The organism is Flavobacterium hankyongi (assembly GCF_036840915.1).
GTDB classification, from domain to species: domain Bacteria; phylum Bacteroidota; class Bacteroidia; order Flavobacteriales; family Flavobacteriaceae; genus Flavobacterium; species Flavobacterium hankyongi.
This window is the reverse complement of record NZ_CP085725.1, coordinates 519,043-576,713: the sequence shown is the minus strand read 5'-3', so window position 1 is coordinate 576,713 and position 57,671 is coordinate 519,043. Positions and strand designations below refer to the sequence as shown.

The following is a 57,671-nucleotide window of genomic DNA, read 5'->3' as shown; positions in this document are numbered from 1 at the left end:
TATCTGTCAAGAATTTTCATTCAATAGTTTTAATCCAAATTATTGATGTAGTAATTAGGATATTTAGTTTTTACAAAGGTAAAATGATTTTTGGCTAATGGAAGATTAGTTTTAAAAGAATTAACAGTTAATGTTACTGTTGTTCCATTTTTACCTATTGTAATTGTATTATACACTTGATTTGTTGCTACATCTACACCAACAAGGATTTGTTTTCTTTCATCCTTAGAACTTATAGGTGTTAATTTCACATACTGAATCTTTTTCCCCTTGATAGTTTGAGTTATATCCCAAGAATATTTGAAACCTTTATTAAAAAAAGTAAGCATTTTTGCAGGTGTATCTGCATCATCCTCTCCCCCTACACTTGCAATACTAATTTCTTCGTCTTCTTTAGAAATCGTATAAATCTTTTTACCATCACACATTTTGGTAACACCTAAAAAGTTTAACAAATACTGATTGCCTTGTAAAGTAACTTTACCTTTATTAGTTTGATTTACTTTCTCTTTAGTATTTTGAAGATTATAGTTGAAATCAATTTCAACATTCTTATATGACTTTACTTTGGCAGAAACTTTATCCAATAATGCTTTTGCTTTAGTAGCGTCTTGTGCCTGAACAGTTAAACCAGCAAATAATAGTACTAATGCAATTATTTTTTTCATATTAATCATTTTTTTGTTCATTCATAAAAAATTGTTCCAAAGAAACTAAATCAGGGATATTAACTGATCTTGCTTTACTTCCTTCAAAAGGACCAACAATTCCAGCAGCTTCTAATTGATCAATTAATCGTCCAGCTCTATTATAACCTAATTTAAGCTTTCTCTGAATTAACGATGCAGAACCTTGCTGAGCTGTTACAATAACTTCGGCAGCATCTCTAAACAATGAATCTCTTTCTGAAATATCTATATCAAGACTTATGCCACTATCCTCCCCTATAAACTCAGGAAGCATATAAGCGGTTGGATATGCCTTTTGAGAACCAATAAATTCACATATTTTTTCAACTTCTGGCGTATCCACAAAAGCACATTGTACACGTACCAAATCATTTCCATTTGAGAATAACATATCTCCACGACCAATTAACTGATCTGCACCACCTGAATCTAAAATTGTTCTAGAATCTATTTTAGAGGTTACTCTAAAAGCAATACGAGCTGGGAAATTGGCTTTGATCATACCGGTAATTACGTTTACCGAAGGTCGCTGTGTTGCAATAATCAGGTGAATTCCAATAGCACGAGCCAATTGTGCTAAACGTGCAATAGGCAATTCAACCTCTTTACCAGCTGTCATAATTAAATCAGCAAACTCATCGACAACAAGAACAATATATGGTAAAAATCTATGTCCAGCTTCTGGATTTAATTTACGTTGCTTGAACTTTTCGTTATACTCTTTAATATTACGAACCATTGCGTCTTTTAGTAATGAATAACGATTATCCATTTCAACACAAAGTGAATTTAAAGTCGTAATAACTTTTGAGTTATCTGTAATAATAGCATCTTCAACATCAGGAAGTTTTGCTAAATAATGTCTTTCTATTTTATTAAAAAGTGTCAATTCTACTTTCTTAGGATCAACTAAAACAAACTTAACTTCAGCTGGATGTTTTTTATACAATAATGAAGTAAGAACTGCATTTAATCCTACAGATTTTCCTTGACCTGTAGCTCCCGCCATTAACAAGTGTGGCATTTTTGCTAAATCGACAACAAACGTTTCGTTCGAAATTGTTTTTCCTAAAGCAATTGGTAATTCCATTTCTGCTTCTTGGAATTTAGCAGATGCTATAACTCCTTTCATAGGAACCATAGTTGGATTTTTATTTGGTACCTCGATACCAATTGTACCTTTTCCTGGAATTGGTGCAATGATACGAATACCTAATGCAGCAAGCGATAATGCAATGTCATCCTCTAAACTTTTAATTTTTGAAATACGGATACCTGCTTCTGGAACAATTTCATATAAAGTAACCGAAGGTCCAACAGTAGCTTTAATTTGAGCAATGTCGATTTTATAATTGCGAAGTGTTTCTACAATTCGGTTTTTGTTTTCTTCTAATTCTTCTTGATTAATTGTAATTCCAACCGTGCCATATTCTTTCAATAAATCTATTGTTGGAAATTTATAGTTTGACAACTCTAATGTTGGATCAAATTCACCAAAATGAGAAACTAGTTTAGCTGCTAAATTTTCTTCGACAATATCTTCCTCCTCAACCTTTTCAATTACGAAGTCATTTTCTTCAGATTTTATATCACCTAAAGGTTTAATAACTTCATTTTTAATTGTTGGTTCTAAAGATAATTCTGAAGCTGTTCCAATTGTTGGTTTTAACGCTTCTTTGTTTATTTCAAATTGTGAAGGAACAGTCTTAAGAACTATTTCACCTAACTCTTCATCATCTTCTTCAAAATCATTTTTGTTTGGTGTAGTTATTAGATTCTCCTTAACATCAGAAGCTTGAAATTCTTCATCTTCATTAACAGCAAATTCTTCTAAATTATAGGCAGCTGAAACATTTTCGGGACCTCTTTGAGCTAAATCATCTTTAATTTCTTTCTTAGCATTCTCAAAAACTCCTTTGATTTTTTCTGGTGAAACTTTTACTTTAAAAATTAAGTAAATAACTATTCCGAATATTAAAACTAATAAAGTTCCTGTTTTACCAATATAATCTTGAGAAAAGATATTCATTTCATAACCTATCACTCCTCCTAGTTCTGGCAAAAAGTCACCAAAAAAACCGAATAGAATTGACAAAATAATGATTACAAATATGTCCCAAAACCACGTTTTTTTAAGCTTAGAAACTGCTAAATCTAAAACTAAATAGGCTCCCGTTAAAAATAGAAGTCTAACAAACAAAAAAGAAGCAACACCAAAACCTTTATAAATAAAAAAATCTGATAAAAACGCACCGAACTTCCCTAGCCAGTTTTGTACTTGTGCATTTCTATTTGAAAAATCAGCAAGTTCACTTTGATCAAATTTTCCATTAACAAAATAAGAAACAAATGACACAGCCAATGCAATTGAAAGTAGCACTAAAAGTACCCCAATTGTTATTTTATGCTGTTTCGTTGGATTAAATCGACTGAATAAATTAGTCTCTTCAGGCTCTAAAGTAGATTTTTCCTTTTTACTAGATTTGGCCATTAATTTGCTCTTTTTAAACAAAAATAATCAATATTAATAATTAAAATAATCGAGGTAAATAAATAAACATTCCTATTGCAATAGCTGTCATTGCCGCAAAAAACACTGCTCCTGCTGCAATATCTTTAATAAATCCTATACGTTCGTGATAATCTGGGTGAATAAAATCTGCAATTTTCTCAACTGCAGTGTTTAATCCCTCGATACTCAACACTAAACCAAATGCCAAAATTTGAAACATCCATTCGGTTTTAGTAATATCAAAGTAAAAACCAGCTATAATCATTATGATTGCCAATGATGACTGAACCATCACGCTATGCTCTGTCGTGATTAGTTTTACTGCACCTTTAAATGCAAAAACCATGCTTTTTAACCTACCAGTAAAAAGCGTTTCGTCTTTTTGAAATTTCATTATTTATAACGAAGCTAAAGCTGCTTCATAATTTGGTTCATCAACAATCTCTGGAACTTGCTCTGTGTATTTAACAATTCCGTTTTCATCTAAAACGATTACCGCACGTGAATGTAAACCTGCAAGAGGACCATCGACAATAGACAATCCGTAAGTATTACCAAAAGAATTATCTTTAAAATCTGATAAGTTAACTACGTTTTCCAAACCTTCAGCACCACAAAAACGGTTTTGGGCAAAAGGTAAATCTCTTGAAATACAAAGTACTTTTGTATTTTCTAATGAACTTGCTTTTTCATTAAACTTTCTAACCGAAGTTGCACAAGTTCCTGTATCAATACTTGGAAAAATATTTAAAACAACTCTGCTCCCTTTATAATCTGATAAAGAAGCAACAGATAAATCTGTTTTAACTAATTGAAAATCTTTTGCCTGAGTTCCAATTTGCGGTAACTCACCTACTGTATTTATTGGGTTTCCTTTTAATGTGATTTGTGCCATTTTTAAAAATTTTAGAATTTCAAAAGTAATCAAAAAAACAAAATCTTTTAGAATTAGAAGCAATCTTGAACAATTACTTAAAAAAAGGAGTATACAAAATATAAAATTTTACAACATAAAAATAAAATATATCAAAATATTAAGAATTTTATTGAATTTTTTTTCATTAAATTTGATAGGAACTAAAAAAATTACTTTTATGAAAATCGCTACCATTGTCGTAAGAGTCTTACTAGGGCTTTTATTTGTCTACGCTTCTGCTAATTTTTTTCTAAAATTATCCCCCGAACCTGAAACTACTGGTGCTTTTAAAGCTTTTCAATCAGGAATTGTTGCTTCAACTTACATTTTACCACTTGCTAAAGCATTAGAGTTGCTTTGCGGAGTAGCTTTTCTTACTGGAAAATTTGTGTCTCTTGCAAACATTGTAATTTTACCTGTTACTATTAATATTTTTATGATTCACCTTTTTATGAGCCCTGAAAATTTACCAATAGCAATAGGAATCATATTCGCTAATTCATTTTTAATCTTTAGATATTGGGATAATTACAAATCTGTTTTCACACCTTGATATAAATAAAAAACTCTCAGATTTGAGAGTTTTTTTATTTATCGATAGAACCAAGAACCCTTTGCATAAAAGTGTTTAGTGCTTCTTTTTTATCAGTTCCTTGTTTTACCATTTTATTTACTTCTAAAGCTCCATACATATTTGAAATTAACTCTCCAATCACATCAAGCTCTTCGTCTTTCAATGATGATATTTCTGTTAAAGCTTCAAGAACTTCAATAGTTTCAACAATATAATCTTGATCATTTTCCTCAATAAATTGAGTTAAATGTTTAATAACTGGCAATTTCATGATTAAATGATTTCGTTAACTAATTCTGTTAAAACTTCAGCTTTGTTTGTTTGGGTTTCGTTTACCAATTTTCCACCAACAAATGTTGCAAAAGTTGGCAAGTTTGAAACATTTGCCAATTTTCTAGATTCAGGTGAATTCTCAGCATCAATAATAACAAAAGTAATACCTTCATTTTCAGTAGCCAATTTTTTAAATTTAGGCTTCATGATACGGCAATTTCCACACCAAGAAGCGGAAAACTGTACTACTACTTTTTCATTGCTCTCAACAACGTTTTGCAATGTATCTTCGTTTAATTCAAGTAACATAAATATTCCTTTTAAAAAAGAATTCCAAACTCCAACCAGAAAACGAAATTACTTTCAATTGGAATTTGGAATCTTATTATTTGTTATAGATTTAGTTTTGAGCTAAGTAAGCTGCAGTACTTAAACGATCTGCATTCATTGCTTCTTTACCTTGCTCCCAGTTTGCAGGACAAACCTCACCTTTAGTTTGAACGTGAGTATAGGCATCAATCAAACGCAAATATTCGTTTACGTTTCTTCCTAATGGCATATCGTTTACACTTTCGTGGAAAATTTTTCCTGTTTCGTCTATTAAATAAGTCGCACGGAAAGTTACATTTGAACCTTCAATTAAAATATCGTTTGACTCTTCATCATATACTTCTTGAGCATCTAAAATATCTAAAGCTTTAGATAAATTACGAGTAGTATCTGCTAATAAAGGATAAGTAACTCCTTCTATACCACCATTGTTTTTAGCTGTGTTTAACCAAGCAAAATGGACTTCATTTGTATCACAAGAAGCACCAATTACGATTGTGTTTCTTTGTTCAAATTCAGGTAAAGCAGCTTGAAAAGCGTGTAATTCTGTTGGACATACAAAAGTAAAATCTTTTGGGTACCAAAATAATAATACTTTTTTGTTGTTTTTTGTTGCCTCTTCTAAAACGTTAATTCTTAAGTTATCTCCCATTTCAGAGATTGCATCTACGGTAATGTTTGGGAACTTTTTTCCTACTAAAGACATAATTTGTATCGATTTAAAATTATTTTATTTTCTGCGAAGTTAATCTGAAAATAATGAATATCTAAATGAAGCAGATTATATTTTATTATTGATTTATAGAATGTTTTTATGTGAACTACAACAAGACAGTTTCATTGTAAAATATATAAATAAAATATTAAAAAAATAACATATTACATAAATAAAAATAAAATTCTTAAGTATTTTTTAAAGCTGATTATGTATTCATACAAACATTATTAGTAACTTTATTACATAAGATTAGTCAGTTAAACTATAATTTTTATCTATTAAAAACAAACGTAACGATAGATTTTTAAAAATAATTTTACACACACAAAAAAATATAATCAAATAAATTATGGAAAACTACTCAGATTCAAATCACAGCTCAAACAAAGTAGAAAGCAAATGTCCTTTTCATAATGGGCAAATGAAACAAACCGCAGGAACCGGTTCTTCAAATAAAGATTGGTGGCCTAATCGGTTAAATCTTGATATTCTTAGACAACATTCTTCTTTATCTGATCCTATGGATAAAGATTTTAATTATGCTGAAGAATTTAAAAAATTAGATTTATCGGCAGTAAAAAAAGATATATTCCAATTAATGACGACATCACAAGATTGGTGGCCCGCAGATTATGGTCATTATGGCCCATTATTTATAAGAATGGCTTGGCATAGTGCAGGAACATACCGTATTTCTGATGGTCGCGGTGGAGCTAGTACAGGAAATCAACGATTTGCTCCAGTAAATAGTTGGCCAGATAATGGCAATTTAGATAAAGCTCGTTTTTTACTTTGGCCTATCAAACAAAAATATGGGAATAAACTATCTTGGGCCGATTTGATGATACTTGCAGGTAACTGTGCTTTAGAATCGATGGGATTTAAAACGTTTGGATTTGCAGGTGGTCGTGAAGATATTTGGGAACCAGAACAAGATATAAACTGGGGAAATGAAACAGAATGGTTAGGAGATAATCGATACAAAGGTGATAGAGAATTAGACAATCCGTTAGCGGCAGTACAAATGGGTTTAATATATGTAAACCCTGAAGGTCCAAATGGAAATCCGGATCCAGTAGCATCAGCCAAAGATATTAGAGAAACTTTTGCTAGAATGGCCATGAATGATGAAGAAACTGTGGCTTTAGTAGCTGGAGGTCATACTTTTGGTAAAGCACATGGAGCAGGAGATGCTGCACTTGTAGGAGCAAATCCAGAAGGCTCGAGCATTGAAGATATGGGAATGGGATGGAAAAACGCATTTGGCTCAGGAAAAGGCGGTGATGCAATTACTAGTGGAATTGAAGGTGCGTGGAAACCTAATCCAACTACTTGGGATAATGGGTATTTTGAAACACTTTTTAAATATGACTGGAAATTAACAAAAAGCCCAGCAGGTGCTCATCAATGGGAACCAACAGATCCTGCAGCCACAACTCTAGTTGAAGACGCACATAATCCAACTAAACGTCATGCCCCAATGATGACTACTGCAGATTTAGGTTTAAAAATGGATCCTATCTATGAGCGTATATCAAGAGACTATTATGAAAACTTCGATAAATTTGCAGATGCTTTTGCCAGAGCTTGGTACAAATTAACACATCGTGATATGGGACCAATAACTCGTTATCTTGGCCCTGAAGTTCCAAGCGAAGTATTAATCTGGCAAGATCCAGTTCCTGCTGGAAATAAAAACTTGAGCAACGATGATATTGAATTGTTAAAAGCAAAAATTTTAAATTCAGGATTAACCATTTCACAACTGGTTTCAACAGCTTGGGCTTCTGCGTCGACATTTAGAAATAGTGATAAACGCGGTGGTGCCAATGGTGCTCGTATTCGATTCGAACCACAAATTAATTGGGAGGTGAATAATCCAACTCAATTAAAATCGGTTTTAGCTACACTTGAAAATATTCAAAAAGATTTCAATTCATCTGGAAAAAGTGTATCAATAGCTGATTTAATTGTTCTAGGTGGTTGTGCTGCTGTTGAAAAAGCTGCAAATACTAAAGTACCTTTTACTCAAGGACGAGGCGATGCTTTGCTAGAACTAACTGATGTACATTCTTTCGAGGTTTTAGAACCAAAAGCAGATGGTTTTAGAAACTATAAAAATGCTTCTTCAAAAGAAATAACCGAAGAAATGCTAATAGATAAAGCACAATTGTTATCATTAACAGCTCCTGAAATGACAGTATTATTAGGTGGCTTAAGAGTATTAGATACTAATTATGATGGATCAAAACATGGTGTATTTACTAAAACTGAAGGTCAATTAACGAATGATTTCTTCGTTAACTTATTAGATTTAGGAATAGTATGGAAAGCTACAAATGATTCAGGAGAAATATTTGTGGGATCAGATAGAATTTCTGGCGTACCAAAATGGACAGCTACTCGTGCCGATTTAATTTTTGGCTCCAATTCAGAATTACGTGCCATAGCAGAAATTTATGGTTCAAATGATTCTAAAGAAAAATTTGTTAGAGACTTTGTTGCTGCTTGGGACAAAGTAATGAATTTAGATCGTTTTGATTTATAAAAATCCTAAATAAAGTTCAAGATAAAGGTGACCTATTTAGGTCACCTTTCTTGTTTAATTTATCAACATAATCCTTAATTACCAATTGGTTTTATATATTTGTTGGCATAACAAACAAACCAAACAAAAAAATTATATGTCATTTTTAAATTTATTTAGAAAAAAACCACTAACAACAATATTACAACAAGGAGGTGATGGCGAACATTCTGGACTAAACAAAGTACTGACCGTAAAAGACTTAACTTTTTTTGGTATTGCAGCCATTATTGGAGGTGGAACTTTTTCAGCTATAGGTAATGCTTGTTTTTCTGGTGGTCCTGGTGTAATTTTATTATACGTAATGTGTGCTATTGCTTGTGGTTTTACAGCTATGTGCTACGCTGAATTTGCTTCTAGAGTTCCAGTTTCAGGAAGTGCCTATACTTATGCATACGTTTCATTTGGTGAATTATTTGCATGGATTATTGGTTGGGCATTATTAATGGAATACTCCATTGGTAATATTTATATTGCTTTCTCATGGAGTGGTTATTTTACTAATCTTTTAGAAACATTCAACATACATTTGCCTGAATGGCTTACTATAAACTACAAATCGGCACATGCAGCCTTTTTAGAAAACAAAGCTGGTGAAGGATTATTAGCATGGGCAAATGCTCCTGAAATTGGAGGCTTAAAAATAATTTTTGACATGCCTGCAGTTTTAATCAACATTTTAATCACTTTTCTAATTTATAAAGGAACCAAAGAATCTAAAAACCTAAGTAATGCAATGGTTTACGTGAAACTAGTGATTATTTTGTTAGTTATTATTGTTGGAGCTTTTTACATTGATATTGAAAACTGGACACCGTTTATGCCAAATGGTTTTGGTGGAGTTATGGCTGGTGTCTCTGCTGTATTCTTTGCTTATATTGGTTTCGATGCCGTTTCAACTCTTGCAGAAGAAAGTAAAAATCCACAACGTGACTTACCTAAAGGTATGATTTATTCTTTAGTAATCTGTACTGTCGTGTATATCATTTTGGCTTTGGTATTAACAGGAATGGTGTCTTACAATCTATTGGGAGTAAGTGATCCGTTAGCCGAAATTTTTGCTTTAAAAGGCGTGAAATGGATGTTATTTATAGTTTCTATTGCTGCAGTTGTTGCAATGACAAGTGTAATGCTTGTTTTCCAAATGGGACAACCACGTATCTGGATGACCATGAGTCGTGATGGGTTAATGCCTAAAAAGTTTGCCGAAATTCATCCAAAATACAAAACACCAGGATTTGCGACAATTGTTACAGGTTTAGTGGTTGGATTACCTATTTTCTTTACAGATGAAAACTTTGTGTTAGATTTTACAAGTATAGGTACTTTGTTTGCGTTCGTATTAGTTTGTGGAGGAGTGTTAATGTTATCTCCTCAAAATGAGGCAGAACTAGCTGAAAGAGCAACTAAAGGTAAATTTAGAATTCCATATATAAATTCAAAATTTATTTTTCCAGCTATTGTAGCCCTAACAGTTACATTATTAATAGTTTATATTCCAAACTTCTTTGCAGATACTTTTGACTTTTCTAAAGAGAAACTAGCAACCAATTTACCAATGATTGCTTTCTTTATTTTAACGATTGTGATGACCGTTTTAGCTTTTGTTAAACATTTATCATTAATTCCATTATTAGGATTGGTTTCATGTTGTTATTTATTAACAGGAATGGCAGTTTCTAACTGGAAATGGTTTGGAGTTTGGCTTGTAATTGGGTTAGTAATTTACTTCTCTTATGGTTTTAGAAATAGTAAATTAAATAAAACAAAATAGAAGCCACTATAAAAGATTAAAAAATAGAAATCCCGAGCAAAAGACTTGGGATTTTTTATATAAGAAAGTAATTATAAATGTTTCTAACCATATGTTATCGCTTGTAAGTGGAACTTGATTATATTTGAAGTTATGCCTTATTGTAAAATGACGACAACGATAGAAAAATACAACAACCTTCAAAAAAAAATCCTAAACAATTTTGCCATCCGTTGGAACGGTGAAAAGTGCAAAACGACATTTCGAGATGACGTAAAAAATTTCTATGGCTTTGAAAAAGAATTTGGATGGAATATAATATTAAACTCTTATTATATTATTGACGATACAGAACTTGCAAAAAAGTCATTTAAACAATTCGACCTTCAAGGACCATCAAGACATCAGGACATAGGCGAAAGATATTTACGACTTTATGGTTTCCTAAATTCTGTATATCAACAAAAATTAGCAATTGACAATTTGATGGAAGTTTTTAAACTGCCTAAACAAACAGAGTTTTCTAAAAAGCTCAGTGAAAACGAGCTTTTTATTTTGAGAAATAAAATTGGTGCACATCCTTCAAATTATAAAGAGGTAAAAGAAGATTCTGAACATAAATTTGATGTTTATGAAATCTCACGACCTGACTTGCAAATGGACAGATTAAAGCTGTTAAGAAATCAAAATCATTTTGAAGATTATAACTTAACAAAGGCTATTGCAGACTTTGATAAACTTATCGAAGAAATTCTTTGCGAATTAACAGGGAAAATAATCAAAAAGTTATTTAACAATCAAGGTAAAATATTTGCTGAATTTCAGAGAATTAATGAAATTAAAAACGGAACAATAATACTTGGAGAAACTATAATAAGATTTAAAAACAACAAGGCATGACAGTATTTTTTGCCATTCCTAGCCTTGGGCTTCCTTTGGGTAAACTGAGTTTTTCCAATCTGCTTTTTTTACTTTCTAATTTTAGGCTAAATTTAGTACAACATCATAAAGTTGACGGTACGTTAGAGGCAAGTGCCTCCAATGTGACGTGGAAAATATCCTCTTCTTTGTTATTCACGCATTGAAAAACGCATTTCACACATTATAAAAATATAGTCCGTAAAAAAAAATTAAATTTACGTTCTAAATTATATTCGGGTGCGCCATTTTTGGATTGTCTTTTTGGTTTGGTTTTGGATTGCGGAAGTGTTTTCGCAGCAATACTATCGCGCAGAAACCATCCAGTTTAACCAAGGATTACCTTCTGATTTTGTGCACAGTACCATAAAAAAAGACAATTATCTGTACATCGCAACACAAAGAGGCTTATGCTTATATGATGGTTACGAATTCCTGAAAAATCCAAAAATTAATTCCCAAGTCAACTTTCTGGCACTTTCCCAAAATCAATTATGCTATTACGACCATAATCTTGGTTTGGTACAAATTCAAGATATTTTTAGCACTCCACAGGTATTATCGAGTGTAAACTTTAATGATGCTTCGCCCAACAATGACCATTTTGATTATGTTTATGTCGACTCAAAAGGACTCATTTGGTGTTCCGATCAAAATTATATTAAGTACTTCTCTCCTACTACTAAAAAAATAACTTCTTTTTTGTTGGATAAAAATCTAATCGATTTCGAATCTAAAAATACTTTCCTAGAACCTAATCTTCAAGAAGTTTGGATTGCTACTCGAAAAGGAATGTTCATTTGGAACCGAAATACCAAGCAATGGAAAGCTTCAGAACATTCATTTTTACAAAAAAACAGTTTCCAATCTGTAAAATTATCGGCAAACAAACAAAACTTCTATTTCTTTAATGATAAAGAAGAATTTTACGTTTATAATATTTCACAAAATAAAATCGTATTTCAGGCTAAAAATGCCTTTCCAAATAAAGTTTCCAGTATTATTTCCAGCTATGAAAAAGGGAATCAAATTGCCATTTACAATGAAAATGAAATCTTTTTATGGAATTATACCCAAAAACCTACTCGAATTTATGCGACAAAAAATAAAATTAACCATGTGTATTATGACGTCGACACCCATTTTTTCTGGGTTGCTACCAATCATGGATTAGTCAAATTAATTCCAAATGACGAGAGTATTACCAGCGTGGTGGCGCCATTAAAAAAGCAGCAAACCGTTACGTCTATTACTAATGATCCAACAGGAAGGATTGGGTTATGCAACGGCGACAATACTTTCTATGTATACGACAATTCCAAATGGTATAGTTTTATTTCTCCCGATACTTCCTTAGAAATCACCGAGGTTTATCACTATAAGCAATCCTTTTTACTGGCCACTAACAAAGGTGTTTATAGTTTTCGGGACCAAAAAATACAAGAGTTGGTAGCCGTTCCTACAGGAGTTAAAAAAATAGGTATCGATACAAACCAACGAATTTGGATAGTACCCAAAAAAGGAAAAATTTTGGTGTATGATATGCAAAAGCGCGAGTTACAAAACGGATGGGTAACCAATTCTGAAAAGTATTGGCAAGAAAATCAGTTTAACGATATCGCTATTGCGAAAAACGGCTCTATTTGGTTAGCGAGCTGGATGCCAAAAGATTATGGTATTTCCTATTATGACCAATCAAAAAAACAATTCACCGAAATTAGTGTATTAAAAAAGTTCAATACCGATACTTCTTTTATTACCGATTATTACAACAGAATTGCTTTTACGCAACAAGGAAATATTCTTTTTTCTGGGTATGGAGGTTGGAATTTAGTGAATCCAAAAGGGAAAATTATACACTCCTTAAACACCGAAAAATATAATGTTGCCAATGATCATGTAGAAGGTATTGCAGAAGATTTTAATGGAAATATTTGGTTTACCAGTGCAGAAGGATTAAATCATTATAACTTTAAAACGGATAAAGTCGTTCGAATTTCGCAGATAGACGGTCTTGCTTCCGACGATTTAATTTATGGATTTTGTAAGTTACGTCCAACACAAATTGCCTTAGGTACCGATTTTGGTTATCAAGTAGTTGCTACAGATAAAATTTTAAAAACCAAATTAGTCAATAAACTACAAATTTCGGTCGTAAAAAAAGATGGAGTCATTCTTGCTCATCCAAACAATGCAATAACTATCGATTATGATTTTACCGAATTAGACATACATTTTTCGGCTTTATCGTTTTCTGAAAAAGAAAAAATAATCTACAAATATAAATTTGACACCGATACTACATGGAATTATATCGGTACCAATCCGAAATTATCCTTGGTTAAATTAGCACCCGGAAAATATACGATAACCGTTGCAGTGGGTGATAATCTGGACAACTGGCAATCTAAAACCTTGACCATTTCTCTCGTTATTACACCGCCTTTTTACCAAACGTTTTGGTTCATGGGCATTTTAACGCTGCTAATACTTGGTATTTTGTATCTTATTCTTCGTTATCTAGTAGATCAAGAAAAAATAAAAGGGATTTTAAAAAGTAACATCAAAGAAGCCGAAATGCAAACGCTTCGATCGCAGATGAATCCGCACTTCATGTTCAATTCATTGAATTCGATCAATAGCTATATCATTCAAAATAAATCGAATGAAGCTAGTAAATACCTCACGACGTTTTCTAAATTAATGCGAAGTATTTTAGACCATTCGAAACACCGTCTCATTACGATTGAAAAAGAGTTAAAAACCTTAGATTGGTATTTACAATTAGAAGCTGTTCGCTTAGAACACAAATTTACGTACAGCATTACTTGTTCGGAGAACATCGATACCAAAACGACTTTAATTCCGCCGTTAATCCTACAACCTTTCGTAGAAAATGCAATTTGGCATGGCATACAAAATAAAATAGGTCCTGGACATATTGCGATAGTATTAGAACAAAATACTAGTGACAGTTATAAAATTTCTATAACCGATAATGGTATTGGACGAAAAGCATCGGCAGCGCTAAAGAAAAACCAAACCTCACACAAATCGTATGGTATTGATATCACTATAAACCGATTGGAAATGTTACACCCTGGTAACACAATAAGCATTACCGATTTAGAAGGAGAAAAAGAGCAACCACTAGGAACAAAAGTAGAACTAATTATTTCTTACTAAAAATGATAAAAGCATTAATCATAGACGACGAAAAACATTGTATTATCACACTTGAACATCTATTACAACAACAAAAAAATGTAACCGTAGTGGCCACGACACAAGATAGTACAAAGGCAAAAGCGCTCATTGAAGAACATCAACCCGATGTTGTTTTTCTTGATATTGAAATGCCTACCATGAACGGATTTGATGTCATTGCACAATGGCAACCCATTCCTTTTAAGGTTATTTTTACCACGGCTTACGATCAATATGCCTTAAAAGCCTTACGATTAAATGCTTTAGATTATCTTTTAAAACCTATAGATGAAGAAGAAATCACCATTGCTTTAGACAAATTTAAAAAGCAAGAAAACAGCATAACTTCCGAACAAATACAAAATCTTCATTTGTTTACCAATGGAAAATTACAAGATACCATTGCGCTTTCTACCCAAGAAGGGCTTCTATTTGTCAAGATAGAAAACATCATGTATCTAGAAGCTAGTAGTAATTATACCTTGATTAAAATGCAAGACCAATCCAAACATTTGGCAAGTAAAACCTTGGCTACTTTTGAGGATGTCTTACAAGATAATAGCTTGTTTTTTAGATCGCATAAATCGCATATTGTGAATCTAAAATGCATCAAACAATATATTCGCGGAGAAGGCGGAGAACTTATTATGGTTGACGGGAAAAACATTCCGTTGAGCAGAACCAAAAAGCAAGATTTTTTGGATTTATTTACCCGAGTGTAAACGATAATCGTCATTCACTAATTCAAATCCGCCGTTCACGTATTGTCTCCATGTAAAACGTAAAGTGCCATCTATCTTTGAAGTATAATTTAAACTTTAAAGACATGAAAACAAACACTTTATCACCTTTTTCATTCCTTAGTGCCATTCTTTTAACCCTAGTATTTTGGGGATGTAGTAAACCCGAAGACGGAGCCGTTGGACCTGCTGGACCTGCCGGAACCGCAAATGTCATCTACAGCGATTGGATTACTGCTCCTGATACCACTCCTGGTAATATTGATGGCACTAGTGGTTTTATTACCAACATCGCAGCGCCAAAACTAACACAAGACATTTTAGACAAAGGCACTGTTTTGGTCTATGCTAATTTTTCTACTACCTATTTCCCATTGCCATACACTTCTAATGCTGGAGGCGCAATCAATACCATTAACTTTTATCCAGAAGTAAACAACATCAAAATTTTCCGATTCAAACACGATGGCACTGGAGGTATCGGTATTTCTTTTGCTGTTAGATTTCGCTATATCCTTATTCCTGGCGGCATTACAGCAGGAACGGCTAAACAAGAACAACCTGACTTCCAAAAAATGTCTTACCAAGAAGTTTGTGCTTATTTAAAAATTAGAGCATAAAACAGTTACCATTTTGTATAAAACCATACTCCTAAGAAATAACAAATTGTCTTATGAAAATAAATTTTACCGCGATATTGCTTTGGTGTATGGTTGTAACTATGGCACAAACTCCTAAAAAAAAGGCAAGAATACCTAAAGTAAATAGTACAAAAGATACCATTCTTATCTATACTGTTCGAACCGGAATTCCGAAAGGTATTCGAATAGCTTTACCCGAAATTAATCCCGATAATACGATTCATGCTACCGAAATTTATAATACAACAGGATATTGGTATAAAGAGACGTTATTTTTAAGAATACCTCCACAAAAATTAAAAAAACCAACATCCTATCCCGACCAAACTAGTTTCCAATATGTAACCATTACTGGTGAAAAGTGTGCCTGCACTGGTGGAATTTCTGGTTTAGGCTCCGGAAAATGCAAAGGAATGCTACCAAACAAAGGGGCTATACCATATCGCATCGAAATTCAAATAGAACCCTAAAAAACTAATAAAATGAAAAACGTAATATATACCCTACTCTTAGTATTCAGTTGTTTTGTACAAGCACAGGTTACAAAAACAGCTACCAAAAAACTGCCTAATGCAAGAGAAATCTCCCGCAATACAGCAATAAACAATACACCTAACACACTAATTGCTTCCGAAATTGAAGTCTATATCAGTGTTGCAAAAGGAATATATACCACCAACGAATTATATAGTTTATTCCAAGGAAATAATCCTAAAATAAAATTATACTGTATGTCTTATGGCGTTCCGAGTAAAGTGGAAGTTAAAGCTATTAACGGAATTTTTCCAAACTTAGTCGACCAATATGAAACCATCCGGTATGTCGTGAAAATTATGGCACCAGAAAAACCGACCTACATTGTTGCCTGTATAGAAGAACAAGAACTTGCTCAAAAAAACCTGCAATTGCAAATGCATCATAAAGACGAATCTTGTTCTGGAATACTTTCTAAAAATAACATTTTTGGGATAGAATCTAACTATGCTGGCGTCTATAAAAAAATGGATGCTAAAGAAAAAAACTGCAACTATATTCGATTCATTGATACCGATAAAACCATTCAGTTCCGACTAAGTCTTATTCCTTCCGAACGATAAACAACTCTAATTCTACTTCTTATGAAAAAAATATTGCAACTAATTTTACTTCTACTCACCGGTATGGCTATCGCGCAATCTGGGGATCCTAAGGTGGATGCTTTACTGCAACAATTAAAAGAACAGCAAAAAGCTCCCGGAAAAATTACTTTTAAAATGAAAGGCAAAACCTACACTGAGATTGGCTCTTTCATGGAAGATACCAAAAAAAGATTTGTCATAAGTTCGCATTTAACTTTAGACTCGACGCCAGATTCTAGCATTAGTTTTGTGATTCCGTCTAAAAAATCTGGGTCGTACAGTATTGAAGATAAAAAATCTGGAGTACTCGTCATAAACGGAAAAGTGTATCAAATTCGAGGGAATATAACCGTAAACATCTCTGGTAAAAAAATATCCGGTTCTTTTATTGGAGAACTGTTTGAAATACCGAATAATAAAGCCAAAGCCTCCGATCAAACTTCTGGGGTTATCCAAGGAAACTTTCAAAACTAGCTCTTAAAAATAGTAACCAATACTTCTGGAGAAACAGACCTCTTATTATACAAGTAATTTTTACATAAAAACATATGAAACTAAAACCGCTAGCATTGGTTACCACACTTTTTCTGGTATACAGCCAATATGCACAACTTCCAAGATCTGCGAGCAACCAAAATTTAAAAAACAACACCATAAAAAGCGTAAAGAAAAACGATATTCTTGTAGCTTCTTTCCATTCTAAAGGAGATGAAATTTGGTTTTTTGAACACGAAAACTTCCAAGGAAAACGATTAGTTCTGAAAGAAGGAATCTATACATTAGACAAAATGGGAAGCTCTTGGAATGATATTATAAGTAGTGTCTTAATTCCCGAAAACTATCAGGTGCAGATATTTGCAGAGGATGGTTTTAAAGGAGTAACTATTTCCTTAGATGGGTACTGGCAACCTGGCACAACCAATCAGAGATGGCGTTATGAAGGCTATCCACAGCTTCAAGTAGTGCCCGGTATTTCCTACGATTTTAATGACAAAATAAGTAGTATTCAAATTTATAAAATGAAATAATTATGAGAAAAATAATATTTTGGATGATGCTTTTCTTGGCATACCATCCCACTGTAATAGCACAAGGAAAATCAAAATCAAACGTAGAGGATATACGAATTAAAATTATTGAAAAAGCAGACAAGCTCAAGCTTCGACCTGTAAGTCCGCGTTATGATTTAAATTACCAACCACTGTCAACTCCCGATCAAGGTAAATTTATGTACTATGTGAACTTTTCAGACATGACTGCAGCCATATATTGTAAGTCCCAAAATGCCGATGCCTTTGCGGTTTGGGGGGAAATTTATAAAAAATATACGGCATTGCTTGAAGGGGATATTATAAAAGAAAAAAACGGACGAGGAGTACAAGTGAACCAAAAGTATTTTTTAGGGGCTCCTATTTCCGATGAATTTAAAACCCCACAAAAAAATGGTGCAGGACAACATTTTGAAGGAGGAAGCATTTATTGGAGTCCAACCTCGGGAGCATTTGAAGTTCATGGAAGTATCAAAGATAAATGGGCTTCCTTGGGTTGGGAAAATTCTTTTTTAGGTTTTCCTGTTACAGATGAAACTTCGACTCCTGATGGTTATGGTCGTTTCAATTTTTTTCAAGGAGGTGCCATCTACTATCATCCTAACTTAGGAACTTTTGCCGTTCCGAAAATGATTACCGAAGTATGGAAAAAAGAAGGCTGGGAAAAAGGAAATTTAGGCTATCCGATAAGTGATGAAATCATAAAAAACAACAATTCGGTGCAATATTTTGAATTTGGTGCTGTAATTTCCTGTAAAGCTTCTCCGTACAAAGTTATTTACAATACCTTTCGTGAAAAAAATGGAATTTACACCAAGTGGAAAAGCACAGGTGGCGTAGACTCTTACTTGGGAGACTTGGTGACTCCTAATAAAAATTATCCTAAAAACTTTAGATATCATTTCGCAGAATTTCAAAAAGGCTTTATTTATGAAAATCCAAAACTAGTAATCAACAATCAAATAACGGCATTTGTGATTTTAAAAGGACCTATTTTTGATTACTATGCAAAAAAAGGTTGGGAAACAGGTTCTTTGGGTTTTCCAATTTCGGATGAGGGCAAAGCTTCCGATGGCACTATCTACCAAAATTTTGAAGGAGGAACCATTTACTATTCCAAAAGTTTAGGTGCTTTTGAACAAAAAAGATAGAAAATTCAGACATTCTGATTTCTAATAAAACCAAGAAAAATGCAAATTAAAAACAAAAAGACAATGGGTTGTATCCTGCTCCTTTTTGGCTTTGGGCTCACATTATATGCTTCCAGTTTTGTGTATAAAATGTTCCTGTACTCCCAAAAAGGAGAAGTAAACACCGCTACAGTCATAGGATTTAAAGTTAGTTCTAACGGTGCGCGTATGGTGCAAAACAACAAAACACTGTCCGGAAGAAGTCCCTATTTTGCATTCCGTACCTCCAAAAATCAAAGTGTAAAAGCATATAGTAATTTGCCACAACTCTTTATGTTGTCTAATTATGAAATAGGTGAAAAAATTACCATCGCCTATCCTATCAACCATGCACAAAAAGCAATAGTAATTTCTTGGAAAGAAATACCAGGATTACTATTGCTATTGGGTTTGGGAATACTCTCTTTGATTATCGGCAAGGAATATATTTTCTGACATACAGAATCTTACGGAGTAAAAATTACAGTTAACGCATTCAAACTCACAGTTCACGAATTGTCCCATTAAAAAAACAAGATGGTCAAATATCTTTGATCCATAAATATTGTAAAATATGAAATGGCTTTTATTTTGTTTTTTCTATAGCATTTCCCTGCTAACCAACGGGCAATCCAAAACGGATGCAAATACCATTTTTGTTTGTATTCCGAAAGAAGATTATGCGGCCTTATTTTCCAATTCTTTTATAAAAGATACTCTTTTTGTTTGTAAAGAAAATACCACCAAAACCAACAAAGACGAATATACTGGCAAATATTATATTGGAGAATTTGCAACCTTGGAGTTTTTCCAGCCCAACGGAAATAAAAAATTCGGAGATAATCTGCAGGATTTCGGAATCGAATTTAAAGCCAGAAAAATTGGATATCTAGACAGTATCCAAAAGCAAAAAAAGGATACTAAATTAGTATTAGAAAAAACGTATCTAGATTCTGGTAATACCTCAGATTTATGGTATTCTGCCGTAAAAACAACCGGAAATAAATCCAATTCAGAAATTTCTATTATAGAATATAGTGCCGATTATCTAAAAATGTTAGGGTTTACAGAAGAACAACTTCTTTTATCCATTTCCCCAGCAGAATTTAACAAAATAGTATACGGTACTTCTAAATATCCTAGAAAATTTCAATCTATTACAACCATTTCTATAGAAGTTAATACACAAGGATGGCATTATCTAAAAAAAGTTGCTGCTACTCTTGGATATACTTTACACCAAGATTATTTACAATGTGATGGCTTCCAAATTTATTACACAAAAAATAAAAAGCTACCAAAAACACTTTTAAAAGAAATTACGGTGCAGCTAAACCAAAATTTCTCCAACAGAATTATACCCATATCGGCAAATCTATCTATTTCGATTTCTAAAGATACTGCCAAACTACTATTCCAATCCTAAAAAACTAAACATATGAACAAAAAAATTACTTCAAAAATCTATGTATTAGGTGCTCTTTTTTGCTTTTTCGCAGGAAATGCCCAATTAATAAACCGAGCATTGGTGGTTCCCGAATTTGGTAATAACACTATTAAAACTTATTTTCCAACAACAACTTCCACTATCGCAGTAAATCCCGCATATACTATTAATTTGAATAGTTTACCAAATGGTTTGGCTACGACTGCAAGTCCAAATTGCACTGTGATGTATGGCAATGATTTATTCGTAACGCTGACCTCTGCTAACCAAAGAATTTACCGATTTCCTGGTTATGGCAATAATCCCGCCAATGCTATTGCTAACGTTAGCCAAATTACTAATATTGGAAATGATTATGTAGGAATAACGGCAGATGCTTCTGGAAACATATACACTTCCGAAGGAAGTTATCTAGATACGCATATTGTAAAATATACCGCCGCTTCCAATTATGCTACCCGTATAGATCTAGGAAATGGTGGTTCTCTTTCTTATTTTGCCAATTTTGTATTAGATGGAAGTGGCAATCTTTGGGCTACCGATTATAGAAACAACAGAGTAATTGGTATAAAAAGCACCGATTTAAATACGACAAATACTACTTTTCATTCTTTTATGACCAACAGTACTTCTTGGAGCGCGAATGGCGGACATGTAGAAAACACTATCGCTAGCTTACAAAATTTAGCTGTAAGTAGTGCTTTTGCCCAACCAGAAGGAATTGCTATAGATAGTACTGGTAAATTATGGGTGGCCAACAATAATGATTCGGGTACGAATGCAGCGCCAACCTTAGTTCGAATTAGTACGCAACTACAAAGTGTAATTTTAAATACTGCCAGTACAGAGGCAAATCCTAATTTAACAAACAGTACTAGTGGTTATCAAGTATGGAATTTGCCTTCCTCTGTTACTGGTCGTGGACAATTAGGCGGAATGCAAATAGATACTGCCATAGATAGAATATATGTGAACGAACAAGTAAGCGGATCCGGCATGTGGTTAGATATTGCAACACTTTCCAATATAGCCAACAACTTTACTACCTATCAATTACCAATAACTTCTACAAATCCTGGCAATGGTGGCATTTATTTGGCAACTTCAACCCAAATTTTAAATCGAAAGGAAGTAGATTCTAAGTCCGTTACCGTTTCTGTATATCCCAATCCTTCTTCAGGAACCTTTCAAATCGATTCTTCATTAGCCATACAAAAAATAACCGTTTACGATCCTATTGGAAAACAAATTCCGTTATCCATAACCCAAGATAATAAGTATTCTATACAAAATTCTGGCATCTATTTTTTACAATTAGAAATGGAAAACGGGACTATTATCACAAAAAAAGTCATTATTCCATAACCAATATTGCATTTAAAACAATTATTCCCTAACAAAAACAATATGAAAAAAACACTCTTTCTTTTGCTAATTTTTTCGATACAAATTAGCATGGCGCAAAAAAAATGGTTTACGACCTACTCCGACTCTATTGCATTAGTAAAAGATGCCAACACCATCACCAAATCTTTTACTAAAGACATTCACAAAAACAATAAAAAAATCAAGTTCAACATTAAAACCGTTTTACATACCACACCGTATCTGATTTATTTTTACAAAGATGCCGCTAACATTCCGCTTTGGGAACAAGTAATTCCGGAACAAAAACAATTCTTTTACGAAATTGCAGGAAGTGAGGCCGAAGGCAAAAGAATTTTCGGATTATTTTTTAACGGATTTTATTTGTCGCACGAACTAGGACATGCCTACGAATTCCTGATAAAAGGACAATTGGAAGGTTCTTATAAAGGAGAATATTTTGCCAATACTGTTGCCATGCTTTGGTGGAAAAAACACCATCGAGAAAAAGAACTAAAAGAATGCTATGAAGCTGCCAAAAAAATCTGGGCAAAATTACCAAATCCGGTTCCTGCAGGCGCAACGATAGAAGAATATTTTAGCAAAAACTATGAGCAAGCATCCGCTAACCCTTATGTATATGGCTATATGCAATTCAAACAATTTATAGAAATTTACGAGAATAAAAATTTACCCGATTTCGATACGTTTATACAACAAGTTTCTAAAAGTAGTTCTCATTAATTCAAATTATCTCTTTTACTATTTTCTTTTTAAGGAAGAAGAGATAACTTCACCGTATAAAATATGAAAATCATAAAAACATATTAGCCATGCAAAAAACGATATTAATATTTCTATTCATTTATAACCTTACGGTAGCACAAAATCCATTTATAGAAGTAGATCAATTTGGTTATTTTACCAATGCACCCAAAGTAGCAGTCTTACGTGACCCTCAAACTGGTTTCAATGCTGCCGAAAGTTATGCCCCTCCAGCAACACTTCAAGTAAAGAACAGTTCCAACATCGTAGTATATACAGGAGTTATAACTTCATGGAATAGTGGTGCAACAGATACTTTTTCAGGTGATAAAGGTTGGTGGTTTGACTTTACAAGTGTAACCACTCCAGGAACTTACTACATTTATGATGCGACTAACAATAAAAGTTCTGCCTCTTTTGTCATTGGAACTAATCCGTATACCGAAGTACTAAAAGCAGCGACCAAAATGTTTTACTATAACCGTTGCAACTTTACCAAAGTGGTTCCTTATGCTAATTCCAAATGGACCGATGGAATGAACTTTAATAACAACCTACAGGATTATAATGCTCGATCTGTTTTTGCACAAGGAAATGCTGCTACCGAAAAAGATTTATCTGGCGGTTGGTTTGATGCAGGCGATTACAACAAATATGTAACCTTTACGTATAGTGTTATTCACGATTTATTGATGGCATATGAAAGCAATCCTGCTATTTTTGGAGACAATTGGAATATTCCAGAAAGTGGCAACGGGACATCTGATCTACTCGATGAAATCAAGTACGAACTAGATTGGTTATACAAAATGTCAAACGCAGATGGTTCTGCTTATATCAAAATGGGTAGTAAAAACTATTCCGACAATAGTAATTATCCTCCAAGCGCCAATACCAATCCCCGCTATTATGGTAATTTATGTACTTCGGCCTCTGCAACTATTGCAAGTACATTCTCGCATGCTGCCATTATCTTTAATGCTATTGGAAATACCGCTTATGCGACCCAATTACAAAATCGTGCCATTGCTTGTTATAATTATACACTTCCCTATTTTAACACAAATACCTTGCAAACCAATTGTGATAATGGCGAAATAGTTTCTGGAGATGCAGATACTAGTGTTACAAATCAAAAAACCATGATGGTAAGTGCTGCGATTTATTTGTTTCAATTAACCAATCAAAATACTTACCACAACTTTGTTACCACAAATGCTCCATTAATAACGCCTTTATCAGATTCTAACTGGGGAGCCGACTATACAGTAATGCAAGATGCTTTGTTATATTACACTACCTTATCCAATGCAAATAGTAGTTTGGTAAATTCTATCCGAAATTCGGTGCAAACCGATGTAACCAATAATTGGAATAATTATTACGGAAGTAGTAATCTAGGTTTATACCGCGACTTTCTCCCTTCTTGGTCTTACTATTGGGGAAGTAACAAAGCAAAAGCCAGTTATGGAAATTTAAACTTGCTATATGCCAAAAATAATATTGGATCTAATCCGAGTGGATTAAAAAATAGAGCCAAAGAATTTGTCCACAGTTTTCACGGAGTAAACCCACTTGGCATTGTACAACTTTCTAACATGTACGCCTTTGGTGCCGACTATTCTATTAATGAAATATACCACACATGGTTTGCCAACGGTTCTATCTATGATAATGCACTGCTTTCTTCCAATGGACCTGCTCCAGGCTTTGTGGTTGGAGGTCCTAATAAAGATTTCACCGTTACAACAGTTTCTCCTCCTTATGGACAACCTGCTTCTAAATCGTATCTAGATTTTAACGACGGCTATCCAAACAACAGTTGGGAAGTTTCCGAACCTGCCATCTATTATCAAGCGGCTTATATTCGATTATTATCAGGAGTAATCGCGAATTACGATACAACACTAAATACAAATAATATCACTAATATATCCGAAAACATTAGTGTATTTCCAAATCCTTCAACAGGTACTTTCCAAATTTATGCACCAAAAACAATTGCAAAGGTTACTGCTTACGATATTTTAGGAAAATCTATAAAAATAAATTCTCTAAACAAACAACAGTACAATATTGATAGGAAAGGAGTATTTTGGTTGAAAATAGAGTTCGATAATGGTTCAATATCTACTCAAAAGATAATTATTGGAGAAAAATAAAACCAAAAAAAATTAGCAAATCTTTCTAATTAATAATATAAATTTAAAAACAACTAAAATAACTTTACAATTTTAATATTTGTTTTGCAAACAAAAATTGTAACAGTTGCTATCATTCATCACATTTAAAAGAAAAGCATAGCAAAAGCTATTAATTTTTATTGAGCAAAGGGCGATTTATTGGAAGAGATAAAACGTAAGATCTATTAAAATTCTGCATTAACTTCTAGCGTAACAACTTCTTTTGTAATAGGATGTATAAACGTTAATGATTTGGCATGAAGATGCAATCTGTCAGCTTTTTCACCATATAAATCGTCCCCAACAATTGGAGTATTTAATCCTAAAGGATGTGAAGCGTGAACTCGCAACTGATGTGTTCTACCAGTTATAGGATAAAAATGAACGCGCGTTTTTCCATTTTCTACAGAAATTGTTTCCCATTTAGTTCTTGCGGATTTACCGTACTCATAACACACCAATTGTCGAGGTCTGTCATCTAAATCTACTCGGAGAGGTAAATCAATGGTTCCTTCTTGATCAACTAAAACTCCATCAAGAAGCGCTTCATAACATTTTTTAACAGTAGGTTTTATAAATTGATGCTGAAGCATTACATATACTTTTTCAGTCTTGGCTATTAACATTAAACCAGAAGTCGACATATCTAAACGATGTACAATAAGAGGACCCGTTGCATTTGAGTACAGCGTTTTTACTCTTTGATAAACCGAATCTTGAATTTCTTTTCCCGGTACCGATAAAAATTCGGCTGGTTTATTAATCACAGCTAAAAACTCATCTTCAAAAATCACTGAAATATCTTTTCCTTCAGCTGGATTTTCTAAAAATGGATTATCATCCATTTTGATGCCTTCTAGCATATGTCCCAATAAAATAGGCTCGCATTTGCTTTTACATGATGGGTAAAAGTGTTTGTGTTTTCTGACTTCAGATTTTGGTGATTGTCCCCACCAAAATTCGGCCATACAAATAGGTTTCAATTGATGTTGAAATGCGTAATGTAGTAATTTAGGAGCTGCACACTCCCCTGCTCCTGCTGGCGGATTATCATTAAATATTTCACCGAGACTTTTAGATTTTCCGAACTGATTTAAAAACGAATACTCTGCGAAAAGTCTTTGTTGTAAAGCCGCCGATTTTTCTTTTCTCAACTCTTTCAACGCAATTATTTTATCTTCAAAAGAAGTAACAACTTTTTGTGTATCAACAAGTTTATAATTCCAATAAGCTGACATTTTCTTTAATAAAATTCCTTCCTGCTGGCTTTGTTCATTTAATTCTTGAATCAATCTTTGAAATTCTTCTGGAGTTAAATTTTGCTCAGCTTGAGCACGTTTTTCTTTTCTATCTGCTTTTTGAATTTTACAGTTTGCTTTATGTCTTGAAATATCTTGTTCGGCTTCGGTTTTAATTGTCTCTAAATCTAATAAAGCCTTTTGATAATCACTTTGAGACTCTAACCGTTCAATTTCTCTATTTATAGCATTGATTTTATCTTGTTCAAGGTTAAAAAAACTATTTTCATCCAACATATCAAAAACAGTAGGAACAAAATAATCATGATGATTTTGCTCTGCTAATTTTCCCGAAAAAGCCCATAAATAACCTAACTCTCCCTGTTGATTTTGGCAAACTAAAACGCCAAACATTTTTCCAATTACTAAACCTTCCTGTTCGTCATTTAACCCAAAATTATGCTCAAAATCAGATTGTGTTTCAAGATAAGACTGTAATTCTTGAGCTGCTATTTGACTTAACTCATGTGGCTCATAATAAAAAGGAAAATTGAATTTTTCAGGTAAAGCAATTCCTGAAATATTGGCTTTAAAGTTTTGAAATAAAGATGTAGGCATGGCGCAAAGATAGTGGAAATAAAAAAAGTTGACTTGAAGTCAACTTTTTTAAAATATAGTTTTGAAAAATTACTGATTCAATTATTGAGGCCAATCCCAATCGTAAGTTGATGGCTTGCCCAAAATCTCATTTTTACTAAATCCAGCCTGTATAATTTCAATTGTGTCAGTTACTTCTTTAGAAAAATCAATCTTAGCTTTATTTGGATCCAATTTCGAGTAATATAAAACATAATATTTATTGAGCATTTCGGATGAATTTTCTGGGCAGCCTCCAACACTAATTCTATAGTTAGTTCCATTTACATAAAACTTAAAAAAGGCTGTTGTAGTATTCTTATTACCATGCTTACAAAATGAATACTTAGCTACTGTTATTCCTTTATTATTTTCAATTTCTTTGTTATCAAAACGATCTTTCAAAATAAAATAAGTTATAGGCATCACTAAGACAACAAAAAAAAGAAAATAAAACTTAATATATTACTCTCTTTTTCAGAAATTTCATCGTCAATTTTCATAATTATTTTTTCAAGTATGTATCAAAATAATCTGCAATTTTAGCATACATATGAATACGATCTCTACCGGCTACATTGTGTTCGTGATTAGGATACAAGAAATAATCAACTTGTTTACCAGCTTTAATACAAGACTCGATAAAATTCATACTGTTTTGTTGCACTACTACAGGATCTTGTGCTCCATGAATTATTAATAAACGTCCTTTTAGATTTTTAGCTTTATCCAATAAAGAAGCTTTTGCATAACCTTCTGGATTTTCTTGTGGCATATCCATATAACGCTCACCGTACATGATTTCGTAATATTTCCAATCGATTACTGGACCACCTGCTACTCCAACTTTAAACGTATCAGTTTGATTAGTCATTAAAGTAGTTGTCATAAAACCTCCAAAGCTCCATCCAAAAACTCCAATTTTATCCTGATCTACAAACGATTTAGATTTTAAAAATTCAACACCTTTCATTTGGTCAGCCATTTCGTTTACTCCCAACTGACGGTGGTTAACATCACAGAATTTTTTCCCACGGGCATCACTTCCTCTATTATCTAATGTGAAAACCACATAACCTTGTTGTGCCATATAGTAATCGAAATAACCAGCTCCTCCTAACCATCGGTTAGTCACTAATTGAGCATGTGAACCTCCATACACATATACCATTACTGGATATTTTTTTGCAGCATCAAAATTTGCTGGATAGATAATACGTGCGTTTAATGGTGTTTTCCCATCGGCTGAAGTAATTGTTACCAATTCCATTTTTGGCATATCAATTTTACCAGTAAAAGGATTATCAGCTTTAACTAAAGTTGTGTTCGCCATTTTTGTTTTAATGTTCAAAATTGAAATCTCATTTGGCGTTGTAACATTACTGTATTGATCTAAAACCATAGTTCCGTCTGAAGAAACTGAAGCATTATGCGTTCCCGAAATCGAAGTTAACTGAATCGTTTTTCCAGATTTTAAATCTACTTGATACAACTGACGGTCTAAACCATTGTTAGCAGTACCTATGTAGTTGATTTTTGAAGCACTGTTATCAAAACCTAAAAAATCTTTAACAATTACATCACCAAACCCTAAATTTTTCAATAGTTTTCCATCAGTATTGTATAAATACATTTGGTTATAACCATTAAAATCAGTTTGATAAATAAATTGAGATGGATTATTTGGCACAAATATTAAAGCATGTTGTGGTTCAACCCAAGTTGATGCTTTTTCTTCAAATAATGTTTTTACAAAAGCACCAGTTTGTGCATCATACTTATTGAATTTTAAATGATTCTGTTCACGATTTAAAATTCCGATGAAAATGTTTTTTCCTGTTGGTTCCCAAGAAACCATTGTTAAGTATTGTTCTTTTGGCTCGCCGGTTTGAATCGTTACTTTTTTTCCTGAAGCAACATCAAAAACCACTAAAGTTACATTTTCGCTAGTCATTCCAGCCATAGGATATTTGATATCCTTATTAATTGCTTCGCGTTCGTTCCAATTGGTTATAGGATAATTAGCAACCATGGTTTCATCTTTACGGTAATACGCTAATTGTGTTCCAGCTTCATTCCACCACATTCCTTCTTTGATACCAAATTCCTGACGGTGTACATAATCAGAACCATTCACAATACCTTTATCTGTATCATTAGTAACATCTATAACATTACCCGAAGCAGTAGTAATTTTAATATTGTTTTCTTTTAACCAAGATACATTTCCATTATTAGCAAACTTTGCTTGTTCTCCTTCATTTGAATAAGAAATTACATTTGTGATTTGTTTGTAAACAACATCAAATATGACCTTATAATTATTTTTTTTACCTGAAACCTCTGTTTCAAATGCATTAGTAGACTTCCACTCAATAGAAGTTGGAAAAGTTTTTACTGAAAATTCATCTGAAGTAATTTTTGCTTTTAAAGCATTTTCAAAATCAGATTTTGTAGCCAAAGTTGCTTCTTTCCATCCATTCGTAGCACTTTTTTCTAACAAATTAACATAATCAGCACTTAAATAAGCAACCGATTTAGAATTCTTACGCCATTGTTGAGCTACTTGAGTAGTTGGAGCGTATTTTCTTCCTCCAGTAACAGTTTCTTCGATAGTAAGCTTTTGTGCAAATGAAACGCTTCCTATTAATAAAAAACTAAGTATATATTTTTTCATAATTTATGTTTTGGCCTCTAATTTAATAAATGATAACATTGAAACTGTTAAGGAATTCAAAAAATATTTGACGTATCAACAAATACAAAATGTTAATTTTAATTTGACCTTTTAACTTAAAATTGCTTTCGCTTTCAATTTTAAAACAGTAAAAATTAAAGTTTTATTTTTCAATTTGTAAGTAAAAGATTACTTTAGTAATATTATTTTTAAATCAAAACTAAAAAATTATGAAAACAAAACTTTTAAACATTATTGGTGTTGAAGTACTATCAAAAGAAAATCAAAAATCAATAAATGGAGGCGCTCCAAATGATGGAGAATGTCATTGTACCTGCGGAAAACCACTTCCACTGCATTGTTCACCTTGTTTTATTGATCCATGTTCAGTACAAGATTCTTAATTTAATAATCATTAATTTATATCATTATGAAATCAAAACTTTTAAATCTTTCTGGGGCTGAGGTATTATCAAAAGAAAGCCAAAAAACAATCTATGGTAAAGCTAAAATTGATTTATCACTTTGTGGTTGTTCTTGTAGCGGTGCTGTAACTGGTCCATGGTATTGCTCTGATTACATTGGATGCCCTCAGGTATACACTTGCAACGACGCAGTTTAGTAAAATTTAAGCCCTGAAATTCTTCAGGGCTTTTTATTTAATTTCTTTCTACCTATATTTTCCAAAAAGACAATTCCTTCTAAACAAAATTCACTAATTTTGCAGTTGATTTTTTAAAAACAACATAAAATATATACTATGAGTTCATTTGACGTAGTTGTAATTGGTTCAGGTCCTGGCGGATATGTAGCAGCGATTCGTTGTGCCCAATTAGGAATGAAAACTGCCATTATTGAAAAATATTCAACGCTTGGAGGTACATGTTTGAATGTAGGATGTATTCCTTCAAAAGCATTATTAGCCTCTTCACATCATTATGAAGAATTGCAACATTTTGCAGACCACGGAATTGAAGTTTCTGGAGAAGTAAAAGTAAATCTTCAAAAAATGATTGATCGCAAACAAGCAGTTGTAGATCAAACAAGTGGTGGAGTAAAATTCTTAATGGACAAAAATAATATCACTGTTTTTAATGGTGTTGGTTCGTTTGAAAGTGCTACTTCAATAGCAATTACAAAAGCTGATGGCTCTGTAGAAAAAATTGAAGCTAAAAATACAATCATTGCAACTGGTTCAAAACCATCTTCTTTACCATTCATCTCTATTGATAAAGAAAGAGTTATTACTTCTACAGAAGCTTTAAAATTACCAGAAGTTCCTAAACACTTAATCATTATTGGTGGTGGAGTTATTGGCTTAGAATTAGGTCAAGTTTATTTACGTTTAGGAGCACAAGTATCTGTAGTTGAGTTCATGGACAGAATTATTCCAGGAATGGACGGTGCTTTATCAAAAGAATTGACTAAAGTATTGAAAAAACAAGGAATGAAATTCTATACTTCTCACAAAGTAAAAGAAGTTACTCGCAACGGAAATGCAGTTGTTGTAAAAGCAGACAATGCTAAAGGAGAAGAGATTGTTCTTGATGGGGATTATGCTTTAGTAGCTGTAGGTCGTCGTCCTTATACTGATGGTTTAAATACTGAAAAAGCTGGTGTTAAATTAACTGACAGAGGACAAGTTGAAGTAAATGATCATTTACAGACTTCAGTATCAAATATTTATGCAATTGGTGATGTTGTACGTGGTGCAATGTTAGCTCACAAAGCAGAAGAAGAAGGTGTATTGATTGCTGAATATTTAGCAGGTCAAAAACCTCACATCGATTATAACTTAATTCCTGGAGTTGTTTATACTTGGCCAGAAGTTTCTGCAGTTGGTAAAACTGAAGAACAATTAAAAGCTGAAGGTAAAAATTACAAAGTAGGTAGTTTCCCATTCAAAGCTTTAGGTCGTGCTCGTGCAAGTGCTGATAATGATGGTTTCATCAAAATTTTAGCAGATGCTGCTACTGATGAAGTTTTAGGTATTCATATGATTGGAGCTCGTGCTGCCGATTTAATTGCAGAAGCTGTGACAGCAATGGAATTCCGTGCAAGTGCAGAAGATATCTCAAGAATGTCACACGCACACCCAACATTTGCTGAAGCAATCAAAGAAGCAGCTCTTGATGCAACCGGAAAAAGAGCTTTACATGTTTAGATTTTAGATAAAGCTACATTTTAGATAAAAAGAAAACCGTCTCATTTTAAAAGAGACGGTTTTCTTTTTAATTTTACCTAATAAAATATAATCATTGAGAACTTCTGTTTTAAAACATATTTCAAACCCAAACGAATTTAAAAGACAGTTATTAGATTGGGCACAGCAATTCCGTGAAATCATATATTTAGACAGTAACAATTACCCCCAGAAATATTCTTCATACGATGCGGTACTTGCAGTTGATGCGTTTACATCGATTAAAACCGATTATCACAATGCCTTTGAGGACTTAAAACAATATCAACAGCAAACTAAAGATTGGCTATTTGGTCACTTATCATACGATTTAAAAAATGATATTGAAAAACTAGAATCTAGCAATTTTGATGGTTTGCATTTTCCTGATTTGTTTTTCTTTCAGCCCAAAAAACTATTTTTTCTAAAAGGAAATCAATTAGAAATTTCTTATTTGATGATGTGTGATGATGAGTTGGAAGAAGATTTTGAAAATATTAAACAATATCGAAAGTTAAAAGTCAAAATCCAAAAGTCAAAAGTCAATATCGAACAACGTATTTCGAAAGAAAAGTACATTGAAAAAATAAATACAATGTTGTCTCATATTTATCGTGGAGATATTTATGAAGCTAATTTTTGTATGGAATTTTATGCTGAAAATGTCATTATTGATTCTAATCAGACATTTGAAAAATTAAATGCTATATCAGAACCACCTTTTGCAGTATTCTTCAAAAATAATCAGCATTTTTTACTATCGGCTTCTCCCGAAAGATACATTAAAAAAGAGGACTCCAAAATTATTTCGCAACCAATAAAAGGAACCTCTAAACGATTTGAAGAAAACAATTTAGATGAACAATCTAAAACCGAATTAGAACAAAATCCAAAAGAGCGTTCTGAGAATATAATGATTGTCGATTTGGTCCGAAATGATTTATCACATACTGCAACAAAAAGTTCAGTTAAAGTAGAAGAACTATGTGGTATTTATACTTTTAAGCAAGTTCATCAAATGATTTCGACAATCATTTCAGAAATTGACAATACTACCTCTCCTGTAGAAATTTTAAAAACTACATTCCCTATGGGAAGCATGACTGGAGCACCTAAAATTTCGGCAATGCAAATCATTGAAGAACTAGAAGAAACAAAAAGAGGTTTGTACAGCGGAGCCATAGGTTACTTCACTCCTATTGGCGATTTTGACTTTAATGTGGTTATTAGAAGTATTTTATACAATGCTCAAGAAAAATACATTTCTTTCTCAGTTGGTAGTGCTATAACTGCTCTTTCTGAGCCTGAAAAAGAATATGAAGAGTGTCTTTTAAAAGCTAGAGCAATGCATGAAGTACTACTGAGTTAAATTTCATACTTTTGAGAATGCTTCAACAATTAGAAAATCATATTCATAAAAAATTTCCTTTTCTGTCAGGAAAAAAACTGCTTTTGGCAGTTAGTGGTGGTATTGACAGTATGGTTTTAGTTGATTTATTTTCAAAACTCAATTTTGAAATTAGTGTTGCTCATTGCAATTTTCAATTAAGAGGAGACGAAAGCAAACAGGATGAAGAATTTGTTAAAACACAGTCAGAAAAATACAATATAATTACTTTTATAAAAACCTTTGATACAGAAACTTATGTAAACATAAATAAACTATCAATTCAACAAGCTGCACGTGAACTTCGGTATGATTGGTTTAATGATTTGTTAGAAAAAGAAGGTTTTGATTATTTACTTACAGCTCATCATTTAGACGATTCTTTAGAAACTTTTTTAATCAATTTCACAAGAGGAACTGGTATTGATGGATTAACCGGTATCCCAGAACAAAATGGAAAAATTTTACGACCTCTGTTAATTTTTTCAAGAAAGGAAATTGAAAATTATGCCAAAAAAAATAATATTTCTTGGCGGGAAGATTCAAGCAATGGTTCAGATAAATATTTCAGAAATAAAATAAGACATCATGTTGTTCCAGTATTAAAAGAATTAAATCCTAGTTTATTAGAATCATTTGAAAATACAGTTAAAAATCTATCTAAAACAAATTTTTTAGTTAAAAACACTCTAACTTCTAATTTTAAAAACATTGCTAATAAAAAAAATGATGCAATATATTTTGATATCGACAAATTAATTAAACTCGAAAACTACAAATCATACTTGTATGAATGGCTAAAACCATTTGACTTTTCAGATTGGCAATCGATATATGATTTAATTCATAGTCAATCTGGTAAACAAATTTTTTCAGAAAATTATCGTCTTCTAAAAGATAGAAATCAACTTATACTTACAAAAACAGAAATCAATAATGAAGAGGACGTTTTTTTAATAAATAAAGACGAAAACAGTATACTAAAACCGTTAAATTTATCTATTTGTAACCAAAGTTACATTTCTAAACCTAGTAAGTCATGTATTTTTGTCAATAAAGAAAAGTTAAAGTTTCCTTTAAAGCTTCGAAAATGGCAAGAAGGTGATTATTTTTACCCATCAGGAATGCAGGGAAAAAAGAAGGTAAGTAAATACTTTAAAGATGAAAAATTCTCGTTATTAGAGAAAGAAGATACTTGGCTTTTATGTTCAGATAATGAAGTAGTTTGGATTATAAACCATCGTGCAGATCAACGTTTTTTAGCAAATAATAACACACAACAAATATTAAAAATAGAATTACAGTAATGAAAAAACTATTCGCCTCAATTCTTTTAGTTTTAACAAGCTTTATAGGAACATCCCAAATTTTAGATCCAGTTTCTTGGAAAACATCTGTTGAAAAAAAATCGGATACCGAATTTGTATTAGTACTCGATGCCACAATCGAACATGAATGGCATATGTTTTCTCAATTTACGCCAGACGGAGCATCTTTACCAACTGTTATTCAATACAAAAATGCAAAAGGCAATTACGATTTAGTAGGTAAAACTAAAGAGAGTCCGTACAAAAAAGTATATAGCGATATTTTTGAAGTAGACGAATATTTATTTGAGAACAAAGCGCAATTTCGTCAAACAATAAAAATTACAAATCCTAAAGTAACTTCGGCAAAAGTATACATAGAATACCAAGTTTGTAAAGAGGCTTGTATTCAACAGGACAAAACTTTTGATATTAAATTACCTGTTTCTTCTACAACTGAAATACAAGCTAATGAAGATGAAAAAAACGCAACAACTATTGTAGAGGATACATCAAAAGTGATTGCTGTTCCTTTAATAACCGATGAAAACAGACCATCTGACATAAGCAAATCAAGTGCTAATCCTATTGAAAAAGACTCATCTAAAAACAGCAAAAGCTTGTGGTCAATTTTTATTTTAGCATTTATTGGAGGTTTTGCAGCATTGCTAATGCCATGTATTTTTCCAATGATTCCTATGACAGTAAGCTTTTTCACAAAACAAAGTAAAACAAAAAGTGAAGGGATTAAAAATGCAGTTATTTATGGTTTATCAATCATTGCCATCTATGTAATTTTAGGTTCAATAATTACTGGTGTTTTTGGTGCAGAAGCATTAAATGAATTATCAACAAGCGTTTGGTTCAATTTAATATTCTTTGGGCTGCTAATCATTTTTGCACTTTCATTTTTAGGAGCTTTCGAAATTGTTTTACCTAGCTCTTGGGCTACAAAACTTGATTCACAAGCTGATAAAGGAGGTATTATAGGAATCATTTTTATGGCTCTTGCACTAGCAGTAGTTTCATTTTCATGTACTGGTCCAATTGTAGGAACATTATTAGTTGAATCGGCATCAAAAGGTGGCATTGCGCCTATTATTGGAATGCTTGGTTTTTCATTAGCGATTGCTTTACCATTTATGTTATTTGCTATGTTCCCAGGATGGTTAAATTCACTTCCAAAATCGGGCGGATGGTTAAATACAGTTAAAGTTTCTTTAGGCTTTCTAGAATTAGCTTTTGCTTTTAAATTTTTATCAAATGCAGATTTAGTTTTACAAAAACATTGGTTAGAAAGAGAATTATTTATTTCTATTTGGATTGCCATTTTTGGTGCTTGGGCATTGTATTTATTTGGCAGATATATGTTACCACATGATTATGAAAAAGCTGATAAAATTGGAGTAGGAAGACTTTCAATGGCTATTATAGTAACTGCATTCACATTTTATATGATTCCTGGTCTATGGGGAGCCCCTTTAAAAATTTTAAGTGGATTAACTCCTCCTTCAACTTACAGTGAAATTCCTAATGGTTTAGGCAGTTCTAATACAAGTATAAAATCTGATTTACCAGAACATGCTCATTTTGGTCCTCATGGAATTGTAACTTTTGATGATTATGAGACGGGGCTTGCTTATGCAAAGCAAGTAAACAAACCTGTTTTATTAGATTTTACCGGTGATGCATGTGCTAATTGTCGCAAAATGGAAGATAACGTATGGTCAAATTCTGAAGTTTTATCTATCCTAAAAGATAAGCTAGTAGTAATTTCTTTAGTGTGTGATAGAAAAATTGAATTACCAAAAGAACAACAGTATGTTTCAAAAACTACTGGTAAAGAAGTTGTAACAATTGGTAACAAATGGAGTGATTTACAAATTACAAGATATAAAAGTAATTCTCAGCCTTTATACGTAATTCTAGACAACGAAGGCAACGACTTATCAGAACCTGTTGCTTACACTTCTGATATTCAAGAATACAAAACTTGGTTAGAAAACGGAATTAAAAACTTTAAATAAAAAAGGCCCTCAAATGAGGGCCTTTTTTATTGATGATATTTCTCTTTGTATTTTTTATATAATTCTGTTTGATGTGATTCCAATGTGATTTCACGACCTTGAATAAATGCTTTAGAAAGCTGATTCGTTCTCATATCTAGTGCATCACCTTCAGATATAAAAAGTGTAGCATCTTTACCAATTTCTAATGATCCTACTTTATCATCAATTCCTAAAATTTTAGCTGTATTTAAGGTAATAGTTTGCAGTGCTTGTTCTTTGGTTAAACCATAAGCCGCTGTCGTTCCAGCTTGAAAAGGAAGATTACGAGTATTCATACGTTCCATATCTCCACTATTTTCTAAACCAACAACAATCCCTAAATCAGTCAGGATTTTAGCTAATTTAAATGGTTGGTCAATATCATCCTGATTTAGATTAGGCATACTGTGTGTTCTTCCTATCAATACACTTATTTGGTTTGATTTAAGTAAATCTGCTACTTTATCTGCTTGATATCCTCCAACAATTACTATCTTTTTAATTCCGTTATCTTTTCCAACTCTTATTGCGTCAATAATTTGCTTTTCTTCATTGGCATTGATATAAAGTATTTGACTTCCGTCAAACAATCCTTTCATAGACTCATAAACTAAATTTTTTTCTTGGGAAACTTCAGCTAAATAAGCTTTTGATCTTGCAAGAAATGAATTGATTTCATCAACTTGCTTTGTATAATCTTTATTAGCTTCTATTGTACCTGGTTCTGCCCACCATCCAGAACGTCTGAAAGTAGCTGGAAAATTTAAATGTATACCATCATTTTCTTTAATGATGGCGTCTTCCCAAGTCCAAGAATCAAATTGAACAATAGACGATGTTCCAGTTATTCGGCCACCTCTGGGAGTTACTTGAGCCATTAAAACACCATTTATACGTGCCGTTTCAATAATTCTAGATTCTGAGTTATAAGCAATAATACTTCGAACATTTGGTGTCATACCTCCTATTTCGCTCTCATCATCAGTAGCTTTAACTGCATCAATTTCTACTAATCCTATTGTAGAATTAGGTGCTATAAATCCTGGATATATATGTTTTCCTTTAGCTTCAATTACATTTTCATAGGCAGACATATCTAAACGAATCACTGTAGCATCAGCCACAAGTGTCAGTTTTCCATCTTTAAATCCTATCGCAGCATTTTCTATAGTTTTTCCATTCCCTAAATGTGCTGTCGCATTAAGTATTAAAGTTGCTTTAGTCTGTTTTGGAGCTGGAATTTGTTGTGCTTGCATACTCACAAAAGAGAATATTATACAAGCCGATTTTATATATTTTTTCATAAACTATTCTTCTAAAGTGTCACAATGGTAAAGTACTTTTTCTTTTTTAGAAACTGGTTGTGTTGCCATCCCTTGGTTTTTTTCTTGAAGCATTTGCATAATCAATTCAGCTCTCTCTTTTGCAATTTCTTTGCGTTTTGCTTCGTCAGAATCTTTATCAAAGTATACTACACCTTCAACTAAAGTTTTTTCTGCCTTTGCATAGATTGACAATGGATTATCACTCCATAAAACTATATCAGCATCTTTTCCAACCTTAATACTTCCCACTCTATCATCTAAATGCAATAATTTTGCAGGATTTAATGTAACCATTTTCCAAGCATCCTCTTCAGATACTCCTCCGTATTTTACCGCTTTAGCAGCTTCCTGATTTAAACGACGAGACATCTCAGCATCATCAGAATTTATTGCCACTGTTAGACCTTGTTTTTGCATCAAAGCTGCATTATAAGGAATGGCATCATTTACTTCAAACTTATAAGCCCACCAATCTGAAAAAGTTGAAGCTCCAACTCCATGTTTCTTCATTTCATCTGCTACTTTATATCCCTCTAAAATATGAGTGAATGTATTTACATTAAAGTTGAATTTTTCAGCAACACGCATTAAGTTCAAAATTTCTGATTGTACATAGGAGTGACAAGATATGAATCGTTTTTTATTGATAATTTCTGCTAAAGTTTGCAGCTCTAAATCAACTCTTGGTTGTTTTAAGCTACCTTTTTTTCCTTGAGAATTAAAAGCTTTCCAAATCTTATCATACTCTTGAGCTCTTGTAAAATAATCTATAAAAACCTGTTCTACTCCCATACGTGATTGTGGAAAACGAGTTGGATTTTGAATTCCCCAATTAGATTGTTTTACATTTTCTCCTAAGGCAAACTTTATAAATTTAGGAGAATTCTGAAAAATCATTTCATCTGGAGATAATCCCCATTTCCATCTAACAATTGCTGAACGACCACCAATAGGATTTGCAGATCCATGCAATAATTGTGAAGTTGTAACCCCACCTGCAAGATTTCTATAAATATTTATATCGTCTGAATTTACTACATCCTCGATAGTTACTTCTGCTGATGAATTATGTCCACCTTCATTTACACCTCTTGAAATAGCAATATGTGAATGTTCATCAATAATTCCACTTGTTAAATGCTTTCCTTTTCCATCGACAATCGTCGCCAAAGGATCTGAAATATTTTTACCAACTGCAGCTATTTTTCCGTTTTTTACTAAAACATCTGTATTTTCTAAAATTCCATCTTTCTCATTAGTCCAAACTGTGACGTTTTTAAACAAAATAGTTTTTTGTGCAGGTTTTTGAAGGTTACCGTATGGTAGATTAGGATAGGTAACTGGAAAAACTTTATTGATTTCATTTTTCTTTTCTTCTTCCTTTTTAGTTTCCGCTGAAGCAGGTACTTTTTTAGCCGACCAATAAATTTCTTGTCCGCTTGCTAATACTGCTTTACCAGAAATTAAATTTGGATCTGAAACAAAAGCAGTTAAACGATGAAATTCAGTTTTTGTACTATCAGCAGTTTTTAAAAGTAAATTCATCCAATTATTAGCCAACGTTAATTTAGAGTTTACTTTTTTATCTTGAGAAGTTTTCACCTCCACTTTAGGAGAGGATACTTCTCCTTCAACTTTTAACTTATAAGTTTCTTGCCCAAGAGTCAATTGATATTCTGCTCGAACATCTTTCAAATTCATATCATTAATTATAAACTTATTTCCTTGCACCCAATTTTCATAAACTGTTGTTTTAGCATCAAAAATATCTCCCGAAGTAATTAGAAAATTGGCATAAGCTCCATTTTTAAGACTACCAATTTCATTCGATTTTCCTAGTAAAGAGGCTGGTATTGTAGTTAGAGCCTCTAATGCTCTGGTTTTATCAAAACCATATTTTATTGCCTTTAAAAGATTTGTTCTAAAATCTTCTAACTTTTTTAATTTATCTGTAGTCAACGCGAAAACTATTCCGTTATCTGATAATAATTTTGGATTAGTTGGAGCTTGATTCCAAAAACGTAAATCGGCCAATTCCATTTGATTTGCTTGATAAGGATCAGAAACATCATAACCTTCAGGAAAATTTATAGGAATAATGAATTTTGCATTAGTCTTTTTTATTTCATCAATTCGTTCAAACTCATTTCCTGATCCTTTTAATATATAATTGATTCCAAATTCATTGCCTAATTTGGCAACTCTCAAACTATTTAGTTTGTCTTCCGAGGCAAAAATTTGAACTATTTTTTCATTTTTTATCAATGCTTCTAATGAGGCGTCTTTATAATCTGAATTTCCTCCTTTGTACCAACTTGCGTCATGATACATTTGTTTTAACAAAGCTAACATTCCCATTAATGATGATGGGTAGGCTTGATTAGAAGTGACACTTTTTGTAAAAGCAAAATGATTTGTGGCAACAGGTGATAAAAACTTATTTGTTTCCTTTTCATTGTTAAGTAAAACCAATGCTCCTGTACCTCTTGCAATTCCATCAGGAATATGGGTTCCAACAACACCAAAACCAGCTTTTAAAAACTCTTCAGCTTTGGATTGATCAAATTTAAAAAGTTCATTAGCATTAACTTCGGTCTTAATGTGTTCATTCCAATAATATCCTTTTCTTTTTGTATCGTATAAAGGATTGTTTCCTTCTCTAGAAATCTTAGGAACTTCAATTCCAAAATTAGTATACATATCAATAAATGAAGGATATACAGACTTTCCATCTAAGTTGATTTCCATTGCATTTTTAGGTATAGCCACTGACGTACCTACAGAAACAACTTTACCGTCCTTTATTAACATCGTCCCTTTCTCAATGATTTGATTTGGAGAAACGTAGATTTTAGCATTTGACAATGCTATAAAAACAGATGATTTGTTTTTTGTACTTTCATTGTTAGGAAAATACTCTTGAGCATTAATTTTTTGGATTATAAAAACACTCCAAATTAATATTAGTAAGATTTTTCTCATTTCATATTTGGTTGATTAGCCATCTAAAATACTTATATTATTTCATCTAAAAACATCAAGAGCCTTGTCTTTAACATTTTTTTAAGAACTTGTTACAGCATTCCGTTTTCAAGATTATTTTGTTATTTTTGTTTCGTATTAAGCCATTAAAAAATTATAAGCCATGTTGGTTAAAGTATTTGGAAGCGCCGTTTTTGGTGTGGATGCCACAATTATTACTGTAGAAGTTAATGTCGAAAAAGGTATAGGTTATCATTTGGTAGGACTTCCTGACAGTACAATAAAAGAGAGCAATTACCGTATTGCAGCAGCTCTCAAAAACAACAATTATAATTTTCCTGGTAAAAAAATTACCGTAAACATGGCTCCTGCCGATTTACGTAAAGAAGGCTCTGCTTACGATTTGACAATCGCCATAGGCATTTTAGCCGCATCTGGACAAATAAAATCTGATGAAGTTGGCAAATATATCATCATGGGAGAACTATCTCTTGATGGAGGATTACAACCAATTAAAGGAGCACTCTCAATAGCAATAAAAGCAAAAGAGGACGGTTTTAAGGGTTTCTTTTTACCTAAGCAAAATGTAAAAGAGGCTGCTATTGTCTCAGGTATTGATGTTTATGGCATTGAAAACGTATCTGAAATCATTAATTTTTTTGAAGGAAAAGGAACAATTGAGCCTACAACAATTAACACTAGAGAAGAATTTTATAAAACTTTAGACTTTCCTGAATTTGATTTTGCAGAAGTTCGTGGACAAGAATCTATAAAACGTTGTATGGAGATTGCAGCATCTGGTGGTCATAATGTAATTTTAATTGGTCCTCCTGGCGCAGGTAAAACAATGCTCGCTAAACGCTTACCTAGCATTTTACCTCCTATGACTTTAAAAGAAGCATTAGAAACTACAAAAATCCATAGTGTGGCAGGAAAGGTGAAAGACTCAGGATTAATGAATCAAAGGCCTTTTAGAGCACCTCACCACTCTGCATCAAGTGTTTCATTAGTTGGAGGTGGAAGTTATCCACAACCTGGTGAAATTTCGTTATCACATAATGGTGTTTTATTTTTAGATGAATTACCTGAATTTAAGCGAGAAGTCTTAGAGGTAATGCGCCAACCATTAGAAGACAGAGAAGTAACTATTTCGAGAGCAAAATTCACAATCACCTACCCTTCTTCTTTTATGCTTGTTGCCAGTATGAATCCTAGCCCAGGTGGTTATTTTAATGACCCTAATGCACCTGTTAGCTCCTCTCCTAACGAAATGCAAAGATATTTAGGAAAAATTTCAGGGCCTTTACTGGATCGAATAGATATTCATATTGAAGTCACACCCGTTCCTTTTGAAAAACTTTCAGATACTAGATCATCTGAAAGCAGTTCTGAAATAAGAAAAAGAGTTACAAAAGCAAGAGAAATTCAGTCAAAAAGATTTGAAAATCATGAGCATATTCATTACAACGCTCAAATGACAACTAAACAAATTAGAGAACATTGCAAACTGAATGACACATCGTTACAACTACTTAAAACTGCCATGGAAAGATTAAATCTTTCTGCTAGAGCTTACGACAGAATATTAAAAGTTTCAAGAACAATAGCCGACTTAGACAATTCTGAAACTGTAGAGTCTAATCATATTTCAGAAGCTATCCAATACCGTAGTTTAGACAGAGAGGGGTGGTTAGGCTAGTTATTATTAGCAATATTAGTTATCATTCCTTTAAAAATAAAAAAGTGAAATGGCAGCATACTATACCAATATAGTCTTCCGAGAAGACCTTTAGGTCTAAAGGTTGCTATTTGATGTAGTGTATTATTTTCATCGATTTTAAACTCTAACCATGCTTCACCCGGCAATTTCATTTCAGCAAAGAGGAGCAGTCTTTTTTTGTCTTTATCGGCTAGTATTACTCTCCAAAAATCGAGAGAATCTCCATTATCTAAATGTGTTGGACTTGTACGACCTCTTCTTAACCCTACACCTCCAAAAAGCTTATCAATAAAACCTCTTATTTCCCACATCCAAGTACCATAATACCAACCTTTATAACCTCCTATTGACCATATATTCTCTAAAGCATTATTATTTTGATTGAGTTTTATCTTTTTTACATCTTTTAAGCAACCATATTTAGGGACTTGAATGTAATTTTTAAAATCAGATTTAAAATTAGAACTCGCCAAACTGTCCTTCCAACTCGAAACAACCAAATTTTGTTCTATTTTTTTAAAAGCTAATTTAATAGCATCAGTATATGAAATTGGCTTAATTCTCAATAATTCTCTAAGATCATTTTTCCCACAAATCACTTCCACTTTCATGCTATCAACTAAATTCACTGCTAGTTTATAACTTGTTGATGTCACAAAATATAACCAATAAGAAGATAATCTTGGTGTCATAAAAGGAACAGTAATCATGTAGATTTTAAAGCCTCTTACTTTAGCGTATAACTGAAGCATTTGTCTGTATGTTAATACATTAGGACCTCCAATATCATATGATTTATCATAACACTCACCTCTTTGCAACACTCCAATCAGATATTTTATTACATCCCGAATTGCGATAGGCTGTGTTTTAGTGAGGACCCACTTAGGAGTCACCATTACTGGCAATTTTTCAGATAAATCACGAATAATCTCAAATGAAGAACTCCCTGAACCAACAATAATACCTGCTCTTAAAACCGTCAAATGAAATGGCCCAGTAGAAAGTATATTTTCGACATTATTTCTCGATTGCAAATGCTTTGAAAGATTTACATCGTTAACAATTCCGGTTAAATAAACAACTTGCTTTACTTTAATAGATGACATGAGTGTATTAAAGTTTTCTGCAGTTTTTGCTTCAAGTTCATCAAAATTTGAGGTCGTACTTGACATTGAATGCATTAAATAATAAGTGACATCAATGGCAAAAGCTAAACTGATACTTTTTGGTGGATTTAAAAAATCTATTTCTAAAATCTCAATTTTTTTAGCAAGTTCAGCATCAATTCCTAATCGGTTTCGATCACGAACACAGCAAACCACTTTATGACCTTCAAGAATTAATTCAGGAAGCAATCTTCTTCCCACATATCCATTAGCACCTGTTAGTAGTATGTTCATGATTACTAATAAATAAAATACTGAAAATTAAAATTTTGTTTAATTATTTTTTAATAAATTTAAACAAAAATAAAATTGAAACCAAAAAAAGCCGGTAAATACCGGCTTGAATAAACTAAATTTTCTATTCTAATTCTGTAAAAGTATCACCTTGCTTAATATCACCCGTTTTATAACCTTTCATGAACCAATATTTTCGTTGTTCAGAAGTACCATGAGTAAATGATTCTGGTTCGACATGTCCTTGCATTCTTTCCTGAATAGCATCGTCGCCAACTGCTTCAGCAGCACTTAATGCCTCATCTATGTCATCAGCGTCTAAATTTTGCTGATTATATCTTGCCCAAACTCCCGCATAAAAATCAGCTTGTAATTCCAAAGCCACAGAAAGTTTATTACCTTGAATCTGATTCATTTTAGACTGTAATTGACGAACTTTATTCGAAGTTCCTAAAACCGTTTGAATGTGATGTCCAACTTCATGTGCAATAACATATGCAATAGCAAAATCTCCTCCTTTGGCTCCAAAACGTGTTTGTAATTCATTAAAAAATGCCAAATCCATATATACTTTCTCATCACCAGGACAATAAAATGGCCCAGAAGCAGCCGATGCACTTCCACAAGCAGTTTCTACTGCATCCGTAAACATAACCATTTTTGGAAAACGATATTCCATATTATTCTCTTGAAATATTTTTTGCCAAGTATCTTCATTATCAGCAAACATTGTTGATACAAATTCGCCAACGACTTTTTCTTCTTGTGTTAATTCCCTTTGTTCTGTTTGAGTTGTTGTTTGTTGAGTTTGAGTTTGTTCAAGCAAATTACCAATATTTTGACCTGTCTCCCCTCCAAATAAGTTTAGTAATAAAATGATGATTCCGATTGCACCTCCTCCAGCAACAACTTTGCCACCAGTTGACATTCCTCTTCTATCTTCAACATTATCACTTTGACGTCTACCTTGCCATTTCATAGTTTTATAAGTTTAGTTTATAGTAATTAATTTTGCTGTAACCATTTAAACAAAATACTTTCGAAAATATCCTTATCAATTGGTTTAGATATATAATCATTCATACCAGACTCAATGCATTTTTCTTTCTCTCCTTTTATTGTACCTGCTGTTAGTGCAACTATAGGCACTTTTGGATTAAACTTTCTTATGTCTAATGCTGCTTCATATCCATTTTTGATTGGCATTTGAATATCTAAAAGTACTAAATCTGGATTTACTTCGCTACATTTTTCAACACCAATTTTACCATTACTTGCCTCAAAAATTATTGCATCTGGAATAATTTTCTTAATCATAGTCCTTGCTAAAAGCATATTAATTTTGTTGTCTTCAACGACTAATACTCTTTTGGATGAACTGAAAACAGATTTTTTATGAATCAAACTAATATCTTCATAATTTACTTCCATTTCTCTAACATCGATATCATATTCTGAATCAATTGTATCTTCAAAATATTTAGCCTCCAATTCGAAATAAAAAGTACTACCTTTATTTATCTCACTCTCCAACTCTAATTTACTATACATTAATTTCAGGATTTTATTAGAAATTGCCAGACCCAAACCAGTTCCTCCATATTTTCTGGTAGTTGAATTATCTTCTTGTGAAAAAGGTTCAAATATTTTTTCTTGATTTGCTTTCTTAATACCAATTCCGCTATCTATCACTGAAAATTTAAGTTTAGCGTTTGTTTCCGTTTTACCAATAAATTCAATTTGAAATTGAACTTTACCTTTGTTAGTAAATTTTACAGCATTAGAAAGTAAATTAAGTAATACCTGCTTAATTCTTAATGCATCTGTCACAATATACTTAGGTACTTCTTTATCTATTTTTAATGATAATGAAATATTTTTTTGTTCCGAATCAAATCGAATAATATCGATAATTTGATGTGAAAGTTCATAAAGGTTTGTCTTTTTATACTCTAACTCTAACTTACCTGTTTCAATTTTAGAAAAATCCAGAATGTCATTAACTACATCTAATAAAATGTCTGCTGAATGATTAACTGTTGCTAAATATTCCTGTTGAGAATTATCAAGTTGTGTTTCCTTTAATATACTTGAAAAACCAATGATAGCGTTTAAAGGTGTACGTATTTCATGGCTCATATTTGCCAAAAATTCAGATTTAGCTTTACTAGAGGCTTCAGCATACTCTCTTGCTTTGATTTCAGATTCGATTTCTTTTTTTGCTGTGATATCAAACAAAATTCCTTCGATGAAGGCTATTTTTCCATCTCTTAAAATTACATCACCAAATTCTTCAACCCATATATAATCGCCACTACTTTTTCTGAGTCTATAAACAACATGGAAAGATGAGTGATTTTCGATACGTTCTGTGGTATATTCTTTTAAATTTTGTCGATCATCTGGGTGAACTAAATCAATAAGAGAAATTTGTTTGTCTAAAAAGAGTGATTTTTTATAACCAGTAAGAACTTCAATTTCATCATTTAAGAAAATTTTAGTCCAATTTTCATCGTTTTCAGACAAATAAACTGTTCCTGGAATATTATTGGTTAATAATTTAAATCGTTGTTCACTTTCTTGCAACAATCCTTCATTTTGGACTCTTTCAATTGCTGTTGATATGTTATTTGCTAAAATTTGAAGTACGCCAATTTCATCATCTGACCATTTTCTACCATTTGTACAATCATCAAAACCTATCGATCCATAAAATTGATTTTTTACAAAAATTGGAAATATTAAAATGGTCAAAATTCCTTGATCTTTCCAGCGTTTTTTTATATCTGGATTTTTAACTTCATCAACAACTGCATTATACACTTTGTTTTCCATTATAAAATCCAGAAATTCTTGTGATTTTTCATATGGAAGGTTTTGCAACAATGGGTTATCTAATTGTACAGAAATGTTAGCATTTACCCATTCATTTTTTTGACTTAAAGTTTTGGTGGCTGGGTCGTCTTGAAAATAATATACTCTATCAATTTTTGAGGCCTTACCAATGATTGGAAATATATCATCAAAAATTGTATTTAAATCTTTTCCTTTTAATAATTTTTCTGTTGAAATAGCGATTGCAGATAATATTTCTGTTTTTATTTTAAGTTTTTCTTCTGTTTCTAAACGCTTTTGTGACTCTATCGCAATTGCGATAACATCCGCAACTGAACGAGCAAAATTTATATCATCATTGTCCCATTTTCTAAATTCATGCGTTATCTCAAAACATAAAATTGCAGCAATTTCTCCATTAAAAATAATAGGAACATCTAGCATTGATTTTATATCATTTTGAGGCAAATATTCATCTACAAACTCTCTAACACTTTCTGTGTTATAAACATCTGAAGCTATAATAATATTATCATTTTCTAAAGCCTTAAAATAATTAGGACATTCTGAAAGATTAGTTGTAAAATTTCCAATAAAAGAATCTTCATAAAGTTTATATAAAATAATGCAATCCAGAGCTGTTCTACTATAGTTCCAGTAACTAATTCGGTCAATATTGGCTCCTATAGCAGATGACTTAAGAATTTCTTTAAGAATGTCAACAAAACTTGTCTCTTCAGGATAAATTTTTGTTACTAATTTATTAATTGTTTTGTTATATAATTCGTTTTTTTCTTGTCTGTTTTTTTGTTCTTTTTCTATATTTTTCAGAATGGTTATATCACGAGCAATAGCTGCATATCCTATTACTTTTCCGTCTGTATTACGGGATAAAGAAACTTTTTGTGATACCCATAATTTCTCTCCTGACTTTTTAAGAACTGGAAACTCTAAAAATGGTATCTCATCTCCATCTAAAGATGTATTTACATAAAATTGAATAACTTGTTCTGTGTAATCTGGATGAATTAATGAGGTAAAATGCTTGCCTATATATTCTTCTCTTGAAAATCCCAAAAGCTTTTCTGTAAACTTATTAATGAAAGTAAAATAACCTTTAATATCTGTTTCATAGATCATATCTGAAGCAGATTCTATAAGCTTTTTATATTGATTTTGAACTTCAACTTGTTCTGTAACATCTTGTCCAATACCTACATATAAATCATCAGAATATTTAGAGTCTTTCCATTGAATGAATTTATAACTTCCATCTTTACATTTTAGTTTTCTGATATAAAGTCCTTCACTTATTTTATAATTAATTGTTGAAAATTCATCATCTTCAGTTAATTTCCAATAATTCATTCCTTTAACTTCATAAACATTATATCCTAAAATTTGTTGAATAGTTTCGCTACAATAAACAACTTCTCCTTTTTTATTTACTGCCAAAACAAGAGAAGTTCCTTTATTTACAATATTATCTGCAAATAAAAATTTATCTTTTGCATTTAGATTTACAATATATCGTACCTGATTAAGAATCGCTATTATGAAACAACTATATAAAAAAGCAACCATAACTTCTCTAGTTATAGCATTTGAGGTATAAAGTGCTATAATAAGTCCAAAAACTAAAAAAACATACAACCAATAGTATCGTATTGTTTTAAACACACTATAGGAAAGGAAAAATGCAACTAAAAAATCAAGAAATGCTGCAATATTATTTGGAAAAAAAATCATTTTCCTAACAGTCTCAACTGCGTAAATAAAAAGAAATAATGCAAATAAATATCTTAGATTATTTTGTATGATTTTAATTTTTTTACTTAGCAAATAAACCCCAATAAGGATAATACCAACTAATATATTAAACTGGAGTGTTTCTACTTCTCTAACATTTGTGATTTCTATTATAAAATCTATTAGAGGAATTAATATTCCTAAAAAGAGAAAGTATAAGCCAAATTGCTCATTTGAAGAATCAGCCTCAGCATAGTTTTTTACAAAATCTTTGTTGTATTTAGCTGTTTTGGTAAAAATCAAAGAAATCACCAAATAAATAATTGCAATTCCTCCAATAATAAACCACCAACTTAAGTAGAAAGGTTTTTCAATTCTAAATGCATAACTCGCAATAGGACTAATTGGGCGACCTATATTATCAACAACTCTAACCTTAAAAGTATAATTTCCAAAACTTAAATTTGAATAATTAATAGATCGCTGCTGTGTTGGCTTAGACCATTTTGCTTTTTCTAAACCTTCAAGTATGTACGAATATGAAGCATTTTTTGAAATATTATTATTAATTGTTAAATAAGTGAAAGTTAAATCGTCGTCATTTTCATCAAATATATAGCCTTGAGGAGGTAAATTTTCCCAATGATTTTTTGAAGCTTCCCATTTTTTTGAATCATTAAATAAAGCTAAGCCTGTAATTTTAACCTTCACATTTTCATTAAAGTTGGTTCTATAACTACCTAAGCATTGATACAATCCTTTTACGGTAGCCAAATAAATATCACCTTCTTCATCTTTATATTGAGCTCTCATATTAGTTTCAAGCCCAGTGAAACCATTTTTAGAATTATAATTATTAATGTAAATAATTTTTCCCTCTCCATCTATTTTTACTTTAGCCAATCCAAAATTTGTACCTATCAAAAGATCACCTTCATTATTAGCGATAAGTGTATAAATTAATGTTGATAAAAGTCCATTTTTTTCAGTATAAATCTTCTTGTTAAAATTTTTATCTATAAATATTAACTTTTTATCACCAGAGAACCAAAAATTCCCATAGCTATCTTTAGTTCCTACTGATATTACATCTGCAAATATTTTTTTTGTTAAATAAAACTTTCGTTTCTTTCTTTTTAAAATAAATAATCCATCACTTGATCCTAAGTACCAATTATTATTACTTAACTCTAAAATTGTAGAAACATTATCGCTAAAATTCATGTTTCTTTTGATTCTTGTTACGAGTCTGAAGTTTTTATCTAATATAAATAAGCCATGTCCAAAGGTTCCAACAAAATATTCTCCTTCTTTATTTTGAAATAATGAAGTAACTTTTAAATCTTCATTATTTACAAACTTCCTTAAATCTATTTTTCTTATTCCTCCTTTTTCAAGAATAGCCAATCCTTCTGAACAACCAAAAACAGATTTTTTATTATTATCAATGAAACCTGCACGTGAATCTTGAACTGGAAGTTTTCTAAGTAATTTAATTTCATTTGTACCCTTAAATAGTACTTCATTTACAAACTTACTATCTTGAGAAAAATATAATTTGTCATTATTTTTAAAAACACAAAATGCAGAAGACGAGCTTAGTGCTTCTATATTTGAAAAATTTATAAATTGTTGAGGGGAAGTAACAAAAAGTCCAGTAGCGCTTGTGGCTATATATAAGTTTTTAGTTTTATCTTGAAAAAAAGAGTTAACAAGATCTCCATCAAAACCATTAGATTTATCAAAGAAAACGTGAAAACTACCATGGCTTAAACAAACACCTTTAGTGTCATAACTACTTAACCATTTACTTTCACGCTTAGTTACATAAACATTTTTAATAGAAAACGGTTTACCATTATTATCTTTAATTATATCTGGTTTCGATAATTTATCATTTTCATAAGTAAAAAGTTCTGCTTTATCTGTACCAATAAAAACTTTTCCGTTTGGGCTTTTACTAACTGTAGTTCTTCCATTTACTTCATTTGGAAAAAAAGGAGTTAATATACCCTTTTCAAAACTAAATACCCCATTTTCAGACGCTAGTAAAAGTTGTCCCGATTTTGCTTCCACTGCAGCATTGATTTGTTTAAAGGGTTTGGAGAATTTTAAAAGAGTATTTATTTCATAATTCGGTTTTATTAAAAATAGTTCATGGGAAGTAACAACTATAATACCTTTTCTTGTATTTATAGCTTTAAAAACTAAATTTGAAGTAATTTTGTTATTACTTTCATTAAATTCTTTAAAAAAATGCAACCCATCATAAATGTATACACCGTTATATTTTGTCCCAATAACTAGATTACCACGCTGATCTTCTACAATATCTGTAATAAATTCGCCTGATAAACCTTTATTTTGATCAAAAATCTCATAAGATATTCCGTCATACTTAATCAAGCCACCACCATCGGTACCAATCCATAAATAATCTCTACTATCCTGAAAAACAACATTTATGTTAGCAGATGATAATCCGTCTTCTTGATCTATGCGTCTAAAATCATATATCTGACCAGATACATGAATGGTAATAAAATATAAGATTATAAAGTAGAAGTACTTTTTAAGCATCAACAAAAATTTGATAGAATAGTTATAGCCGACCATTAAAGTTATATAGAAATTTGTTAAAAAACTATATTTTTTGAAATAATCACCCTTTATTTTTCTCTTCAATCCATTTTGACATAAATTTTGTTGAAGCAAATTGATTTTGAAGCAATAGATTTCCTGTAAAATTATTAATTCTATGGGTCGTAATGTATCTCGTAAGATGTTCTATTTTTAGCTTAAAATTAGACTCATAATCTTTCTTATTGAATCTTTTAAACAAAATGCCCATTGATTTTTGTTGCATTTCATTCCAAGTTTTTTCATCAGAATATAAACGAATTGCTTTTTCAGAAAATTCAGCAAAATTGTCTTGCACAAAGCCATTCCATTCTTCCTGACTGGTAATTCCTTCTGCTCCAACTTGTGTAGTAATACTTGGGGTTCCAACTTGCATTGCTTCTAATAGTTTTCCCTTTATTCCTGCTCCAAATCGTAAAGGTGCTAATAATACCCTAGCATTTTCGATCACCTTCAAAGCATTATCTACCCTACCCTTTATTAAAAAACCTTCTTTAGCATTATGCAATTGTTCTACTTTTTGCGAACTATACGCTCCATAGATATTCAAATTAACTTCAGGCAGATTCTTTTTAATTACGGACCAAAAAGACTTCAATTGTAAAACAGCATCGTAATTAGGCTCATGTAAAAAGTTACCAATAAAAACAAAGTCTTTTCTTTCTTTAAAAGGTTTAAAACTGTTTTTAACGTCAAAGAACATTGGCAAATAAAATAACAATGAAGAATCTATTTTGAAAACATCCTGTAAAACAACCATTTCAAAATCTGAAACCATTAGTGATAAATCGCAACGATAAATACTTGCAATTTCTCGCTTTGCTGTTTCTTCTTGTAATAAATCTTCTAACTCAAATTTTTGACTTTTTTTGACTGCTTTTTGCCTAGCATAACGCAAACAATGTAAGTCTTCTGTATCTAAAATTCTAATAGAATTTGGACAATTTTCAACAACTCTCCAGCCAAATTGTTCTTCAGAAATAAACCTATCAAACAACACTATATCAGGATTTAAATCTTTAATATATAAATCAAAACTTGAATTATTTAATTCAATATTTTTCTTTTCAATATTAATGGAATTTAAATCAAATGAGAATTCACTTTCTTGAGCCGAAGATGCAAAGACCACTTTATAATCTTGCTCTTGAAATAATTCAATTAACTGTAACATTCTGATTCCGGCAGCCGAGGAATTTGGTTCCGGAAAAACTAAACCTATAACTAAGAGTGTTTTCAAAAAATATATTTTTTAAACAAAAATAGATATAAATCATAAATCATAAATAAAATGTAATTTTGCACTTCAATCTTGAAAAACATGTTAGGATTAAAATTAAAAACCGACCCAAGATGGGCAAACATTGCTGAGGATAATTTGTCTGAAATTTTATCTGATCACGCATGGTGTGAACAAAAAGCAGCTACAAATGCAATCAATTTGATAATAAACAATTCTGAAAAGGAAGATTTAGTAACCGAGATGACTAAAATTGCTATTGAAGAGATGGACCATTTCAGAATGGTTCATGACATTATTAAAGCAAGAAATTTTGAATTTACTCGTGAGCGTAAAGATGATTATGTAGGATTGCTGACAAAATTTTTAAAAAAAGACGGCAGTAGAGATCAATCGATGATAGATCGTTTACTTTTTGCTGCGATGATTGAAGCAAGAAGTTGCGAACGTTTTAAAGTCCTTTCTGAGAACATAAATGACGAAGAACTATCAAAATTTTATAGAGAACTAATGATATCTGAAGCGAATCATTATACAACGTTTTTAAATTTTGCCAGAAAATATGGCGAAAGAGAATATGTGGACAATCGCTGGAAACAATGGATTGAATATGAAGAAAGCATTATTGTAAACTTTGGTAAAAAAGAAACCATTCACGGATAAAAATTAAAGCGTTCAAATTTGAACGCTTTTTTTGTAACATTTTTTTTAATTGAAACTCTAATAAATCAAACTTAAAAAACTAAAGAAATGCAAGCACATGAAATAGATTACCATATTTATGGTGAAGAAATGCAATATGTAGAAATAGAACTTGATCCTCAAGAAGTGGTTGTTGCAGAAGCAGGAAGCTTCATGATGATGGATAACGGAATCAAAATGGAAACCATTTTTGGTGACGGTTCTGGACAACAATCTGGAATGTTAGGAAAGCTTCTAAATGCTGGAAAAAGAATGCTTACTGGGGAAAGTCTATTCATGACCGCATACCAAAATCAAGAATCTGGCAAGAAAAAAGTATCTTTTGCTGCTCCATATCCGGGAAAAATTGTAGCCATTGATTTAATGAAATACGGAGGGAAATTTATATGTCAAAAAGATTCATTTCTTTGTGCAGCAAAAGGAGTTTCTGTAGGCATTGAATTCTCAAGAAAATTAGGGAGAGGATTATTTGGAGGAGAAGGTTTTATCATGCAAAAAATTGAAGGAGATGGAATGGCTTTTGTGCATTCTGGTGGAACTTTGGCTCGCAAAGAATTACAATCTGGAGAAGTTTTAAAAGTTGATACTGGATGTATTGTTGGCTTCACTAAAGATGTAGACTATGACATTGAGTTCATTGGTGGAATCAAAAATACACTTTTTGGCGGTGAAGGAATGTTTTATGCTACTTTAAGAGGTCCTGGCGTGGTCTATATTCAATCATTACCTTTTAGTCGTTTAGCTGGCAGAATAATTATGGCTTCTGGAATGGCAGGAGGAAAAGAAGAAGGAAGTTTACTAGGAGGTTTGGGGAACTTACTAGATGGTGATAACAGATTCTAATAACAAAAAAAGCGACCTAAAGGTCGCTTTTTTAATATCCATATAAATGATATGATATTTAATCTTTTTCCCACTTCCCTACTACCGAAGTTGCTAATGCATTTCCTAATACATTTGTAGCACTTCTAAACATATCACAAAAATGATCTATTGGTAAAATCAAAGCTATTCCTTCGACTGGAATATCAAACATACCACAAGTAGCAGCTACAACCACTAAACTTGCTCTTGGAACACCTGCAATACCTTTACTGGTTAACATCAACACAATAAGCATTGTCATTTGTGTACCTAAATCTAAATGGACGCCGTAAGCTTGAGCTATAAAAATACTGGCAAAAGTCATATACATCATACTTCCGTCAAGATTAAAAGAATATCCTAAAGGAAGCATAAATGATACTATTTTGTCTTTTACACCAAAACGTTCTAATTCTTCTGTTAATTTAGGAAAAACAGCCTCACTACTTGTTGTACCAAAAGCAATTACTAAAGGAGAGATAATATGTTTTAATAAAACAGTCATTCTTGATTTTAAGAACAAATAACCTATCAATAATAAAACAATCCATAATGATGAAATACCTACCAAAAACGAACCAAAGTATTTAGCATAAGTCAATAATAATTCACCTAAATCACGAATAGCAAAAACACCAGCAATAGCTCCAAAAACCCCAAGTGGGGCAAATTTCATTACATAATTCACCATTTTTAAGATGATGTGTGATGTTTTATCTAAAGCATTAACAACAGCCTTTGTATAGTCTCCCAAAGAAGCTGCAGCTAAACCAAAAAAGATAGAGAAAATTACAATCTGTAAAATTTCATTAGTTGCCATTGCTTCAACAACACTCTTAGGTATAATGTGTTCTACAAAGTTTTGAGCCGAAAAATTTTGAGTTTTTTCTGTAACTTCAGTTGCTGCAGACACATCTACTCCACTTAAATTTAATCCAGTTCCAGGTTCCAAAATATTTACCCAAAACATTCCTATTATAAGTGAAATTAAAGATGCCGTTAAAAACCAACCTAATGCTTTACCACCAATTCTTCCAACCGCTTTAATATCACCAAGTTTAGCAATTCCAACTACCAATGTTGTAAAAACCAAAGGAGAAATAATCATTTGCACTAAACGAATAAATATTGTCGCCAACATTTTTATATAGCCGCTAAACTCTTTGGCAGCATCAGCTGAATAATTATTATGAATAAAAATTCCAAGTACTGCACCCAGAATCATAGCAACTAAAATTTGAACAGTTAAATTTGAAAAAAGTGACTTTTTTTCGTTTGGTGTATTTGTAATTTCCATTATTTAGTTTGATAGATTTTGTTTAGTAAAAAATAATCTGTAATAACAAGAGCTGCCATTGCCTCAACAATAGGAACAGCGCGAGGTACAACACAAGGATCATGACGTCCTTTCCCTTGTTGTTCAATAATTTCTCCTTTATTTGTTAGTACTTCTTGTTTTTGAAGTAACGTAGCAACAGGTTTAAAAGCAACTCTAAAATAAATATCCATTCCGTTACTTATACCTCCTTGAATACCTCCTGAAAGATTTGATTTAGTAGTACCATCAGGATTAAATGAATCGTTATGATCACTTCCTTTAATTTTTGCACTACAAAAACCTCCTCCATATTCAAAACCGTGTACTGCGTTTATTGAAAGCATCGCTTTACCCAATTCAGCATGTAGTTTATCAAAAACTGGTTCTCCAAGGCCAATTGGTACATTTTGAATAACACAAGTAACTGTACCACCAACGGTATCCCCTTGTTTTTTTATTTCTTTAATATAAGTTTCCATTTTTGCTGCTGAAACTTCATCAGGACAACGCACAGGATTTGATTCTATTTTTGAAAAATCTAAGTCCTGATATGGTTTATCCATAAATATTTCTCCAACAGAAGAAACAAAAGCATTAATTTTTATATCTGGAATGACTTGTTTTGCAACAGCTCCAGCAACTACTCTACTCGCCGTTTCACGAGCAGAACTACGTCCACCACCACGATAATCACGAATTCCGTATTTCTTTTCATAAACATAATCGGCGTGACTAGGACGATAGGTATCCTTTATATGCGAGTAATCATCTGACTTTTGATTTGTATTAGGAATTATAAAACCTATTGGAGTACCTGTAGTTTTTCCTTCGAATAAGCCTGATAAAAATTGAACTTCGTCTTCTTCTTTACGTTGTGTTACAATTGAAGATTGCCCGGGTTTTCGACGCTGCATTTCATTTTGAATTGCATCAAAATCTATTGTGATTCCTGCAGGACAACCGTCTATAATTCCGCCCAAAGCTTCTCCATGAGATTCACCAAAAGTGGTTATTTTAAAAAGGTTTCCGAAACTGTTTCCTGCCATTTTAAGTAGTTTGAAACAAATGTAAGATTAATGTTGAAAGATTAAAAGTTAAATATTGAAAAGTTGAAAGATTAGCATTGATTTCTTAACGATAAATTTCTAATTAGTTAATATCATTTTTTTTTATTTGTTAAACTTCAAATGAATCTATATTTTGAAAAAAAGAAAAGTTGAACTCGTTGTGATATCTGATATTCATTTAGGCACTTACGGTTGTCACGCAAAGGAATTATCAAATTATTTATCTACTATAAAGCCTAAAACTTTAGTCCTAAATGGTGATATAATAGATATTTGGCAATTTAGAAAATCATACTTTCCAAAATCGCATTTACAAGTCATAAAAAAAATAATCACGATGGCTTCTAAAGGTACAAAAGTATATTATATTACAGGAAATCATGACGAAGCACTTCGCAAGTTTAGTGACACATTCATGGGAAATTTTTCACTATTAGATAAATTAGTACTTGACTTAGACGGAAAAAAGACATGGATTTTTCATGGAGATGTATTTGATGCCTCTGTACAACATTCTAAATGGATTGCTAAACTTGGAGGTTTTGGTTACGACTACCTTATTCTAATCAATAGATTTATAAATTGGTGCTTGCATAAAATGGGAAGAGAATCCTATTCATTTTCCAAAAAAATAAAAGCCAGTGTAAAAAAAGCGGTAAAGTTTATCAACGATTTTGAAACTACTGCTACTGATTTAGCTATTGATAAAAATTACGATTATGTAGTTTGCGGACATATTCATGAGCCAAAAATTAAAGAAGTAGAAAATAAATTCGGAAAAACTTTATACTTAAATTCAGGAGATTGGATTGAAAATTTAACTTCTCTGGAATACAACAACAAAAGATGGAAATTATTTAATTATCAGGAAAGTACAATTTCAAATTTAGAAAATGAAGAAGAAAATCTATTTGAAATGGAGAATTTAATAAGTTCGATTCAAGTTTAAAGTCAAAAAAAAATATGAATCAATATAATATTTGTATATTTATTCTCGTTAAACGTTAAACAAAATTTTTTAACTATGAGAAAAATATTTTTATCGGCTTTTATGATTTTAGGGTTAGCATTTAACTCTCAAGCTCAGGAAAAAAATGCTATTGGTATTCGATTAGGTGATAATGATGGATTTGGAGGAGAAGTTTCCTACCAAAGATATTTAGGAAAGTCAAATCGCCTTGAGTTAGATTTAGGAATTAGAAATAATGATTTTAATCATGATTATTATTATGCTGGATATAACTATGGTTATAGATATAAATCTAGTTCTACAAAATTAGTTGGTTTATATCAATGGGTTTGGAATATTGATAATGGCTTTAAATGGTATGCTGGTCCTGGAGCAGGAGTTGGTATTTGGAGTTCTAAAGATTACAACGATGGTAGATATAACTACA

The 57,671-nt window shown here is 32.0% G+C and carries 47 protein-coding genes (2 of these 47 only partly in view); 28 read left to right on the top strand and 19 right to left on the bottom strand.

What is annotated here, in order from left to right; genetic code table 11:
• The 5 genes in view from LJY17_RS02680 to tpx are tightly spaced (at most 40 nt apart) and all read right to left on the bottom strand, a layout consistent with a single transcriptional unit that may run on beyond the window.
• A protein-coding gene (locus tag LJY17_RS02680; RefSeq protein ID WP_264542330.1) for an LptF/LptG family permease crosses the window boundary here: on the bottom strand, positions 1-20 show its beginning. Its footprint begins 1,450 nt before the window's first position; only the first 20 of its 1,470 coding nucleotides appear in the window; the start codon lies at positions 18-20; the stop codon falls past the left edge of the window.
• A gap of 9 nt (positions 21-29) precedes the next feature.
• The gene (locus tag LJY17_RS02675) at positions 30-668 is read right to left on the bottom strand and encodes a LolA family protein (RefSeq protein ID WP_264542329.1); all 639 of its coding nucleotides are present in this window, start codon (positions 666-668) and stop codon (positions 30-32) included.
• Between the two features lies 1 nt (position 669).
• Positions 670-3,180 carry a DNA translocase FtsK gene (locus LJY17_RS02670; protein WP_264542328.1) on the bottom strand — a complete coding sequence of 837 codons (2,511 nt, stop codon included), beginning with the start codon at positions 3,178-3,180 and terminating at the stop codon, positions 670-672.
• A 40-nt stretch (positions 3,181-3,220) separates the two neighbouring features.
• Positions 3,221-3,595, bottom strand: coding sequence for a diacylglycerol kinase (locus tag LJY17_RS02665; RefSeq protein WP_264542327.1), 375 nt, complete (start codon positions 3,593-3,595; stop codon positions 3,221-3,223).
• 3 nt (positions 3,596-3,598) lie between these two features.
• Complete coding sequence (gene tpx / locus LJY17_RS02660) at positions 3,599-4,096, bottom strand: thiol peroxidase (RefSeq protein WP_264542326.1); 498 nt, start codon at positions 4,094-4,096, stop codon at positions 3,599-3,601.
• A gap of 199 nt (positions 4,097-4,295) precedes the next feature.
• Between tpx and LJY17_RS02655 the strand changes: the two genes are divergently transcribed.
• The gene (locus tag LJY17_RS02655; protein ID WP_264542325.1) at positions 4,296-4,670 is read left to right on the top strand and encodes a DoxX family membrane protein; all 375 of its coding nucleotides are present in this window, start codon (positions 4,296-4,298) and stop codon (positions 4,668-4,670) included.
• A 34-nt stretch (positions 4,671-4,704) separates the two neighbouring features.
• Here the strand turns inward: LJY17_RS02655 and LJY17_RS02650 are convergent, their stop codons facing one another.
• The 3 genes from LJY17_RS02650 to LJY17_RS02640 form a co-directional block, all read right to left on the bottom strand.
• Complete coding sequence (locus tag LJY17_RS02650; RefSeq protein WP_264542324.1) at positions 4,705-4,962, bottom strand: DUF6952 family protein; 258 nt, start codon at positions 4,960-4,962, stop codon at positions 4,705-4,707.
• 2 nt (positions 4,963-4,964) lie between these two features.
• Positions 4,965-5,273 carry a thioredoxin family protein gene (locus LJY17_RS02645; protein ID WP_264542323.1) on the bottom strand — a complete coding sequence of 103 codons (309 nt, stop codon included), beginning with the start codon at positions 5,271-5,273 and terminating at the stop codon, positions 4,965-4,967.
• Between the two features lie 91 nt (positions 5,274-5,364).
• Positions 5,365-6,000: a peroxiredoxin gene (locus LJY17_RS02640; RefSeq protein ID WP_264542322.1), complete on the bottom strand. Its 636-nt coding sequence runs from the start codon at positions 5,998-6,000 to the stop codon at positions 5,365-5,367.
• Between the two features lie 361 nt (positions 6,001-6,361).
• Between LJY17_RS02640 and katG the strand changes: the two genes are divergently transcribed.
• From katG to LJY17_RS02560, 16 genes are all read left to right on the top strand, one after another.
• On the top strand, positions 6,362-8,560 hold the full coding sequence (gene katG / locus LJY17_RS02635) for a catalase/peroxidase HPI (protein ID WP_264542321.1): 2,199 nt from the start codon (positions 6,362-6,364) through the stop codon (positions 8,558-8,560).
• A gap of 136 nt (positions 8,561-8,696) precedes the next feature.
• Positions 8,697-10,373 carry an amino acid permease gene (locus LJY17_RS02630; protein ID WP_264542320.1) on the top strand — a complete coding sequence of 559 codons (1,677 nt, stop codon included), beginning with the start codon at positions 8,697-8,699 and terminating at the stop codon, positions 10,371-10,373.
• A gap of 147 nt (positions 10,374-10,520) precedes the next feature.
• Complete coding sequence (locus LJY17_RS02625; protein ID WP_264542319.1) at positions 10,521-11,252, top strand: hypothetical protein; 732 nt, start codon at positions 10,521-10,523, stop codon at positions 11,250-11,252.
• A 258-nt stretch (positions 11,253-11,510) separates the two neighbouring features.
• The gene (locus tag LJY17_RS02620; RefSeq protein ID WP_264542318.1) at positions 11,511-14,456 is read left to right on the top strand and encodes a sensor histidine kinase; all 2,946 of its coding nucleotides are present in this window, start codon (positions 11,511-11,513) and stop codon (positions 14,454-14,456) included.
• A 2-nt stretch (positions 14,457-14,458) separates the two neighbouring features.
• Entirely contained in the window at positions 14,459-15,199 is a 741-nt protein-coding gene (locus LJY17_RS02615; protein WP_264542317.1) for a LytR/AlgR family response regulator transcription factor, read from the top strand.
• Between the two features lie 104 nt (positions 15,200-15,303).
• Positions 15,304-15,837: a hypothetical protein gene (locus LJY17_RS02610; RefSeq protein WP_264542316.1), complete on the top strand. Its 534-nt coding sequence runs from the start codon at positions 15,304-15,306 to the stop codon at positions 15,835-15,837.
• A gap of 101 nt (positions 15,838-15,938) precedes the next feature.
• Positions 15,939-16,328 carry a hypothetical protein gene (locus LJY17_RS02605; protein WP_264542315.1) on the top strand — a complete coding sequence of 130 codons (390 nt, stop codon included), beginning with the start codon at positions 15,939-15,941 and terminating at the stop codon, positions 16,326-16,328.
• Positions 16,329-16,340: 12 nt separating this feature from the next.
• Entirely contained in the window at positions 16,341-16,955 is a 615-nt protein-coding gene (locus LJY17_RS02600) for a hypothetical protein (RefSeq protein WP_264542314.1), read from the top strand.
• Positions 16,956-16,976: 21 nt separating this feature from the next.
• Positions 16,977-17,450, top strand: coding sequence for a hypothetical protein (locus LJY17_RS02595; protein ID WP_264542313.1), 474 nt, complete (start codon positions 16,977-16,979; stop codon positions 17,448-17,450).
• Positions 17,451-17,524: 74 nt separating this feature from the next.
• Positions 17,525-18,004: a hypothetical protein gene (locus LJY17_RS02590; RefSeq protein ID WP_264542312.1), complete on the top strand. Its 480-nt coding sequence runs from the start codon at positions 17,525-17,527 to the stop codon at positions 18,002-18,004.
• A 2-nt stretch (positions 18,005-18,006) separates the two neighbouring features.
• Complete coding sequence (locus tag LJY17_RS02585; protein WP_264542311.1) at positions 18,007-19,176, top strand: LGFP repeat-containing protein; 1,170 nt, start codon at positions 18,007-18,009, stop codon at positions 19,174-19,176.
• 39 nt (positions 19,177-19,215) lie between these two features.
• The gene (locus LJY17_RS02580) at positions 19,216-19,650 is read left to right on the top strand and encodes a DUF3592 domain-containing protein (protein ID WP_264542310.1); all 435 of its coding nucleotides are present in this window, start codon (positions 19,216-19,218) and stop codon (positions 19,648-19,650) included.
• Positions 19,651-19,768: 118 nt separating this feature from the next.
• On the top strand, positions 19,769-20,620 hold the full coding sequence (locus tag LJY17_RS02575) for a DUF5829 family protein (protein WP_264542309.1): 852 nt from the start codon (positions 19,769-19,771) through the stop codon (positions 20,618-20,620).
• A gap of 12 nt (positions 20,621-20,632) precedes the next feature.
• The gene (locus LJY17_RS02570) at positions 20,633-22,006 is read left to right on the top strand and encodes a T9SS type A sorting domain-containing protein (protein WP_264542308.1); all 1,374 of its coding nucleotides are present in this window, start codon (positions 20,633-20,635) and stop codon (positions 22,004-22,006) included.
• Positions 22,007-22,048: 42 nt separating this feature from the next.
• Positions 22,049-22,750, top strand: coding sequence for a hypothetical protein (locus LJY17_RS02565; RefSeq protein WP_264542307.1), 702 nt, complete (start codon positions 22,049-22,051; stop codon positions 22,748-22,750).
• 89 nt (positions 22,751-22,839) lie between these two features.
• A complete protein-coding gene (locus LJY17_RS02560; protein ID WP_264542306.1) occupies positions 22,840-24,933 on the top strand; it encodes a glycoside hydrolase family 9 protein in 2,094 nt (697 codons plus the stop codon).
• A 206-nt stretch (positions 24,934-25,139) separates the two neighbouring features.
• Here the strand turns inward: LJY17_RS02560 and LJY17_RS02555 are convergent, their stop codons facing one another.
• From LJY17_RS02555 to LJY17_RS02545, 3 genes are all read right to left on the bottom strand, one after another.
• The gene (locus LJY17_RS02555; RefSeq protein WP_264542305.1) at positions 25,140-26,810 is read right to left on the bottom strand and encodes an RluA family pseudouridine synthase; all 1,671 of its coding nucleotides are present in this window, start codon (positions 26,808-26,810) and stop codon (positions 25,140-25,142) included.
• 81 nt (positions 26,811-26,891) lie between these two features.
• The gene (locus LJY17_RS02550; protein WP_264542304.1) at positions 26,892-27,233 is read right to left on the bottom strand and encodes a hypothetical protein; all 342 of its coding nucleotides are present in this window, start codon (positions 27,231-27,233) and stop codon (positions 26,892-26,894) included.
• 100 nt (positions 27,234-27,333) lie between these two features.
• The gene (locus LJY17_RS02545; protein ID WP_264542303.1) at positions 27,334-29,505 is read right to left on the bottom strand and encodes a S9 family peptidase; all 2,172 of its coding nucleotides are present in this window, start codon (positions 29,503-29,505) and stop codon (positions 27,334-27,336) included.
• A gap of 230 nt (positions 29,506-29,735) precedes the next feature.
• On the opposite strand from LJY17_RS02545, the gene LJY17_RS02540 reads away from it, so the two are divergent.
• The 6 genes from LJY17_RS02540 (at position 29,736) to LJY17_RS02515 (ending at position 36,408) form a co-directional block, all read left to right on the top strand.
• Positions 29,736-29,909 (top strand): hypothetical protein, encoded by a 174-nt coding sequence (locus LJY17_RS02540; protein WP_264542302.1) that lies wholly within the window; start codon positions 29,736-29,738, stop codon positions 29,907-29,909.
• A gap of 26 nt (positions 29,910-29,935) precedes the next feature.
• Entirely contained in the window at positions 29,936-30,127 is a 192-nt protein-coding gene (locus LJY17_RS02535; RefSeq protein ID WP_264542301.1) for a hypothetical protein, read from the top strand.
• 138 nt (positions 30,128-30,265) lie between these two features.
• On the top strand, positions 30,266-31,669 hold the full coding sequence (gene lpdA, locus LJY17_RS02530; protein WP_264542300.1) for a dihydrolipoyl dehydrogenase: 1,404 nt from the start codon (positions 30,266-30,268) through the stop codon (positions 31,667-31,669).
• Positions 31,670-31,763: 94 nt separating this feature from the next.
• A complete protein-coding gene (locus LJY17_RS02525) occupies positions 31,764-33,056 on the top strand; it encodes an anthranilate synthase component I family protein (RefSeq protein WP_264542299.1) in 1,293 nt (430 codons plus the stop codon).
• 17 nt (positions 33,057-33,073) lie between these two features.
• Entirely contained in the window at positions 33,074-34,381 is a 1,308-nt protein-coding gene (gene tilS, locus LJY17_RS02520) for a tRNA lysidine(34) synthetase TilS (RefSeq protein WP_264542298.1), read from the top strand.
• On the top strand, positions 34,381-36,408 hold the full coding sequence (locus tag LJY17_RS02515; RefSeq protein WP_264542297.1) for a protein-disulfide reductase DsbD family protein: 2,028 nt from the start codon (positions 34,381-34,383) through the stop codon (positions 36,406-36,408). The genes tilS and LJY17_RS02515 overlap by 1 nt, the downstream gene beginning before the upstream one ends.
• Positions 36,409-36,434: 26 nt before the next feature.
• Here LJY17_RS02515 and LJY17_RS02510 read toward each other — a convergent pair whose 3' ends face one another.
• Both LJY17_RS02510 and LJY17_RS02505 read right to left on the bottom strand, forming a co-directional pair.
• Positions 36,435-37,733 (bottom strand): amidohydrolase family protein, encoded by a 1,299-nt coding sequence (locus LJY17_RS02510; RefSeq protein WP_264542296.1) that lies wholly within the window; start codon positions 37,731-37,733, stop codon positions 36,435-36,437.
• A gap of 3 nt (positions 37,734-37,736) precedes the next feature.
• The gene (locus tag LJY17_RS02505) at positions 37,737-40,736 is read right to left on the bottom strand and encodes an amidohydrolase family protein (RefSeq protein WP_264542295.1); all 3,000 of its coding nucleotides are present in this window, start codon (positions 40,734-40,736) and stop codon (positions 37,737-37,739) included.
• 163 nt (positions 40,737-40,899) lie between these two features.
• Here LJY17_RS02505 and LJY17_RS02500 point away from each other — a divergent pair, with 163 nt between their 5' ends.
• Positions 40,900-42,435, top strand: coding sequence for a YifB family Mg chelatase-like AAA ATPase (locus tag LJY17_RS02500; RefSeq protein WP_264542294.1), 1,536 nt, complete (start codon positions 40,900-40,902; stop codon positions 42,433-42,435).
• Here LJY17_RS02500 and LJY17_RS02495 read toward each other — a convergent pair.
• From LJY17_RS02495 to LJY17_RS02480, 4 genes are all read right to left on the bottom strand, one after another.
• Complete coding sequence (locus tag LJY17_RS02495; RefSeq protein ID WP_264542293.1) at positions 42,432-43,859, bottom strand: SDR family oxidoreductase; 1,428 nt, start codon at positions 43,857-43,859, stop codon at positions 42,432-42,434. The two genes, LJY17_RS02500 and LJY17_RS02495, sit on opposite strands and share 4 nt — an antisense overlap.
• Before the next feature lie 124 nt (positions 43,860-43,983).
• Positions 43,984-44,838, bottom strand: coding sequence for a KPN_02809 family neutral zinc metallopeptidase (locus LJY17_RS02490; protein WP_264542292.1), 855 nt, complete (start codon positions 44,836-44,838; stop codon positions 43,984-43,986).
• Positions 44,839-44,864: 26 nt separating this feature from the next.
• Positions 44,865-51,023: a PAS domain S-box protein gene (locus LJY17_RS02485; RefSeq protein ID WP_264542291.1), complete on the bottom strand. Its 6,159-nt coding sequence runs from the start codon at positions 51,021-51,023 to the stop codon at positions 44,865-44,867.
• An 82-nt stretch (positions 51,024-51,105) separates the two neighbouring features.
• A complete protein-coding gene (locus tag LJY17_RS02480) occupies positions 51,106-52,323 on the bottom strand; it encodes a glycosyltransferase family 4 protein (RefSeq protein ID WP_319800117.1) in 1,218 nt (405 codons plus the stop codon).
• An 81-nt stretch (positions 52,324-52,404) separates the two neighbouring features.
• Here LJY17_RS02480 and LJY17_RS02475 point away from each other — a divergent pair, with 81 nt between their 5' ends.
• The gene (locus LJY17_RS02475) at positions 52,405-52,986 is read left to right on the top strand and encodes a tRNA-(ms[2]io[6]A)-hydroxylase (RefSeq protein WP_264542290.1); all 582 of its coding nucleotides are present in this window, start codon (positions 52,405-52,407) and stop codon (positions 52,984-52,986) included.
• A gap of 87 nt (positions 52,987-53,073) precedes the next feature.
• Positions 53,074-53,868 (top strand): TIGR00266 family protein, encoded by a 795-nt coding sequence (locus LJY17_RS02470; protein ID WP_264542289.1) that lies wholly within the window; start codon positions 53,074-53,076, stop codon positions 53,866-53,868.
• A 58-nt stretch (positions 53,869-53,926) separates the two neighbouring features.
• Here LJY17_RS02470 and LJY17_RS02465 read toward each other — a convergent pair whose 3' ends face one another.
• Positions 53,927-55,186 (bottom strand): dicarboxylate/amino acid:cation symporter, encoded by a 1,260-nt coding sequence (locus LJY17_RS02465; RefSeq protein ID WP_264542288.1) that lies wholly within the window; start codon positions 55,184-55,186, stop codon positions 53,927-53,929.
• A complete protein-coding gene (gene aroC / locus LJY17_RS02460; RefSeq protein ID WP_264542287.1) occupies positions 55,186-56,253 on the bottom strand; it encodes a chorismate synthase in 1,068 nt (355 codons plus the stop codon). The genes LJY17_RS02465 and aroC overlap by 1 nt, the downstream gene beginning before the upstream one ends.
• Before the next feature lie 154 nt (positions 56,254-56,407).
• On the opposite strand from aroC, the gene LJY17_RS02455 reads away from it, so the two are divergent.
• Positions 56,408-57,223 carry a UDP-2,3-diacylglucosamine diphosphatase gene (locus tag LJY17_RS02455; protein ID WP_264542286.1) on the top strand — a complete coding sequence of 272 codons (816 nt, stop codon included), beginning with the start codon at positions 56,408-56,410 and terminating at the stop codon, positions 57,221-57,223.
• Positions 57,224-57,298: 75 nt separating this feature from the next.
• Positions 57,299-57,671: the 5' portion of a hypothetical protein gene (locus tag LJY17_RS02450; protein ID WP_264542285.1), read on the top strand. It continues 182 nt past the right edge of the window; the window shows 373 of its 555 coding nt (coding positions 1-373); its start codon is at positions 57,299-57,301; its stop codon lies beyond the right edge, outside the window.

Coding starts and splice junctions, on each gene's coding strand:
- LJY17_RS02675 (WP_264542329.1), bottom strand. CDS start 668: ATGAAAAAAATAATTGCATTAGTACTATTATTTGCTGGTTTAACTGTT.
- LJY17_RS02670 (WP_264542328.1), bottom strand. CDS start 3,180: ATGGCCAAATCTAGTAAAAAGGAAAAATCTACTTTAGAGCCTGAAGAG.
- LJY17_RS02665 (WP_264542327.1), bottom strand. CDS start 3,595: ATGAAATTTCAAAAAGACGAAACGCTTTTTACTGGTAGGTTAAAAAGC.
- tpx (WP_264542326.1), bottom strand. CDS start 4,096: ATGGCACAAATCACATTAAAAGGAAACCCAATAAATACAGTAGGTGAG.
- LJY17_RS02655 (WP_264542325.1), top strand. CDS start 4,296: ATGAAAATCGCTACCATTGTCGTAAGAGTCTTACTAGGGCTTTTATTT.
- LJY17_RS02650 (WP_264542324.1), bottom strand. CDS start 4,962: ATGAAATTGCCAGTTATTAAACATTTAACTCAATTTATTGAGGAAAAT.
- LJY17_RS02645 (WP_264542323.1), bottom strand. CDS start 5,273: ATGTTACTTGAATTAAACGAAGATACATTGCAAAACGTTGTTGAGAGC.
- LJY17_RS02640 (WP_264542322.1), bottom strand. CDS start 6,000: ATGTCTTTAGTAGGAAAAAAGTTCCCAAACATTACCGTAGATGCAATC.
- katG (WP_264542321.1), top strand. CDS start 6,362: ATGGAAAACTACTCAGATTCAAATCACAGCTCAAACAAAGTAGAAAGC.
- LJY17_RS02630 (WP_264542320.1), top strand. CDS start 8,697: ATGTCATTTTTAAATTTATTTAGAAAAAAACCACTAACAACAATATTA.
- LJY17_RS02625 (WP_264542319.1), top strand. CDS start 10,521: ATGACGACAACGATAGAAAAATACAACAACCTTCAAAAAAAAATCCTA.
- LJY17_RS02615 (WP_264542317.1), top strand. CDS start 14,459: ATGATAAAAGCATTAATCATAGACGACGAAAAACATTGTATTATCACA.
- LJY17_RS02610 (WP_264542316.1), top strand. CDS start 15,304: ATGAAAACAAACACTTTATCACCTTTTTCATTCCTTAGTGCCATTCTT.
- LJY17_RS02605 (WP_264542315.1), top strand. CDS start 15,939: ATGGCACAAACTCCTAAAAAAAAGGCAAGAATACCTAAAGTAAATAGT.
- LJY17_RS02600 (WP_264542314.1), top strand. CDS start 16,341: ATGAAAAACGTAATATATACCCTACTCTTAGTATTCAGTTGTTTTGTA.
- LJY17_RS02595 (WP_264542313.1), top strand. CDS start 16,977: ATGAAAAAAATATTGCAACTAATTTTACTTCTACTCACCGGTATGGCT.
- LJY17_RS02590 (WP_264542312.1), top strand. CDS start 17,525: ATGAAACTAAAACCGCTAGCATTGGTTACCACACTTTTTCTGGTATAC.
- LJY17_RS02585 (WP_264542311.1), top strand. CDS start 18,007: ATGAGAAAAATAATATTTTGGATGATGCTTTTCTTGGCATACCATCCC.
- LJY17_RS02580 (WP_264542310.1), top strand. CDS start 19,216: ATGCAAATTAAAAACAAAAAGACAATGGGTTGTATCCTGCTCCTTTTT.
- LJY17_RS02575 (WP_264542309.1), top strand. CDS start 19,769: ATGAAATGGCTTTTATTTTGTTTTTTCTATAGCATTTCCCTGCTAACC.
- LJY17_RS02570 (WP_264542308.1), top strand. CDS start 20,633: ATGAACAAAAAAATTACTTCAAAAATCTATGTATTAGGTGCTCTTTTT.
- LJY17_RS02565 (WP_264542307.1), top strand. CDS start 22,049: ATGAAAAAAACACTCTTTCTTTTGCTAATTTTTTCGATACAAATTAGC.
- LJY17_RS02560 (WP_264542306.1), top strand. CDS start 22,840: ATGCAAAAAACGATATTAATATTTCTATTCATTTATAACCTTACGGTA.
- LJY17_RS02555 (WP_264542305.1), bottom strand. CDS start 26,810: ATGCCTACATCTTTATTTCAAAACTTTAAAGCCAATATTTCAGGAATT.
- LJY17_RS02545 (WP_264542303.1), bottom strand. CDS start 29,505: ATGAAAAAATATATACTTAGTTTTTTATTAATAGGAAGCGTTTCATTT.
- LJY17_RS02540 (WP_264542302.1), top strand. CDS start 29,736: ATGAAAACAAAACTTTTAAACATTATTGGTGTTGAAGTACTATCAAAA.
- LJY17_RS02535 (WP_264542301.1), top strand. CDS start 29,936: ATGAAATCAAAACTTTTAAATCTTTCTGGGGCTGAGGTATTATCAAAA.
- lpdA (WP_264542300.1), top strand. CDS start 30,266: ATGAGTTCATTTGACGTAGTTGTAATTGGTTCAGGTCCTGGCGGATAT.
- tilS (WP_264542298.1), top strand. CDS start 33,074: ATGCTTCAACAATTAGAAAATCATATTCATAAAAAATTTCCTTTTCTG.
- LJY17_RS02515 (WP_264542297.1), top strand. CDS start 34,381: ATGAAAAAACTATTCGCCTCAATTCTTTTAGTTTTAACAAGCTTTATA.
- LJY17_RS02510 (WP_264542296.1), bottom strand. CDS start 37,733: ATGAAAAAATATATAAAATCGGCTTGTATAATATTCTCTTTTGTGAGT.
- LJY17_RS02505 (WP_264542295.1), bottom strand. CDS start 40,736: ATGAGAAAAATCTTACTAATATTAATTTGGAGTGTTTTTATAATCCAA.
- LJY17_RS02500 (WP_264542294.1), top strand. CDS start 40,900: ATGTTGGTTAAAGTATTTGGAAGCGCCGTTTTTGGTGTGGATGCCACA.
- LJY17_RS02495 (WP_264542293.1), bottom strand. CDS start 43,859: ATGAACATACTACTAACAGGTGCTAATGGATATGTGGGAAGAAGATTG.
- LJY17_RS02490 (WP_264542292.1), bottom strand. CDS start 44,838: ATGAAATGGCAAGGTAGACGTCAAAGTGATAATGTTGAAGATAGAAGA.
- LJY17_RS02485 (WP_264542291.1), bottom strand. CDS start 51,023: ATGCTTAAAAAGTACTTCTACTTTATAATCTTATATTTTATTACCATT.
- LJY17_RS02475 (WP_264542290.1), top strand. CDS start 52,405: ATGTTAGGATTAAAATTAAAAACCGACCCAAGATGGGCAAACATTGCT.
- LJY17_RS02470 (WP_264542289.1), top strand. CDS start 53,074: ATGCAAGCACATGAAATAGATTACCATATTTATGGTGAAGAAATGCAA.
- LJY17_RS02465 (WP_264542288.1), bottom strand. CDS start 55,186: ATGGAAATTACAAATACACCAAACGAAAAAAAGTCACTTTTTTCAAAT.
- aroC (WP_264542287.1), bottom strand. CDS start 56,253: ATGGCAGGAAACAGTTTCGGAAACCTTTTTAAAATAACCACTTTTGGT.